Below are 57,671 nucleotides of genomic sequence, written 5' to 3' on the forward strand. Positions count from 1 at the left end.
CTGCGGATCATATCCCCAATTATATTTATTTTCATCCAATTTCGTTTCATCCACCGAAGCATAGTCATAAGACGGTAAAATGTGAACATGTGTCACACCCAGTTCTTTCAAATGATCAATACCGGTTGCCAGCTTCTCAGGGCTAAGTGTACCTTCTTCCGTCAGTGCCAGGAATTTACCTTTATGCTGAATGCCCGATGAAGGATCGATAGAGAAGTCACGGTGATGCATTTCATAAATAACAGCATCGGCCGGAGAAGCCAAAGCCGGTCGCTTATCTTGTGCCCAACCTTCAGGATCGGTTGCCCTCATGTCAATGATAGCAGCACGTTTTCCATTCACCCCTACCGCTTTCGCATTGATGCCCGGAGTATCTCCCAGCCATTTATCCTTGATTTTCACATTAAATGTATAGAATTTCCCTATCAGGTCTTTTTCCACCTTTGCCGTCCAAGTTCCTTCCTTATCAGATACCATGGAAACAGTCTCATAAGCATGGCCGCCATCACCTGCATCAAACAGCATGAGGCGTACTTCATCGGCAGTCGGCGCCCACAATGTAAAATTCGTAACTTCGGGAGTATACTCCATTTCCGTCAGACTACCCGAACGAACGGGATACAACTCATAAGACGCGTACTCATTCTTTGCCGGAGCACAGCTGACAACTGTCGCTGTGGCTACCCCAATCAAGGCAAGTTCATTCAGTTTCATGGTGGTTATTTTAAGTTTTAAGTATTAAATATCAGATTTTATTTCTTCACTTTATCCGGGTTCTTGGCTATAAAGTCTTTCCATCCGTGATATCCTTTCTCTACTGTGGGACGCCCCATTTGCAAAAAATGGCAATAAGCAGCAGCCAGCCCGTCCGTAGCATCCATAAATGTAGGCATATCTTCCTTTGCAAAGTGAAGCATACGTTGCAACATATCTGCTACCTGCTCCTTGGAAGCCTGGCCATTTCCAGTAATAGCCATTTTTATCTTAAGAGGGGCATATTCCGTAATAGGGATATCACGGCTGAGGGCAGCAGCCATAGCAACTCCCTGAGCACGCCCCAGCTTCAACATAGATTGTACATTCTTACCGAAAAAGGGAGCTTCAATAGCAAGTTCATCAGGCAAATAACTCTCAATGATGCTCAACACCCGTTCGTGTATATGGCGTAGTTTAAGGTAATGGTCACCAAACTTGCGCAGGTCAATAATACCCATAGCAATCATTTCAGGCTTTGTCCCCACCACACGCAGCACTCCATATCCCATAATGGTAGTACCGGGGTCGATACCTAAAATAATCTTTTCTTTAACCGGTTGTATCACTCAATTACCTCCATCAATGTAGGAAAGCCAACCACCTTATCCTGGAATATTTTAACCAGCTCATCGTTCAACTTCACCCCTTGCTCCATGTGCCAGCGATGCAGAATGGCGGAGTTTTCCACTTCAAACTGAAGGGAATAGCATGTGCTGCCCTCTTCACGATGGCTCAGTACACGGACAATACGCGGCGTATGCAATGCACCGGTTTTCTCTACTTCGGGTAAATAGAATTCCTTTATCCAAATCAGGAAGTTATCTTCCTGTCCTTCTTCCACTTGATAGGTTGTATTATAGATCAGCATATTTTTTCTTTCAATTTGTTTCGCAAACATAGCAATTATTTCAGAATAATGCATTATATTTGCGCCACCAAAACAAGAGAAAGCTCGCAAACGTTAGCGAAAGATCGAAAAGGGGGGGGTTAGCTCATCTGGCTAGAGCGCGACACTGGCAGTGTCGAGGTGATCGGTTCGAGTCCGATACTCTCCACAAAAATAAAAGCTGCATTCAAGACCGAATGCAGCTTTTTATTTTTACATCACTGTTTCACTGTAGTTTAAACGTCACAGGTACTGTAAACTTGCAGCGTACAGGCACACCACGCTGTTTACCAGGTATCCATTTCGGCATAGTAGAAATTACACGGACTGCTTCTTTGTCCAGATAAGGATCGACACCTCTTATCACTTTCACATCTACAATGCTTCCGTCTTTATTAACAACGAACTGCACCGTTACACGACCCTGAGTTCCATTCTCTTGTGGAATAGTAGGATATTTGATATTCTTGCCCAAGTACTGTAAAAGCCCGGCTGTGCCCCCATCAGGAAATTGCGGATTTTCTTCCACAATCACAAAAATGTCATCTTCTACCACCACTTCTTCATCCACTGTAACCGGTATGTGCTTAATCACTACATCTTCACCTGTTTCCTCCGAAGAGGCAAAATTAGTTTCCTCTGCAGTATCGTCATCATCTATTATCGTCAAAACATCATTAATAGGAGTTACCTGAGGTGGTGGCGGAGGAGTTACTTCAGGCTGCCTTGTAAGAGGGATCTCCATGTCCTGCTCAAATACATTCTCGGTGATACGACCACTCGTATCAACCCTGACATCACGAGTCCATTCGAATGCAACGAACATGAAGGCGAGTACAGTTACATAACCGACAAGCAGCCACGTTGGCCTCTTGTTTTCCAGGTTTGCTTTGGGTGTTTTTTTGGTTTCCATAGTTTACAAATTAGTTACCGCATAATGTTTACTTGTTAAAATTGAACATTATACAGATGTTGTTAGTAATACGAAAACACTTGTGGCCACTATTTTCTGTATTAAAGGTAGTTGAATAACTGTTAAGTTGTTATCGGAGAGATTCATAAATATGCTTTTTTAATATCTGTTTGACAAAATTGCTTAGCAAAAAGATTATTTACGGCAGAATGCTTAAGATTAGTAAAAAAACAGTTACCTTTGTCGGACTAATTAATTCTAAAGATGAAACAAACAAAATCAGGGAAAAGTGAAATCATACTGAATACACTAAGCCCTTATGATTCAAAGGTGCAACGCTATCTTTCTCTCTCTAAGGAAATCGAGCAACTGATGAATAATGCAAAAGATGAAAATGAGGGATGTGTTTCTATTGAGCTGGTGGCAGAATTCTGTGTATTGCAGGAAGAGCTTTATCAAGAAGCACTAAAGAAGCATAAAGAAGAGGCTAACTAACCTCCGCTACCGTCAGTATAACAAGACATATAAAAAAGCCGGAAAATACCTGAGGCATACCAACTCCGTGTCAAGTCCGTACCAACTCCGTACCTTCTCCTTGTTCTTAGACACGGACTATGTACGGAGCAGACAGGGAATAGGTAAGAATCAGACCTGCAAAACCTCCGGGAATAAATTCATTTCCACATCACATATAGCCTTTTTCCTTGTATCCGATTAATTTTATAAAAAGATTGCAACCGGAATCATGATAAAGTTGTATCTTTGCACCGTTTTATGTATTTCGGAAATAAATAATAACGACGATATGATAGATAAAATCAACCAGCTTCTGCAAGAAGTGGAAGCACTGAAAGCTGCCAACGCCGAGGAACTGGAAGCGCTCCGCATCAAATTCCTTAGTAAAAAAGGTGCAATCAATGACTTGATGGCGGATTTCCGTAACGTGGCTGCCGAACAGAAAAAAGAAGTCGGCATGAGACTGAATGAACTGAAGAACAAGGCACAGGAAAAGATTGCTGCCCTGAAAGAACAGTTCGAAAGTCAGGATACAGGCTGTGATGATATTGACCTCACACGTTCCGCTTATCCGATAGAATTGGGTACGCGCCACCCGCTCACCATCGTAAAGAACGAAATCATCGATATATTTGCCCGTTTGGGATTCAGCATTGCCGAAGGCCCGGAAATTGAGGATGATTGGCATGTCTTCTCTGCATTGAATTTTGCCGAAGATCACCCTGCACGCGATATGCAGGATACTTTCTTCATTGAAGTTCATCCCGATATTGTATTGCGCACACACACCTCATCCGTACAAACCCGCGTAATGGAAGTTTCACAACCTCCTATCCGCATTATTTGTCCGGGACGTGTATATCGTAATGAAGCCATCAGCTACCGTGCACACTGTTTCTTCCATCAGGTTGAGGCTTTGTATGTAGACAAAGATGTATCTTTCACCGACTTGAAACAGGTTTTGTTACTCTTTGCCAAAGAGATGTTCGGTGAAGATACTAAAATTCGTTTGCGTCCGTCTTACTTCCCGTTCACGGAACCCAGTGCGGAAATGGATATCAGCTGTAACATTTGCGGTGGAAAGGGTTGTCCGTTCTGCAAACATACCGGCTGGGTTGAAATCCTCGGTTGCGGTATGGTAGATCCGAATGTATTGGAAAGCAACGGCATCGATAGTAAAGTATATAGCGGATATGCCCTCGGTATGGGTATCGAGCGTATTACGAACCTGAAATACCAGGTGAAGGACCTTCGTATGTTCTCTGAAAACGACACAAGATTCCTGAAAGAATTCGAAGCCGCTTACTAATAACCGACATATACCGGGCGAATGATTATCCGCTCCTACAATGATATGCCATTCCGGATATCACAAAACCAGTAGGCGATACATAATCATTCGCCCGGATATATTTTCTTAGTTCTTACTCAAGCTGCCCATTATGAAAGATAGACTTGTCACTCCCAGCTATTGTTTTATTCTTGCAGCCAACTTCCTGCTGTACTTCGGCTTCTGGTTGCTGATACCGGTACTTCCATTCTACCTGTCCGAAGTATTCAGTGCCGGAAATTCAACAATCGGCATTATTCTTTCTTGTTATACTGTAGCAGCTTTATGTATCCGTCCCTTTTCCGGTTACTTTTTGGATAGCTTTGCACGTAAGCCTTTGTATCTGATGGCTTATTGTATCTTTATGACCATGTTTGCCGGATACATCATTGCCGGTTCGCTTACGTTATTCATACTGTTCCGTATCATACAGGGCGTATCGTTCGGAATGGTAACCGTAGGCGGTAACACAGTGGTCATCGACATCATGCCTTCTTCACGACGCGGAGAAGGATTAGGATACTATGGACTTTCGAATAACATTGCAATGGCGGTAGGCCCGATGTCCGGATTGTTCCTGCATGATGCAGGAATGAGTTTCACAACCATATTCTGTTGCTCACTGGGCTCATGTATGGCAGGCTTCGTTTGTGCCTCTCTTGTCAAAACACCTTATAAACCGCCTGTGAAGAGAGAACCGATTTCTCTTGATCGCTTTATATTATTGAAAGGTATTCCGGCAGGCATCAGCTTGTTACTGCTTTCGATTCCTTATGGAATGACAACGAACTATGTGGCTATGTATGCCAAGCAGATCGGTATCAATGCCACCACAGGGTTCTTTTTTACCTTCATGGCTATAGGTATGGCTATTTCGCGTATCTTCTCCGGAAAGATAGTGGACAGGGGTAAGATAACACAGGTTATCTCTGCCGGACTGTATCTCGTAGTATTCAGTTTCTTCCTGCTTTCAGCGTGTGTATATCTTATCAGCTGGAACAACCTGTTATGTACTGTTGTTTTCTTTGCCGTAGCCCTGCTGTTGGGAGTAGGTTTCGGTATCATGTTTCCGGCTTACAACACCCTGTTTGTCAACCTCGCCCCCAACAGTCAACGTGGTACTGCCACTTCTACCTATCTGACTTCCTGGGATGTAGGCATTGGTATCGGTATGCTGGCAGGAGGATATATTGCGGAAGTCAGCACCTTTGATAAAGCTTATTTGTTCGGGGCTTGCCTCACCATTGTTTCTATGCTCTACTTCAATGGAAAAGTGGCTCCTCATTACCATAAAAATAAATTGCGATGAGAAAAAAAGAACGTTACGAAAAAATTCTTGCCTGGTTTCGGGAGAATCGTCCCGTAGCCGAAACGGAACTGCATTACGAAACTCCATTCCAACTGCTGATAGCAGTTATCCTCTCTGCCCAATGTACAGACAAGCGGGTGAATATGATTGTTCCACCGTTGTATCGCGACTTCCCTACCCCGGAAGTCCTTGCTGCCAGTACACCGGAAGTAATATACGAATATATCCGTAGCGTATCTTATCCTAATAATAAAGCAAAACACCTGGTGGGTATGGCACAAATGTTGGTGAAAGACTTCAACAGTGAAGTGCCCGATACACTGGAAGAACTTATAAAATTACCCGGTGTAGGACGCAAGACAGCAAACGTCATCCAATCCGTTGTATTTAACAAAGCCGCAATGGCAGTAGATACTCATGTGTTCCGTGTAAGCCACCGCCTCGGACTGGTTTCGGACGCATGTACCACGCCGTTCAGTGTAGAGAAAGAACTGGTGAAAAATATCCCGGAAGCGGATATTCCCATTGCGCATCACTGGCTTATCTTACATGGAAGATACGTCTGCCAAGCACGTACACCGCAATGTGATAAGTGCGGTTTGCAATTGATGTGCAAATACTATTGCGAGAAGTATAAAGTTAGCAAAGAGAAGCCGAAAGATAAAGAATAAACGACGGATTCATAGCAAAAGAAAGAAATAAATGCTAACTTTGCGCTCACGAAAACGAATTAATAACACTTTTAAATAAAATAGAGTATTATGACAATTGATCAATTCAACTTTGCCGGTAAAAAGGCATTCGTTCGTGTGGACTTCAATGTACCTCTGGACGAAAACTTCAACATTACAGATGATAACCGTATGCGTGCTGCTCTTCCTACGTTGAAGAAAATTCTGGCTGACGGTGGTAGTATAATTATTGGTTCTCACCTCGGTCGTCCGAAAGGTCCGGCTGACAAATTTTCACTGAAACACATCCTGAATCATCTTTCCGAATTATTGGGTGTTGACGTACAATTCGCTAACGACTGTATGGGCGAAGAAGCTGCTGTTAAGGCTGCTGCTCTGCAACCGGGTGAAGTGCTGTTGCTCGAGAACCTTCGTTTCTATGCTGAAGAAGAAGGCAAACCCCGTGGTTTGGCTGAAGACGCTACAGACGAAGAAAAAGCTGCTGCTAAGAAAGCCGTTAAAGAAAGCCAGAAAGAATTCACCAAAAAATTGGCTTCTTACGCTGACTGCTATGTAAATGACGCTTTCGGTACAGCTCACCGCGCACACGCTTCTACAGCTTTGATCGCTAAATATTTCGACAAAGACAGCAAAATGTTCGGTTACCTGATGGAGAAAGAAGTGAAAGCTGTTGATAAAGTATTGAATGACATCAAACGTCCGTTCACTGCTATCATGGGTGGTTCTAAAGTTTCTTCTAAAATTGAAATTATCGAAAATCTGCTGAGTAAGGTTGATAACCTGATCATCGCAGGTGGTATGACTTATACTTTCACCAAGGCTATGGGTGGTAAGATCGGTATCTCTATCTGCGAAGATGACAAACTGGATCTGGCCCTCGAACTGATAGAAAAGGCAAAAGCAAAAGGTGTAAACTTGGTATTGGCTGTTGATGCAAAAATTGCTGACGCTTTCTCTAACGATGCTAACACTAAGTTCTGTCCGGTTGACCAAATTCCTGATGGTTGGGAAGGTCTGGATATCGGTCCTGAAACAGAGAAAATCTTCACAGACGTTATCAAAAACTCTAAGACTATCTTGTGGAATGGTCCGACAGGCGTATTCGAATTCGAAAACTTCACTCATGGCTCACGTGCAGTAGGCGAGGCTATCGTAGAGGCTACTAAGAATGGTGCATTCTCACTTGTAGGTGGTGGTGACTCTGTAGCTTGCGTTAACAAGTTTGGCTTGGCAAGCGGTGTTTCTTATGTTTCAACAGGTGGTGGTGCATTGCTTGAAGCAATCGAAGGAAAAGTTCTTCCGGGTATCGCTGCTATCAACGAATAAGAATAAACATTATCATACCAAAAGGCAGCTCTTTGAAAAGAAGGGTTGCCTTTTTTAATCTTATATTTTTATAGTAAACGATCATTTATCTTTCCTAACACATTTATCATAGAAATGAAACGAACTTTGTTATCCTTTGCTTTCCTACTTTCCGCACTGATAGCAACAGCACAAGATGCATGTTTGAACGACGTAGTAAATACGCTCAAAGATCGTATCAGCCTCTCCGGTTATGCACAGGTGGGTTATACTTACGATGATGCTGATGGCAGCAGTAATACGTTCGACATCAAGCGGGTTATCTTCATGGCACAAGGTAAAATTACCGACCGTTGGTTGTGCTACTTCATGTACAGCTTTGCCAATACTGGAAAAATCCTTGAAGCATATACCGAATATAAATTCCTCCCGCAACTGACTGCCCGCATCGGACAATTCAAAACCATGTATACCATTGAAAACCCAATGTCTCCTTGCTATGTGGAACTAATTAACTGCTACTCGCAATCTGTCAATTATCTGGCTGGTATCAATGGCAGTGATCCTTTGTATGGTTCCAGTAGCGGACGTGATATGGGACTCCTGATCTATGGTGATCTGTTTGGAAAACTGGTGAACTATAATCTTGCGGTAATGAATGGGCAAGGTATCAACCTGAAAGATAAAAACAACCAGAAGGATATTGTAGGCAGCCTGATGGTTCATCCACTCGACTGGCTGTCTGTAGGTGGTTCTTTTGTAAAAGGGAAAGGATGTGCTGTGGCCGTATCCAGTCTCACTCCCGATATACAGGTAGGCGAAAACTATACCCGTAACCGTTGGTCGGCAGGTGCAGTCATTAAAACTAAACCGGTGGATGTACGCACGGAATACTTGGCCGGAAAAGACGGACGTATCAAAAGTGACGGTTATTATGTAACAGCATCTGCACATGTATTCCCGAAAGTAGATGTAATAGCATCTTATGATTATCTTAATAAGAGCAAAATACTTGATGATAAGCAAAGTAATTATGTAGTAGGTTTACAATATTGGTTCTATCCTAAATGCAGGGTACAGGCACAGTATACATACTGCAACCGCCATATCGGAGATAACAGTAATCTGCTGCAAGCTCAATTGCAGGTGCGTTTCTAAAGAAAAACCTTATATACCATGGACTACACCGAAATTCTGAAAGAAATATACGAGGAGATACAGCCATACGCCCAAATGGGTAAACCGGCAAGCTATATTCCTGAGTTGCTGAAAGTCAACCCTGATCGCTATGGTATTTGCCTGCGTACTATTGAAGGAAAAGAATATGCCCAGGGAGACAGTGACGAGCGTTTTGCCATACAAAGTATTTCGAAAGTATTCTCTCTTGCGATAAGTTTCAGCCGGATGGGCAATGAACTCTGGAAACGTATAGGTGTAGAACCATCCGGTAATGCATTTAACTCCATTTTCCAGCTGGAAATGGAGAAAGGGATTCCCCGCAATCCTCTCATCAATGCGGGAGCATTAGTAATGGCAGACATCCTGCTTTCAGTACTCGATGATCCGGAAAAGGATTATCTCGCTTTCGTACGAAAACTCTGCGGCAACAACCAGATTCAATATAATGAAGGTATGGCAACTTCCGAACGTGAATATGGCTATCTGAATGCAGCCATTACCAATATGCTGAAATATCATGGAAATATAGAAAACGATATTGAGCGGGTACTTCACTTTTATTTCCTTCAATGTTCCATAGGTATGAGTTGCCGGGAACTGGCACGTTCTTTCCTTCCTTTCGCTGATCATACAAGACCGTTCAGTTTTGATGGAATCGAACTGACGACTTCACAAGTAAAACGTATCAATGCCATTATGCAGACTTGCGGTTTCTATGATGAAGCTGGGGAATTCTCTTATCTGGTGGGGTTACCCGGGAAAAGCGGTGTTGGTGGCGGTATTGCAGCTGTCTGCCCACGTAAGTATGCGGTAGCAGTATGGAGTCCGCGACTTAACCCTAAAGGTAACTCTGTAATGGGGATGAAAGCCCTTGAATTACTGACTACCAAAACAGCTATCAGTATTTTCTAAGTCCCCGAACTTTTTGGCATCATTTTTGTACCTTATATTAATAAAGTATTAAAGAAAGGACTGAATATGAATGAACAATCCATCCAAAAACAATATAACCAAATAGTCAATTTATTGGAAGATAAACGGCTGAAAGAAGCTCTTGTTCAACTGGATGCTTTCTTATATAATGGTAACGACTGGAGTCTGCGTAACCGACTGGAACAAATCCAGACTTCTTATCAATATATGTTGCAATATATGAAACTGGGTATGAAAGACCCTGAACGGCAGAAACTGTATCGCCAGCTATTGGCTGATACATGGGAGATTGCCGACCAGACACGTATTGCATTATTAGATGAAATATCCACCCACTATTACCACTCCCTGCGCAGGAATCCCAAGCAGCTTCCGAAAGCTTATGGCATTTCTACCCTGCAAAAGATACTGGAAGGCTTTGCAGATGAAATGGCTGTATCACAGTTAGCAAACTACCAAGGCTTGGACGCTATCCTGAGACGACATGAAGAGACACACCAGGTAATGTTTCTTACTACCTGGAGCAACAGCAGTTGGACTTTGGAAGAATTTGCCCAGGCAGAAGATATGCTTCGTTCGGAGACATTGCCAACCAATGACTTATGCCTGTTTGTCAGTGCTGTCACACTCAGTTTAATGGAGTGTTTCGATGAGCGCAAAGTAAACTGGTTGCTCGACGGGCTTCGCCATACCAATCCGCAAATCAATCAGAGAGCATTGGTAGGACTTGTTATTACCTTGCATCTCTATCCTTCACGCATTGCACTTTATCCAGAATTGGAAGCACGTATTTCTCTTTTCAGAGAAGACCCGAACTTCAGCAAACAGGTGAACCGTATTTATATCCAGCTACTTCGTAGCCAGGAAACGGAGAAGATTGACAGAAAGATGCGGGAAGAAATCATTCCCGAAATGATGAAGAACGTGAATATCATGCGCAACATGAAGTTCGGTTTTGAAGAAACAGATGAAAACGACCGCAATCCCGACTGGGAACAAGCTTTCGAGCAATCGGGTTTGGGAGATAAAATACGCGAGATGAACGATCTGCAACTGGAAGGAGCAGATGTCTATATGAGCACATTCGCACAACTCAAAGGGTATCCTTTTTTCCGCGAACCACATAATTGGTTCTATCCTTTCGACCGGATGCATTCCAGCATTATCCATCAGGTAGGTTTGAACCAGAGTGATGAAAGTTCTGTCCTCTCCATCATCCTGCAATCAGGATTCTTCTGCAACAGTGATAAGTATTCATTTTGCTTCACTATTGCACAACTTCCGCAAGGACAACGTGACATGATGCTAAGTCAGATGACCCCTCAGGATCAAAGCGACTTTATGGAAGAAAAGAACAGTGCCAGCCTGAAACAATTTGCTGAACGGCCTGATGTTATCAGTAACCAGTACATTCACGATTTATACCGTTTCTTCAAACTTAGCCAACGCAGATTCGAGTTTCATAATATCTTCCAGGAAGAGATTGCATTGCACCGCAATCCGGTACTGAAAGAACTGTTAAGTGCTCCCGAATTATTAGTAGCGGTTGCCGACTTCCACTTCAGCAAGGAGCATCCAGCAGAAGCTTTGGAGCTCTACCGGATATTAATAGATCGAAAACAGGCCAATGCGGACATTTTCCAAAAGACAGGTTTCTGCCTGCAAAAGGAGAAACGCTATCAGGAAGCTGTGGACGCTTATCAGAAAGCTGATATGCTGAAGCCCGATCACCTGTGGACACTTCGCCACCTGGCTACTTGTTACCGCCAGATGAAGAATTTCGATGCAGCTTTGGAATACTATCATCGCGTAGAAACTATTCAACCGGAAAATCGCAATGTATTGTTCTATACCGGTAGTTGCCTGGCAGAACAAAAAAGGTATGACGATGCCCTGCAATATTTCTTCAAGTTAGACTTCCTGGAAAACGACTGTATGAAGGCATGGCGCGGCATTGGCTGGTGTTCATTTGTCAGTGGTAAGCATGAACAGGCTATGAAGTATTACGATAAACTCCTTGCCGCCAAGCCACTTGCTACGGACTATCTCAATGCCGGACACGTGGCCTGGGTACTGGGAAACATAGAAAAAGCAGTCGGACTATATGGCAAGGCCATGGCAGAAAGCGGAAGTAAAGATGCTTTCCTTGAAATATTCGACAGAGACCGGAACAGCCTTCTCAAACAAGGTATTGCAGGAGAAGAGATTCCATTAATGCTGGATATGATTGAGTAAAGACATAAATAAGTAGCTGATGAAGAAATACTGTATCCTGGCTCTATTCTGTTGCCTTAGCTATCTGGCAGCAGCACAAAGTCCTGTAGAGAAAGGACTGGAAAGCATAAACCGGACATCTGCCGAAGCATATATCGGTTTTCTGGCTCATGATGAATTACAAGGGCGGGAAGCCGGATATCATGGTTCAAAGATAGCTGCCCAATATATTGCTTCATTGCTTCAGGCAATGGGAATACAACCGGTGGGAGACAGTTATTTTCAACCTTTTGAAGCATACAGAAGAGAACGCCAGAAAAGGGGAAAGCTAGAGGTACACCCCGATTCAATAACCTTATTCAAAAGAGAAGTACATCAGAAGCTCTCTATGACGAATATACTGGGAATGATCCCCGGTAAAAACACCAGTGAGTATGCTATTGTCGGTGCGCACTTTGATCATTTGGGAATAGATCCTGCTCTTGAAGGTGATCAGATTTATAATGGTGCTGATGATAATGCTTCCGGTGTGTCAGCCGTTCTGCAAATAGCCAGAGCATTCATTACCAGCGGCAAACAACCGGAACGAAATATTATTTTTGCCTTCTGGGATGGTGAGGAGAAAGGATTATTGGGTTCCAGATACTTTGTACAAACCTGTCCGTTCATTTCGCAAATCAAAGGATATCTGAACTTCGACATGATAGGTCGCAATAATAAGCCACAACAACCCATGCATGTAGTTTATTTCTATACGGAGGCCAATCCGACTTTTGGAAAATGGCTAAAAGAAGATATAAAGAAATACAACCTCCAACTGGAACCCGACTATCGTCCATGGGATAATCCCATAGGCGGTAGTGATAACGGTTCTTTTGCCAAAGCGGGAGTTCCTATTATCTGGTATCATACAGATGGGCACCCGGATTACCATCAACCCTCCGATCATACAGACAAACTGAATTGGGAGAAGATAGTGGAGATAACCAAAGCATCCTTTCTGAATGCTTGGAATCTGGCGAACGAAAAAGAGTATTGAGCTATACTTTCAATAATTCCCTGTACAATTTTTGTACAGGAAGCCCCATGATGTTGTAGTAACTTCCCGAGATATTTTCCACTCCTATAAAACCGATCCACTCCTGCACTCCATAGGCACCGGCTTTATCCATCGGTTGGAAATTATCCACATAATAGGCTATTTCCTCTTCACTTAAAGTGGCAAAACGCACCTCAGTTTGTGCAGTAAAACTACGCTGCCAGTCGGTAGTGGTTATGCATACACCGGTGAAAACCTCATGGGTACGCCCGGACATAGTGCGCAACATCTGCAAAGCATCTTCCCTATCCCGGGGTTTACCCAGCACCTTACCATCCAGCCATACAATTGTATCGGCAGTAATCATCAATTCACCGGGCTGCATCATGGCAACATAAGCGTCCGCCTTTTCTTTAGCGATATACAAAGGTATATCCGCACCCTGCAAAGTCTCAGGATAAGACTCATCCACATCAGGCAAAGTCCGTACTTCATAGTCCACACCTAAACCTGCAAGCAATTCCTTCCTTCGCGGAGAATTACTGGCAAGTATCACCTTATACTTTTTCAAATTGTCCAACACCGCCTCTTTAATTTTTAATTATTAATCATTAATTTGCTCGTCATCCTACCATCCGAATGCTTTATCATCCATCCAAAGTCCCTGAACTTTCAGGACTTGTTCCACGACATCCCGGCCACAACCATAGCCGCCATTAGCATAAGATATATAGCGGGAAACAGCCTTCACTTCCGCTGATGCATCTTTAGGGCAACATGGCAATCCACATTCACGCATCACCTCGATATCGGGAATATCATCTCCTACATAAAGAATCTCTTCATTTTTAAGACTATGACGGTCACGGAAATCATGATAATCATGGATTTTCACGGAAGAAGACATATAAATATCCACAGAAGGAATTCCCAAAGCCACGAAACGTTTGCGAACAGCCTCAGATCGCCCACCGGTTATGATGCCCAATAGCAGCCCCTGTTTACCGGCAAGGTGCAAGGCATATCCATCCTTAATGTTCACGGTACGCATAGGCTCGCCATCCTGACTCATCGGGATAACGTTAGCACTTAAAACGCCGTCAACATCAAAGACAAGGGCCTTTATCTTCTTTAAATCGTAATTGATAGTACTCACTATATTCGGTTTTTAGTTGGGTTATTTATCAAAAACAATAATGCTTGTTATGTGGTAAAACAATACTTGTTATGCCTCAAAACACTGCTTGTTATACACCGGAACATTACTTGTTATGCAAACGATGTATGCTCTCGCTAACCAATCGATATAATTCCTGCATCTCCGGCTCACCCGCAAGCATCTCCAGATGTTTATTAATCACATTCTCATCATAACGTACAGCCGGTCCTGTCTGCGCTTGCTTCGGTTCCAATTCGTGCACTTTACGGGCTGTCTCATCAATCAAAGGTAACATAGCATCAAACGGAAGATCATACTTTTTCAGCAAATCAGCTGCCAGGGCATACATGTGATTCGTGAAATTACAAGTAAACACGGCAGCCAGATGCAGACTCCTCCGTTGCTCGGAAGTTGCCTCGTATACTTTCTCCGAAAGAACAGAAGCAATTGCTTTTAGCAACTCTGTATCTTCAGACGAATTACTCTCTATAAAGAAAGGAACTACGCGAAAATCAACTTCACGCTGCTTGCTGAAAGTCTGCATAGGATAAAACACTCCATAACGTGATGCTTTACCTTCCCAGATATTCATAGGAATACTTCCGGCTGTATGCACCAGTAAAGCATCTTCCTTTCCGGCAACAATTTCAGGTAATAATGTCACGAAAGCATCATCCTTTAAAGAGACAATATATAGCCGGGCATCCTTAGACACTTCAGAAAGTTCAGTTGTATATCCAGCCTCCACCGCCTGCGCCAATGCACATGCAGCTTCTTTTGTACGGCTATATACCTGTACTATACGAAAGCCATTCTGATATAAAGCCTTAGCCAGATTAGTCGCAAGGTTTCCGGCACCGATAAAGACTATCGGCGTATCTTGTACACTTCTTTTCATCTTGTAGCCAGCCAATATAGAATAATTCCGAGAACTAACAGCGCCACAGGTAACAGATAAGCAGACATCGTACCGAGTAATGCTGTAATCAATCCGAAGTTCAGTATTAACCATAAACCGATCAACACCAGCCCTACAGACTTATCACGCTTGAAGATGAGAAATATCACCGCCGTATAAAGGAGGAAATTGTCCTTATTCATCACCCACGGCAGACCGATACTTGAGAAGTGTATCAATTTGTCCACCAGATAAAGTATACCGAAAACAATCAACGTAACAGCCGTAGCCCTGTAAGTATCGCGGTTATTGTTTGCTTTTGCTGCGCTCACTGTTACTTTCCTCCGTATTTATTGATATGAACTTTTTCCCATTGCAGATGTTCTTCACTGAAAGGCTTACGTTCCATGCCTTTGTGTCCGATAGCAACGACACTGAGTACTTGCAGTTGCAAGGGAATATCAAGCACTTCGCGCACATATTCATCGGACGGCATACCGGAAGCGGTGAAACGTTCACGCACCTGTACCCAGCAACTGCCTAAGCCCATATCTTCTGCCTGTAATTGTATAATAATCGAAGCAATGGAAGCATCTTCAATCCACACATCACTCGCTAACGGATCGGCCGTCACCACAATTGCCAACGGTGCATCAGCAATAAATTGCGACGCCTGCGCCTTGCAATGTGATAGTTTTTCTAGTAATTCCTTATCGTCCACCATGATAAATTGCCATGCATTTGTACGCTTGGAAGTAGGCGACATCAGTGCAGCTTTCATCAAAACAACCACCTGTTCCTGTGTCAACTCTTCATCCGTAAACTTCCGCATGCTGCGGCGAACTTTTAGCAATTCACTGAAATTTTCCATATATCATAATATTATTAAGTTACGAGTTACCAGCTACGAGCTACAAGTAGCTGCGCTATTATACCGAATGGCACTCGTAGCTCGTAGCTGGTAGCTTGTAACTTAATTTAGCGCATTGCGCTAAATTACCATTTAAGAACGCAAAGATACAAGATTATTTTCTAAATTTGCAGTCAATGCCTTTGAAACTGACGACATATTACCACGGGAGTGACATCCCGGAACTGCCGGGCAATAATACATTTCACTCCATCGAGTTGTTTCATATCTACGAAGCAACCCCGGGTTATACGCCCCTTCTCATTGTTGCATCAGAGGCAGGAAGGCCCGTTGCCAAGCTATTGGCGGCAATACGAAAGAGTGTTCGTTTGTTTCCACCCTCTATCATCAAGAGATGTGAAATCTATGGCACAGGAGAATATTTCGATGAAACAGTCGATAAAGAATTTGTCTTTGGCGAAATCCTCCAACGGTTAACTGCCGAGGCATTGCGGGAAGCATTTCTTATAGAGTTCCGCAATCTGGAAAATTCACTGTTTGGGTATAAATCTTTTCGTAAGAATCGTTACTTCGCCATCAATTGGCTACGGGTACGCAATTCGCTACATAGCATCGAACATGTAGAAAGCCGTTTCAGCCCCTCACGTATCCGTCAGATAAAAAAAGGATTAAAAAATGGTACAGAAGTGCGTGAAGCTCATACTCCTGAGGAAGTACGTGCTTTCTCACAGATGCTACACCATGTTTATTCCTCAAAAATACGCCGCCACTTCCCCAGCAGAGTCTTCTTCCTACGCATGGAAGAAGAAATGATGAAAGGGGAACAAAGCAAAATATTCATTGTCACTTACAAAGATAAAATCATAGGTGGCAGTGCCTGCATCTATTCCGAAGATAATGCCTATCTTTGGTTCTCCGGTGGCATGCGCAAGACGTATGCGCTCCAATATCCAGGCATACTTGCCGTATGGTATGCTCTGTTCGATGCCAAACAGCGGGGATACCGCCACCTTGAATTTATGGATGTCGGTCTCCCCTTCCGTAAGCATGGTTACCGCGAATTTGTCTTACGCTTCGGCGGTAAGCAAAGCAGTACTCGCCGCTGGTTTCGTTTCCGTTGGGAATGGCTGAACAAATTGCTGAATAAGATTTACGAATAAATTCATTCCACACTCTGATACGTCAACGGCGGATCAAAGTAACGGGACATGCTCTTCATATTTTCTCTGTAAGAAGGCTTTGCAAAATGAGTATTCGTGAAATAATCATCTTGCTGTTTCTTCTGTTCCTGCTTGAGTGTATCCAGTTCTGCTACGTAATTGGCTGCCTTTTTACCAGAGGCATCAGAGACATCCACTGTCATACGTGCTCCCTCTGTCCTGATCCTTACCGAGTGGTCTGTCGGGACCGGAACATCCAATGTCTGATAAGAATCGATATCCAGTTTAAGAGTTACGGGCGTACCGGTCCATTCATAATGGTAAGTTCCGTTAGCATCGTTTTTAGAAATAATCATACGTAATGTACCATCTCCTATATTTACCCGACTATCCACTGCCTTCAATTCAGAAGGAAGCTGCGGAGCAATGGTTATGGAATGATTGAGCATATCAGGACGGATTCCCAGGAAGTATTGATTCCATACACGGATATGCTCGCTATTACTCCACGCTTGCAGGAAAGTTCCACTTCGACGTACCCACGTCTGCCCGGCACGTGGCCATGCATCCGCATTCTCTGATAAACTGCCGACAGCACCTTCGGCAAGTGCCTGACGGTTCATATTCTTGAACAAAGTATACGCAATGTCAGCTTGTCCGTTTTCTATCATCCGCTGCATGGCCATACCATTATTCCAAAGCCATATCGTACCATTATGATAAGCATCATCTTTATGATAACGATACCATTGCTCATGGTAAGGATGAAACTGTTCGTCATACTGGTCGAGTGAAGATACTCCCCACGGATATACCAGGCGTTCCCAGACATCTCTTGTCTCATGCATCTTCAAGTCAGGATTAGAAACCAGATCCAACGCATAGATAGCATTGGGACGGAATTGCGCATCCCCACTTCCATCTGTATTCAGATGATCATAGATTGACCGGGCGGCTGTGTCTACAAAATCCTGTTCAAAATTTGAGCGGAGACGCTCCGCGGCAAGATTCCAACGCTGGGCATCTTCCTCACGGTTCATGTAGCGGGCAAGATCCGAAGCATTCGTCAATTGCGTATACCACAATGCCTGTACATCCACAGCACGATTGCCACGTGGTGAACAGGGATACTTGCTTTGACGTTTGGCATCCATCCAGGTATCTGCGTCCGCATGGGTGAGATACCCTTTTTCGTCCGTATACAGGCGAAGAGAAGCATCCGTAGCAATCTTCACTGAAGGATAAATTTCTTTCACGAAGGCGGTGTCACCCGTATATTTCAGATAATCGTGCACCTGCATAACGAAACGAGGGGTTCCGTCAGTGGTATTATAAAGAATACCTTCCAGATTCAGACGGTTAGGTACACGTCCGTAAGTAGGAGATGTGGAAATGGTATCCTGATAACGTGCAAATGACGCAAGAATATCACGTGCCGTATCAAACTGCCCTGTACAAAGCACTGCACCCGGCATAGAAATAAACATATCCCGCCCCCAGAAGTCCGTGAACCAAGGTAAACCGGCATACATACCATAACCACCGTGCTGATGAGTGATCAACTGATCATTGGTAAGCATAATCCAGGCAAGGGCATGATCCAAAGAATCCAGATTGGTCTTTAAAGGATTATGGTCCAGTAAGGATTGAATACGCTGACTACGTGCAGACAACCACTTCTCTCCTTCTTTACGGAAACCGGCTATTGCTTGCCGGCTATCTTCTTCCGTACCAAAAGCAATCAGGAAACCATCAGCAGCAACCGGAACAGTTATCAGATTATCTGCAAATTCAATTCCTGCCTCCGCTACGGATGCTATACGTATTACATTTTCCGGTGACTCTTTCGTTGTATAGAGTACAGAATTTCCATCCTTCCGTGCATCCACCACATTTCCCCCCATCAGCATGAATGAGATCTGCTTCCCTTGTACACTATCCATACGAACACACAGCAGCTTCGGTTCATCCACCAGACAGAATGTCTCCACAGCTTCTTCATAACTGCGAACCAATTTGTCAGGATACACCGACGTACGGGCATTTTCCCGAAGCAATCTTTCTCCATCCACATACAAGCGGTAATCGGCAAAGATACGTTTGGCATAAATATTCCAGCCAGCAAACCAATCTCCCCAATCATCCGTAGAGGTCATTCCATAATAGAAACCTCCGTTTTTGTCTGTATAAGAATACTCACGCGACTGGCCGCCAGGTATGGCAATGCCTAATTCGTGCGTACTTAACGGAGACAACTCTTTTACATTTTCACTACAAGCCATCACTAAAAAAGAAGTAGCTGCGAGTAATATACCCGCAGCTTTCTTCGAAAAGCATAAATTCACTTTGTTGTTGATCATATTTACAGCAACTAACCTATTTTATCGTACCTAATCTATTTCATTATTTTGCAAACCTGCACTCTGCCATCTTCCATATAAACCCGTGCCATATAATAACCAACAGGCAAAGCAGACAAACCGACAGAAGTACATTTTTCCTGTGTCATCACCAGCATTCCATTCACAGAATATACTTCTATGCGTTTAGCTTCTCCGGCAGGCAGCACTAAAGTATCTATACCTCTATTGTAATATATTAAAGGTTTTTCGGCATCAGGAGCAGTGGTCTCAATACCTGTCAGAGTTGGTTTAAAGTTAGTAAAGAGACGGAATTCATGGGCAGGAACAGCAATAGTTTGCGTAGTGCTTGATACACTCAATGGCTCATTATCTTTCAGGAGTTCATACCATGTACCTGTTTCCGGGAAAGTTACAGAAAGGTTCTTATCTGCCAAAGTAAAGTTTCCAACCACTACAAAAGACTTGCCATCGGTAGAAGTAGCTGACAAGGTACGTCCATTGTCCCAGTTAGCAATACCTACTTTCCAGCTAAATGTAGTATTCGAAGCAAATAGTTCAGGATATGAATGACGAAAATCTAAAAGAGTAGCATACGTTTCATACAATCTTTTTCGGTCAGCATCTTCAAAATAATCCCAACGTATCGGTTTAGGATCCGTACGATAACCGCCCTGATCGTCATATTTAGAGCCGTCACTATTGTTGTTTATGGAGAAATCATATCCTAACTCACCAAATTGCCAGATCATCTTTGGGCCAGGTACGGTAAGGAAGAAGGCGGCATTAGTGGCTAAACGTTTGGTGCGGGTAGAGAGATTAATATTACTTCCTGTTGCAGGACTCATTCCAGTATTTGTACTCGTAGTTGATGCTATTACTCCGGTATTTCCCCATTTCCAGGCTTTAAATCCTGTACGTTCTTCATCATGACTCTCCATATACCCCACTAAATTACCAGCAGGCATACTTGTTCCCGCATATAAACCACTGAAATCATTTTCCGTAGTCCATCCCATTGCTGTCTGGCAATATGAATGATTCATATTGCGCCATAATAAAATACCAGCTTCCGCCAATTGTTTCTCTTCACTATTAGCTGCTAAATGTTCAAAAATAACGTAAGCGCCTGGTTGCCGCTTTTGTACGGCAGCCGACATACGCTTCAAGTTGGCGATACGTGCATTATCCGGTCCGTTTGCCCAATCATTTGTTCCATAAGGAGTATTAGAGAACCCTTTTGTAAAATCATAACGGAAACCATCAATTTTATATTCCGACATCCAAAAGCCGGCTACGCTATCTACCAAAGCACGGGTATATTCACTCTCGTGATTAAAATCACGTCCCCACGAAAGACTTGGGTTCTTTATATTTGAATCTTGATTATACCACGGATTATCAGCAGAAGGCCTTCCATCCGCATCCTTATACAAAAGATAGAAAGGAGACTGGTCAAAGCTATGATTCAGCACAAGGTCAATAATAACAGCCATCCCTTGACTGTGACATTCATCTACAAAAGCTCTTAAATCATTTTTTGTACCGTAATACTTATCTACGGCAAAATAGAATGAGGGATTATAACCCCAACTCGTGTTTCCTTCAAACTCATTGATGGGCATCAGTTCGATTGCATTTACTCCCAGATTCTTCAAGTATTCCAGTTTTTCTTTCGCAGCATTAAAAGTATGTTCCTCAGTAAAATCACGAATCAGCATTTCGTAAATAACCAACTTTTCAGAATCCGGACGCTCAAAGTTCTTCACTTTCCAGTTATAAGCAGTCTGTCCTGTTTGCAGGACGGAAACGATACCTTCTGCTTTTCCGGTCGGATAAGGTTTCAGATTCGGATATGTCGTACTTTCAATATACTGATCGTTCCGAGGATCCAAAACTTTATCTGTATATGGGTCTGCCACATAAATAGAACCATCTACCAAATATTGGAAAGCATATTCTTCTCCTTTAGTCAAGCCTGGAAGAGTTATCCAGAAATATTCACCGTCTTGTTTCAGTTGATAGTCTGCTTTAGGCGTCCAATCATTAAAGTCACCTACCACATACACATACTTTTTACCCGGAACCTGCAACACCAAAGTTACTTCCGTATCACTGACATAGTTAATACCAGGTCGTACTCCCTTGGGCATCGTTTCCGAAGTACTTGTTCCATTCAGTACTGTTACTTCTTGTGTAGCAGATTCTGTTTTACCATTAGCAGTAGCCTCTACTTTCAAAGTATAGCTTCCGGCAGTTGAGAATGTATAAGGTTGGGAAATAGTAGTAGTATTAGTTGCAGTAGCTATTTCGTCCGCATTTACATAAAGTTTCAAATCGGAAGCCGCAGAGGCAGAAGCTTCAATTGTAAAGGGCGTACCGATAAGTATATTTTCTTTTTCAGCAGGTTTGTCGAAGCGAACGGTTAAGCCAGCGGCATGTATATCAACGTAAATATTTTTTCCGCCCGTTTCTTTTCCTTCTTTCGATTTATCTGCACTACGAAATACGAAAGCTAATTGTTTTACATTTTCCCCCTGCTCAACACTATAATATTCACGAATATTAGGAGTTATTTTAAGTTGCCACTTATCATTTCCTAAAGAAGTCATTTTATATTTCACAGAGTTATCTCCCCATGTTGGGGCATGCTTCCAATCATCACCATCTTTGCTTTTATCCGTTATCACTCCTGTATGTGCATACACATCACCGGTAAAACCTTTCAGCCCAGCCGTACCTTTCGTTGCATCAAAAATAATGGTGACTTCATTATTCTCCGTCGGGAAAGCCGGAGTAGTGGTTACTATTTGCGCTTGCATGGCAACCACTGCCAGCAAACAAATAAATAAGGAGTAAAGTCTTCTCATTCGGTATCAATTTATTGGTTAATGGTTCAAAAGTACACCAGTTATCCCGGATTATCAAGCACTTGAGACAGAAGCAGGAAAAGAAGTAATGCAAACGGTTGCATGAATCAAAGCATATATTCCCGATCAACTGGTTTCTATCGGCAAAGATATAACGGACCGGAAATCAACTTATGGGATTTGGTGTGTTTCACCGGACTTATTGGAAAAATATTTTTTCCCAGTTGGAGAAATATTTTTTCCCAAGTGGGAAAAAAACAGAGCTCTGCGAAACTTGCAAAACTTGCAAATTTGCAAGTTGTTACGGCAACAGCTCCCAAAGTTCTCTGTTTTTAGTTCTATTCATTCATATAACAATTGAATGTTTAACTAACTATTGCTTTATAAATATATAGGAATAACTCACTGCATCCCATTAGAACTGCAGACGAGCCAAGAAAAACACATTTGTTTTTTATAATGTATGAAGATAAGCGAAGCCCTCTTCCCCATATTAGAAAAATGAGGAAGAGGGCTTGGTTTAAATTCTAAAATTGGATCACTTAAAAACTCCTGTACCGTCAGTGAAATTCAAATAGGCTTTCTGACCTTCTGAAACACTTACCCGTTCTTGATCGCCACCATTGCCACGATAAACAATCTTTCCATCAAGAACTATAAATTCCACCTTCCACCAATCGTAGCCACCAAAATTGACGCACATACGCACTTCTTTACTTGCCACGAATGCAGGAGACACAAATTCCCCATCTTTTGTTTCCGGAATAACAAATTTTCCCGTTTCATCAACATTCCATCCTGCAGGAGCCGTATCCCCTATCAAGTAAACGTTTGGAGCCAACACATTAACAATGCGTTCCGCACCATTAACAACATGAAGCAGATACCAACCGGCATTCTTGGCTTCCAAATTATTATCAGTATCAGCGACCAAACCTGCACCGGCTTCATCATTCACCGTTGCCTGACCACCGAAATCATTTCCCCAATCGGCCTGCGGAGCGAACTTAATCTTTTCGCCAACACTCAAATATACAATCGTCCAATAATCAGTGCCTGTACCATTTACTGGAGTAAGTTGTTTCCATACACCACCCCAAGAGTACTCACTACCCGTCATATAAAGTTCCGTAGGAGCTTCCGTGATTTCATAAGTATAATCCATCATATTAATGATCATATTATACTTACCGGCTTTCGCAATCTTACCTGCACCGGCACCCTCATTCACGAGTTGACCGCTCATAGCATCATCTCCATCAACTTTAGGGCCTACAACTCCAGGATTTGCCCAGAAGTCACCTGCGTCAATATTCTTTTGAGGAATAATTTTCCAATATTGATCATCAGCTGTTGTAGTTATGGAGATGGTAAACACTGGATCATCATAAACATTCACATCACTATGGGCGAATTTTATCATACTCGCCTCATCCCATCCAACCATATCACCAACAAGATAATACGATTCTGAGATATCAGGCTTAATAAGTGTTACTTGCACTTCTACCTGATTGGAACTTACACAAAAAGCTTGTTCAGCTTGTTTTATGTATGCCATTACAGTTACAGCCAAATTACGTGCAATCGGATTCTTGCCATAATAGCTTTCCACTGCACTCACGACTTCTTTAGTAGATACATTTCCTGAAGCATCAGCTGCCAAGATAGTTTTTCCCTGTGCGACTCCATTCTCATCTATTTTGCTCAGTACAGCTTCATAAGCAGTAACTTCCATACCTTCCGGAGCATCTACCGACGCTGTAAAAAGCTGAATAGTTTCAGTGGTAACATTCTCCATTTCAATGGCCGCAGCAGGCGTAATATTCACGCTTATATTTTTAGCTTCCTCCGCATCAAAACCTTGAGGAGCTGCCCAGTCATCATAATCACCCTTACAACCGCTAAAAAACGCGGTTGTAAGAACTATACTATATATGAATGATTTTCTCATACTAATCAAATTATTTATTTATTCATTATTATTTATTGTAAAAATGATAGTAACCGGTAATATCATTAAAGATGACTCGATAATCGCCAGCCTCTACAGGAATATTAGCACCGCCGCCAACACCCCAACCAAACGGGAACTTATCACCGCCCCAATTAGGATTCCAGCTGCTATCAACGAGGAACTTCATTCCTGTATTTTCAGTTATACTCATATCATACATCCATACATGTGGACGGGCGCCTGCATAAGTATCTACCGGAGACATGTGCACAGCTCCATCCCCCCAATTCGTAAAGTCACCTGCAATCATCATCTGCTGGTACTCTGCCGGGTCCTTATCAAGAGCAGTAAATGTCAAAGTGTTTGTATAACAATCAAGATCTATTCGATAGTAGCCTGCCGAAGGAACTTTAAAATCCGCACCTTCACCAGTATCATCTTTCAGACGAGGTTGGTTAATATCTCCATCAACACCCCCCCATTGATCGGCCCACTCACCGGGAACACGAATAATCTTGAAGCCAAGCTCAGGTGTGAAATAACCTGTATAAGTAAGAGGACCTTTACCCGTTACCTCATCAAACTTACCACCTTCTACTGGAGACATCGGATAAACAGAAACACCGATTTCCGATCCCCATGCACCATCTCCTACACAAGCACCGATAAGATACCACAATTCAGTATCCGCAGCAACCAATGCCTGGAAGAAAGGTTTAACTTTCATTGTTATACTATTTGAATAAGTATTTTGGCCTGAATTCAGAACACCATTAAGACGTACATATACATCCAAATTATCTGGTATTTGCTCTTCTGCCGTATATCCACCTATCTTCATAATGGCTCTATTGAAATCTTTAGCCACAACGTCAAATTTAGCCTTCGTACTATAACTTTCCAATTGTACAAATTTGGGATTGCCTACTATTTCACCGTTCTCATCAAGCACATTTTCCCATTCATCAGTTAATGAAAGTTGAGGATAATAGCTTACAGCAGCTGTATAACCAAAATCCGGTTGTTTACATGACAGTTCAATCCCCTCACAATTAGCTAAATCATACACATTACCAGCTAATGCAGGTGTATTCAGCACAAAACTATCAGGTACCGTCAAGGTAGGATTGGAGTCTCTGTCATCTTCACACGATGTAAAACCCATAAGAGCAACACCTGCCAACAAAGATGCAATAATATATTTTTTCATATTCCTTTTCATTTAGAGATTAATAACCAGTATTCTGTTTCAGATTTTTATTATTCGAGATCTCATTTACCGGTAAAGGGAAAATACTCATATAAGAGGGGAATTGATTACCCTCATAAACTCCTCCCATCCATTCCCACTTATAGCTGGACTGTCCGGCAAATTTACCAAAGCGAATAAGATCGGTACGCCGACGTCCTTCAAGCCAGAACTCACGGCTCCATTCATCACAGATATCGTCCAATGTATAAGTACTTTTTACAGGAGCATGTGCACGGGTGCGCAATTCATCTATTTTTGCTTTGGCATTACTATTACCAGTAGCACCATTCTTACGAACTGAAGCTTCCGCATAAGTCAAATACGCCTCAGCTATACGCATAACAGGTAAATCCGTATTGACAAACTCAATAACAGCATTGTTACTTCCATCAGAATTAACATTGCGGAACTTCACACAGCTATACCCCAAATTTTCATCAGTGCCTTCATCGGAAACAGAAATATCCATTCCTTTATTGAAGAACAATGCACGATCATCATTAGCAGCAGTAATCATATCCTGCAATGTTGCAGCTTCAGCAGGCTTAGTAGCAAAAAACTTATCAATAAGTTGCTTACGCAGACGAATACATTTACCCCAATTGTTATCAGCACCTGAAGGAGCATAATTATCTGTCAGCACTTTATTAGAGTAAGAAGCTTGAATAAGGAAATTGGTTCCTTCATAACTTTTGGTAGTTTCACCATCAGTAAGGCCTACCAATAAGTTCTCATATTGTGCTCCATTACGATTATTATCGGCCAAGAACAACATTTGATAACCTGTATATTTCTCACCAGTTACCGGATTAGTAGCTCCCGTTGTATTAAGATGATAATATCCATTATTAATAACCTTTTCAGCATAAGTCATGGCATCATCCCAGCGAGGTGTACTTGTATAGACTTCTGCATTTAAATAAATACGTGCCAATAGGTTCCAAGCAGCTACACGGTCAGCGCGACCGTAAGTATTTTTACCAGGTTCCGCCATCAAATCAGCACATTCTTTTAATTCTTTCTCAACATATTCAAAGAACTGGCTTCTTGTATAACCTACAGCCATTTCAGCAGACACAGCTTCAGTAAAGGCCGCATTTCCATACAAGTCCATAACAAGTGCATAGTTATAAGCACGTATAAAACGTACTTCTGCATTACGCATCTCTTGGTCTGCCGCATTACCCTCTTGACTCAAATAAAAGTTACAAAGTGTAATTGTAAAATATAGACGATAATAAAGAGCTGCCGAAAATACACAACTTTCCCCCCATGAGTTGTGAAGCAATTCCGGTATACCAGCATCTGTTGCCCATACCCAATGTGCTTCATCAGCAGTAAATTCGTTGAGATACCACTGAGAACGGAACATACCTGAACGTCCTTCATCAACATCATCAATGTCACCATTGCCATTAGGTCCTGATTGCCCTGTCAGACTAAAACTAGCATAGATTTTGTTGAAGACGGCGTCATTATCGAATTCCATCGTTTGCTGCGGATTGATCGGAGTGACATCCAAGTCGCCTATACAAGAACTTAAGTTCAATGTTAGCGCAAGTGCCGCAGCAGGTATTATTGATTTCAGTATTTTTGTTTTCATGTTATTTTTCTATAATATGGTTTAGAAATTAAGACTTACACCAAATACACCAGTGAATGGACGGGGGTAAATATTACCATCATAGCCACCATTGATTTCCGGATCAATACCTTTGTATTTAGAGATTGTAAAGACATTCTGAGCTGTAAGATAAGCACGACCACTAATTTTCATTCCGAACAACTTTTCGAAGCTATATCCCAAAGTGATATTATCGCACTTCAAGAATGAAGCATTCTGAATGAAGTAGTCAGACAAAGCATCCTCAGTAGAAATATAACTCCAATCTTTGGCCATAGTCATATTAGTTACATTGTGCCATGTATTGCCATTAAATAAACGTTCTACAGAAATATTCGAGCGCCCGGCTTCTACAGCGTTATAAGCATAATTGCCAAGACTTGCACGAAGAGAAAAGCCGAAGTCCCAATTCTTGTAAATCAATTTAGACGTCATACCCATTATCACATCAGCATCAGCCTTTTTATAGAAATAACGGTCTGCCGAGTTGATAGTACCATCTCCATTACGATCTACAAACTGCCCCTCAATAGGTTGGCCATTCTGGTCATAAACCTGTTGATAAGTATAGAAAGCTGATACCGGATGTCCCACAGCCCAAGCTTTAATACCATCTGAACCAGAATCACCTACTGCAAGACCTCCATGCAGGATTTTATAATCAGCATCATCGCTTGCTAACAGTTTATCAATTTTATTATCATTATAAGTTATATTATAACCCAATTCCCAACGCCAATCTTTCGTTTGGATAGGCCGATAAGTGAACGACAGTTCGACACCCTGATTATGTAACTCACCAATATTACTTGTAACCTTATTCTTAAAGTTAGAACCTGCAGCAACAGCCACTGTATTGATAAGGTCAGTAGTCTTTCTGTAATAATAATCTAAATTTACAGTAAAACGATCATTTAAAAGACTCAAATCAATACCAGCATTGTAGGTAGTAGTCTTTTCCCAAGTCAGGGCGGCATTATAAGCATCAGGACGGTAAGTCATACCATTGCCTACAATTGGATAATATGCACCCAAACCATTAGTCGTATAAGAAGCAAAATAAGTGTAATCGCCAATACCTTCCTGCTGACCAGTTTTACCCCAACCTAAACGAAGTTTCAAATCAGAAACGACTTTAGAATCTTTGAGGAAAGCTTCTTCATTGATTTTCCATGCAGCTGCAACAGAAGGGAACAATCCCCAACGATTGTCTTTATGGAAACGTGAAGAACCGTCATTACGTAGCGTAACAGTCAGTAAATAACGATCCAGCAACGAATAGTTCAAACGACCAAAGAAAGATACCAAATAATTCTCAGTCTTGTAGAGAGTATTTTCTGACGGATCTTTTATTTCACCTGGATGCTCCTTGTTGGTATCAGGATAAGTACCGTAATAGTAATAATCGGTTTCTTTATGGAAATGCTGCCATTCATAACCACCCATTACATCTAAATGATGATTCTTGCCGAAATCCTTAGTGTATTGGGCATACATATTCAGTGAGAGATTATAAGTATCCTGAGTATTCCAACCCTGACTGCCATAATAATAATTGTCATAATTATAACGGCTATAATATTTGTCACTCTTACCACTCTTCAAGTCCATACCAGCATTCACATGCAAATGGAGATCTTCAAGACCATGAATTTTATAATCCAACTCAATATTTCCAGTCAGCTCCTTACCTTTACCCTTATCTGAAGTTGTATTCAAATAAGCCATAGGATTACGCGTAGACAGAGAGTTGATAGAATATTTCCATTCATCATCACCACGATCTACAGGCGAACTGTATTGAAAATAGCCACCAAAGTTTTTGTTGTAGAATTCACTGTCAATCATAACAGGTTTTGTTGGATCCATTTCACTGGCCGCACCAATAGCACTCGTGTTAGCATACGTTGTATTAGAATACATTCCTTTGGCATTAAAATTCACAGTCAAATGATCGTTCAAGAAAGTAGGATTCAAACTCACACTAGCTGTATAACGCTCAAAGTCTGAGGTTTTAAGAATACCTTGCTGTTTTGTATAACCCAAAGAAACACGATAAGGAAGATTCTTATAAGCACCGGTCAACGTGATGTTATGGTCGGTAGCAATAGCTGTGCGGTAAATTTCATCTTGCCAATCTGTGTCAGCAAAAAGGTGTTGAGCTCCATCAGCTGGTGTTCCGTCAGCATTATATGCACTCCAGTAACCCATATTTTTATAATAGTCACTGGCTTCCCAATCAGCACCTTCCAATCCACTCTTGTTCTTTATAAAATTCATGAATTCATTAGCGCTCAGCACATCCAACTTATTAGTCACAGTACTTACCGATACATTTCCATTATAAGAAATAGTCGGCTTCATATTTTTGCGTCCTTTCTTAGTGGTAATAATAATAACACCATTAGAAGCACGGCTACCATAGATTGCTGTAGCAGATGCGTCTTTCAACACCGTAAAGCTTTCAATATCATTAGGATTTACAAGGTTTAAAGGGTTGGACATACCCTGCATACCGTAATTATCCATAGCCAGACCATCGATTACAATCAACGGATCATTGCTGGCATTCAATGATGAACCACCACGAATACGAATTGAAGCTCCGCCACCTGGTTCACCACCACTGTTCTGAACATTAACACCAGCAATCTTACCAGTAATCATGTCTTGCGCACTAACCTGCAAACCTTTGTTCATTTCATCAGGTTTGATAGCTGTCACCGATCCGGTCAAATCGTTTTTCTTAGCGCGACCATAACCAATTACGACAACTTCACTCAACAACTCGGCATCATCCTTCAAGGTAATAATTACCGAAGGAGCCGCAGCTACTTCCTGAGTCTGATATCCAATGAAAGAAACCACCAGCGTTGCCCCTTTAGGAACACTCAGCGTAAAATTACCGTCAAGGTCGGTGATTGTACCATTTGAGGTATTACCTTTTTCCACGACATTAGCGCCAATCACCTCACCCATAGCATCCTTTACATGCCCTTTCACGGTGATGTTCTGTGCATAAACGCCAACAGACAAGAATAACCCCATCAATAGGGGAAGAATCATTCGATAGATTCTAAGATTAACTTGCTTCATGCATTTAAAAAATTAAAGTTAACAATATTAATTACCTATATTATATATTCGAAATTATCTTTCGACTGCTTTTTCTTTTATAAGGTATCTATAACACGACGCAACAAAAATATGCTTTCTTAAAATATTAAAATATAAGAAATATGAGAAATATGCAATTGCAACAGTGCAAACGATTGCAGGAAGTTGCGCCATTACATTAGAAAAGGATTAGTCTTTGAGATGGACAAATACATAATCATTTTCAAGAAACAAAGAATTACAAAATGTCAAAACAACAATAGAAACACTTCTTTTATATCCATAATGCTAGCCTATTCCCTATTCTCATAACATACCTCATTTTGTAAATCCGCAAACCAGCACATTTTTCGAATAAATAAGGAATAAGAATGCACTAAAACCGCATATTATTGCAGCTTTAATAGCTATTTATACAGAAAAGGGTTACTACTTACAGGTGATAAGGTTACTACTTACAAGCAAAAGAGTTACTACTTACAAGCAAGAGGGTTACTACTTACAAGCAATGCACTTATTTGCATTACGTCTCTCACCTATAAGAGCTATTTTCCATGAATATTTCATTCTAAAACAAATGTAAACATTTCGCTATTCAACTATTAATCTGATATTTGTTTCTTTTCATTGTCATATTTCCAACTCTATAGGTCTACGGCCAGAAATAACGCACTCTCAGCTAACCTAAAATACAATTTGTCACAATGACAATTAGCTATATCCTTGTCCTCACTCATTCAGCCTTCTATATAAAGCGCCATTATGGGTCGTATATATCCCATCCCTGTCACACATTTGTTATAATTACAAACGGGAGGACAGGAATGGAAAATCTTCTTAAATCAATACCTTATTATTTTGAAGAATAGAGTGTAAGTTTACCGGACTTTACCCCTTTGGCTTTAGCTTCAAATACTATCTCACCGGCTTGCTCGACAGTCTGAACAATTGCCGTCAACTGACCGCTGAAAGCAGGCATCTTCGGCAAGTGGAACAAATCGAGTGAAGTAGCATCTCCATTAGCAGCAGCACGATAATGGCCCGCACCTTTCACCGTAAAGTTAACAAGACGACTGTCCGAAGGACAGAGGTTTCCATCTTTATCAACCACGCGAACTGTGATATAGGCTAAGTCCTTGCCATCGGCAGTAAGTTGCGAACGATCAGCTACCACTTCCAGGTGATGAGGTTTACCGGCAGTACGGATCACTTTCTCCTCTGCTATTTTACCTGAAGCATCATAAGCTACGACTTTCACTTCACCCGGCTCATAAGGAACATCCATCCACATCAAGCGGTAACGGCGCTGGAGAGCAAGCGCATCTTTGCCTTGAATAGCTTTACTTTCTTCGGCTGTCAGTTTATGCTGTTTACCGTAACTTTTCCCATTGACGAAAAGTTCGGCAGTCGGATAGTTTGTGTAAACGAAAACAGGAGTATTCTCTCCTTCCCTACCCGGCCATGTCCAGTGAGGAAGTACATGGAGTGTATTCACATTCTTATTCCAAAGACTACGGTACAGATAGTAACGGTCTTTAGGAAGACTGGCAAGGTCGATGATACCAAACAGCGAACTATGACTCGGCCATGCATCCGTATCATAAGGAGAAGGCTCACCCAGATAGTCGAATCCTGTCCAAACAAATTGACCGATAGTCCAGTCATAATCATCTGCTAAAGCAAAATCCTCATCGGGAACATTAGACCAGGCACAATGCTCCAAGTCATATCCGGAAGACTGGTGATCATCATATTTCGCATCCCCGCGTTTCTCTACAGGGAATTTATATACGCCACGGGAACTAACGGTAGAAGAGGTTTCGGAACCAAGCACTATATTCTGCGGTAGCAGTTCATAAGCTTCCAGATAACGGTGTGCACGATAATTAAAACCGGGTACATCAATCATTGCTGCAAAACCATTCTTCAAAACACAAGAAACCTGATCCATCCCGCAAGTAACAGGACGTGTCGGATCTTCACGATGACAGATATCCTGCAAGAAAGAAGCAACTTTATAGCCTACAGGACTACATTGGGTCGGAACTTCATTACCGATGCTCCACATCACTACACAAGGATTGTTGCGAAACTGATACAGCATATTTATCATATCACGTTCTGCCCACTCGTTGAAATAGCGGTGATAGCCATTCTCACATTTGGCAATGTCCCATTCGTCGAAAGGTTCCACCATCATCATGAAACCCATTTCATCACAGAGTTGCACTAACTCCGGCGCAGGCATATTGTGAGCGGTACGAATGGCATCGCAACCCATATCTTTCAACAGTGTGAGTTGGCGACGTAATGCAGCAACATTGATGGCAGCCCCCAACGGACCGAGATCGTGATGATTACATACCCCCTGGAACTTACGGTGCTTACCATTCAGGAAGAATCCTTTGTCGGCAATGATTTCTATGCTACGGATACCGAAACGAGTAGTATATTCGTCCGTTTGCTTGCCATCGGCATAAACTTTGGAAACAGCCTTATATAGATAAGGTGTCTCCGGCGACCACAAGCAAGGAGCATTCACCAGGAAGTTTTGTTCAAAAGGTTGACCATGATTAATCTTACGGGTATTATCCTTCGTAGCAACAACTTTCCCATCGGGAGAGATAATCTCTGTTACGATACGGATATCTTTCCCTTCATCATTGGCAATAGTCGTCAGCAGACGTACCGAGGCATACTCATCAGCAACATGAGGAGTAGTCAGCTGAGTACCCCATACTGGAACATGCACTTTATCAGTGCTCACTACACGCACATTACGATAAAGCCCTGCACCGGGATACCAACGGGAAGATTGTGGCCTATTCTCCAAACGCACGGCAAGCGTATTGTTCTTACCGTCTTTATTCAGAAGCCCGGTAACATCGCAATGGAAAGAATTATAACCGAATGGCCAGAAACAAGCTTCTTGCCCATTGACGTATACACGGGCTTCACTCATTGCACCATCAAAGACAAGTGTCGTCTGCTGATTAGCGGAAGCATCGAACGTAGTACGATACCAACCTATTCCTACGTAAGGGAGTCCACCTGTACGTCCGGTCTTGACAGAAGCCTTCTTTTCGAAGTTCTGCGTTACTGCTACTTCCTGCAAGTCGTTGCTGCGATCGAAAGGACCGAAGATGGCCCAGTCATGAGGTACGGTTACGGTTTCCCATTTACGGTCATCAAATTCAGGCTTCATGGCTTCCGCGACTTCACCTTTCGTAAACTTCCAGTTCTTCTCCAACAGTGTTTCTATACGCTGAGCTTTTGCTATCAAAGAGAAAAGAATACAGCAGGAGAAAGAGATGAATAGTATCTTCTTCATTTTCAATCAAAGTATTTAATTAATGTTATTTAAAAGCATCCATTATAACAGTAGGATAACCACCTTCTGTAAATGCTCCCAACCTATATTGACTCGGTCTGCACTCCGGTTCCCAATAGAACACTCCTTTACAACGACCGTTGGTATTTTCCTTGCACTCTTTCAAGATACGGGCAAGTTGCCTCTTTCCCTCGTTCAAAACAGAGGTACTTGCCAACTTACCATTGTCATCGGCGCACTCCATACCGGTTTCTACCACCATTACATCACAATTGTACTTGGTACTCAAAGCTTTGATGTTGCTGATGCAGTCCGTAATGACAGCATCGGCAGATGAATAGCCTTCTTTGGCATCACGCGACCAATAAGGGTAAAGTGACATACCTATCATATCCCACTTGCCGCCGTTCTTCTTCAATTCATCGAAGAACCAAGTGAACAAACCGCTGTCCCATCCATTGTCCAAGTGAACAATCACAATAGCATCGGGAAAAACCGACTTCACAGCATCGTATCCGGTAGTGACGAAAGCACCAAGATTGGCCCAATTCATGGGATATACCACTTTGTCGGTAGCACTTGCCGGTGCATCTTTCAAATCCTTCTCCGTCACATTATAAGATGCGCCGCTCAAAGCCACGTCTTCATCCCACAACATGCCCGGACGAATTTCATTCCCCACTTGCACCCATTTAGGAATAACCCCTATCTCCTTCAAGGCCTGAAGCACACTCACCGTATGGTCTTTAATGGCACTTTTCAAGTTTACCAGATTCTTTCCTACCCATGACGCGGGTTTGTTTTGCTGGGCGGGATCGGCCCACCAATCACTGTAATGAAAGTCTATCATTACATCCATCCCCAACTCTTTGGCTCTTTTAGCCTTCTCCACCACATCGGCAGTGTTACACCAATTGCCATGTTTACTCGGATCTACCCATACGCGAATACGAATGGCATCAAGCCCCAGTTCCTTCATCAGAGCCGTACACTCACGCTGCTCACCTTTGGCATTATAGAAGTTGTAGCCTTTGGATTCGTATTCGGTGACCCACCCTATGTCAGCACCTTTGGCAAATTCCACCTCTGTAGTTCCATCGTCACCGTCGGGATCGACCTCCGGCGCAGGAATTGTTTCGTTATTACTGCTACACGCTATTATAGCAAAAGCAATACCCAAAAAGAAAGACAAAAATTTCATGTGTTTCATGGCAAATATAGTTATCAATGATACAAATATAAGTAATAAAAGCGTAATCATTCAAGCCAGATACTCCCTATCTCTATTTCCATAGCCTTTTCAGCAACTCCATCAAAAGAGAGTTCGAGAGTTTCAATCCCCTCTACCTTGAAAGGTATTTCAGTCTGCGGACGGAAATAATTATCAAGGAAGACCGGATAGACGTGGGGAAGTAAAGCTGTATTTGTTTGCTCCAAATCCTGCAAGGGTACACGAATGATACCATCAGTTGCAGCGGCACACGAAGCAAGATAGGTATATCCGTCAGAAGTAATGAAGCCTGCTTTTAGTCCTTCGGGAATCTTCTTTGCATGGATACACAAAGTGCGGCAGGAAGCGAGTCGCTCAGGGCGTCCATCGATATCCTCCTTAATGTAACGACGAAGAACGAAGACAGGCGCCTTATCTTTAGACTCAAAGGTAATGCGCAAGGTCGGCTTCTCTGTCGGTGCATTTTGCATTAACTGGCGGTTCGTGAGGCTCCATCCGGGCATAGTATATGTTTCCAATTTACTATCAGCATCCCCTATTTCCAGCAGAGACAATGGTTTTTCAGGAGCAACTACGTTGGTTTCCCACAGGGTAGCCGAAGTATAGTCCCAATCCAGCGGACTCCTGGCTACTCCCGAAGGAAACGTTTGTCGCTTATCGCCTTGACAAACGACGATGTTATACCTAAAACAACCCTCTTTTATTTCTGTAGCAGGTACGGTAGCACGATAAATGTAACCACCTGTATGATTCATTTTCAGATAAGGATTCTTTTCATTCCAGAAAGATATCTTATCTGTGTAGATAATAACGGAATCGGGCATTTCATTACCCGCTACAATGGCCTCTATCTGTAAATCTTTACCGGCATCTACTGTCTTGGCAGGAGAATGAGTAACAGTAAAACCTTTATTATCTGAAATGGATGGACGTACATATTCACCAAGAGTAATATTCTGCCAATGGGCATCAGCAGTCCATTTACCGGAAGCCGATATACCTTTACGCTGTAACAGATAAACACCCGGACGAAGAGTCGAAATCTTGCCATTCGCAGCCTGTGAACTGAACGTATTTCCATTGTCCAAGCCGTTCACCCGGAATTGCTTACCTAAATCAGGTAAATTCAGAGTCATATCCCATGCACCGGAAACAATGCGCATTACTTCTTTATCCAAAGAAGGCCTTGTAAACGGGTCACTAACCTGTACGGCATCGGGCATTACTTCCAAGCGCCAAACACCCTCTTCCAGACGATCCAGCCAATAAACTCCCGTACCTTCATAATTCACCACCGGAGATTTGCCACAACCGGCTATTGCGCGAAGCTGAGAAATATCTTTCGGACGAGTTTGGGTCGTATTGGAATAGTAGAATTTCTCTCCGTCATTCAGTTCGCTTAAATCCTGCACGTAGCTGACACGGAAATCATTGAATAATGTATCTGCCGGATAACTGCCAAAACTCTCTCCCCTGCCCACTTTCTGTGCCACTTCTGCGGCAATCATCAATCCGATAGCTTTATTCGGAGTGTATGCTACATTCAGGTAATGAGTCTGGTACTCGGTATTGTAGGCCGCCATGTCGATAGGATCATAGGCAAACTGAGTAATCCACTGGAAACCGGCTGTGCGGAAAGTGCGTACAGTTGCCGGATACATATAGGAATAAAGAATATCAGCGGGATCAAATTCATAAACCATACGAGCCTTCTTATTGAAACCTTTCAGATTGGAGAAAGGAATATCGTAGCGGTCTACGGAAGGCAGGAAGTTTCCCTTGCGGGTATGTCCGGATACAAGACCAATAGGATACCATTGATAGGTAGTACCTTGTATGGCTGTAGAATAGTAAGCCTCTACCACATGCTGGTTATGACTGACATTGTAAAACACCGGTTTGCGGTTGCCTGCACGCTTCAGGGCGGACAGCATCTTATTTATATAATTACGCGTCTCAGCAACAGTGCCGGGATGGCAAGGCTCGTTGTTTATTTCAAAGCCTACGATATAAGGATCGTCTTTGTAAGCATAACCTGTATAAGGATTCACGTGGCGTACAAGAGCAGCAATATACTTTTCCTGTGCAACAATAGCATCTGCATCACTATGAACGGCACATTTATCATAATTTAAAGAGAAACCACTGGTAGGCTGATTACGTTCCGGATAACCGTTACCAAAATTTGTCTGTGCCGTGATAACGGTACGGATACCGCGTTCCTGTAATTTATGGATAAGGTAGTCCAATAGTTCCAGGTGTTCATTTTCCAGCAAGTTACCTTCTGCATCAGAAATCTCTACGTCCCAGATGTGAATACGATAAGCATTCAATCCCAAGCGTGCCATGTGATAGACATCACGGTCGATGGCAGCTTTACGATCCACTCCCAGATAACCCATCGCCCGGTAAGCATGTGCAAAGGGTAAGGTATAGTTCACACCAAAGAAAGAAGCTTCTTTCTTCGTATCCGACCAACGCATGACGCCGCCGGCATCTACATAAATAGTAGGAACGCTTTTGGGTACTTTGTTCTGTGCCGGAGCAACTACTGCCAGCAAACAAGTAATCAAGATAAGAATGTGTCTCTGCATGTCATCAAATTCAAGTTGTTTTTCTGTTGACAAAAGTAACGGAGTGGAGTTATTCATCAAAGCAGATATCGGACATAAAAGGAAACAAAAAGGACATTAACTGATTATCAGCAATATATGTATAGTAGTTATAAATAATAATTAGGAATTCTCAATCCAAAGACTACTACTTTTTCTCCATTTTCTTGTAATTATTAAGCATAAAAAGTATCTTTGTCACATTCTCTTGTAAAAGATAAGATGAAAAGATACACTAACATACTAATTTTACTACTTCTCACAGGGCTTTTTATTCCTGCCGGAGCACAAAACAACCCTTATAAGATAGATGACTCTTTATACCCCTTTTTTCAGCGCGCCACCAAATCACGAACTTATCCCCAAGGATTGCTTATCGCTGACACTCTTTATGCAGAAGCAACCAAAAAGAAAGACAAAAAAGCACAATGTTTGGCACTTACCATTCCGGTAAGTTTCTACTATAGTTCCGGTAATTATGAGAAACTGGAACAGTCAGCAAGCAGATTAAAAGAAGAAGCACGCAAAAACAATTATTTGCAATATTATTATTCCGCATGCACGAGCGAAATAAATTGGCTCCTTAACAACGGACATTCACTGCGTGCCCTGCACAAAGCAGAAGAAATGAAAGAACAGGCTTTCAAAGACCAGCACAACTACGGAATCTTTTCGTGTATTCGTACCTTGGGACACATCTACTATATGCGTCAGAATAGTGAGGTAGCAGTCGAGTACTACAAAAATGCTTTGGAATACATGCTGAAGCATTTGCCCGAACAAGATCCGTCATACCTTTATATGAACCTTGCTGAGTATTACCGAAAGAAAGACGAAGGTGAAATTGCATTGGAATACAATGAGAAAGCCGTGAAAACAGCTAAAACCAATGAGAGTCGTGTAGCTTCCCTAATGGATAAATGCCAGACTCTGTATAGCATGGACCTGATCGATGACTTTAACACTTGCTATGAAGAATGCCTGCAACTAGTCGAACAATATGGTGTTATCCGCAAATCAGCTTTGTTGCGTTTACGTATCTGTAAGCTTATTCTGGATAAAAAATATGATCAGGCGTATATAGCAGCTGATTCGATAGGAAGCCCGTTGCAGGTTTACCAGATACTCCATGTATTATATCTGAAATCAGGAGACTATGAAAAGGCTTATACATATAATAAGTTGATTCACAAGCACCAAGATTCCATCAACCGTCTGGTACAATCTACAGACATCGCTGAACTGAATGCACAGATAGGCAACGAACGCATGAAATTGGATGCCAAGGCCTTGGAATATAAGAATGCAGCACTCAACTTAAAGAATACCCAATTGGAACTGGAGCGGACTAAGTCACAATCTGAACTGGAAAAGATAAATGCTGAGAACAGCAAATTGGTATTGAAGAACCGGAACCTGGAACTGGCACGTCTCAATGTAGAAGCGGAAAAACAGAAAGCCATCTTAAAAGAGCAGCAAAGTGCTTCTCAACATTACATCGTAACTCTCAGTCTCGTACTTTCGTTCTTGTTTCTTTTCACCTGCTTCCTGATATTCTACCTGTACAGACGCCGTAGAACAATGGCTATCCTACAGGAGAAAAATGAAGAGCTCACCATTGCACGCGACCATGCCGAGGAATCGGACCGGATGAAAAGCTTCTTTATACAGAATATGAGCCACGAGATACGTACACCGCTCAATGCCATAGTCGGATTCTCACAAGTTTTATCCACTCCGGATATGGAGGTGGACGAGGAAGAGAAAGCAGAGTTCAGCATGCTTATCCAGCAGAATTCCGAGTTACTGACTACGCTAATTAATGATGTCCTCGACCTTGCCAGTTTGGAAAGTGGTAAATACACCATGCATCTGGCGCCTCATCGTTGTAATGAGTTATGCCAGGTAGCAATGGCTTCTGTTGTGCATCGTAATCCGAAAGAAGTGAAGTCCTATTTCACTTCCGGCGCACCGAATGACTTCTTGTTTGTGACGGATAAAGAACGGCTGCAACAGGTACTTATCAATTTCCTGACCAATGCGGAAAAACATACGGAACGGGGTGAGATTCACCTTCATTGCTCTCTCACGGAAAATCCGGGAAAGATAACCTTCTCCGTTACAGATACCGGTCCGGGAATTCCGGCAGACCAGGCAGATTGTATTTTCGACCGGTTCAGCAAACTGGATGAGTTCAAGCAGGGAACGGGACTCGGTCTGAATATCTGTTCCATCATTGCCGGACGCCTGAAAGGTGAAGTGAAACTGGACAAGAGTTACACCGGAGGAGCACGCTTCCTGTTTATACTTCCACTGGACAATGTTCCCGATAGCTAAACAAAATTCACCGTTCGTTGTTCTCTTCGAAACGATAACAGTCTAATAAAGGAACAATGAAAAAGCTGACATATTCTTTCCTGCTTCTGATGCTTCTGACATCAGTTCCGGCTCTTGCCGATTATGCGCCTGTCAATGTACAGACAGCACTGAAAAAGATGTATCCTGCCGCCAAGGATGTTGCTTGGTCACGGGATGAAACTTACTATGTAGCGGACTTTATACAGAATGGTTTCGACACAAAGGTCTGGTTCAACTCCGAGGCACAATGGGAAATGAGACAGATTGACTGGGGAACAATGGACGAAGTGCCCAATGCCGTGTACAACGCTTTTGTTGCAAGCGAATATTCCGACGGAATGGTGCAGGGAGTCACCTTAGTTCAGTTTCCTAAACGGGAAGCAGTGGTTTCCATAGTTGTGGGAATGGCAAATACACAAACTAGATACCAACTACTGTTCACCCTCGATGGCGGGCTGGAAGATGAACGGAATGCAACCTATTTCAACAATCTGCTTGGCGCGGAAGTCTTCTTATAAAAGAGAACTCCTCGCTCAGACATACTGCTTTGGCGTGACCCCAAACTCTGCCTGGAAGCATTTGGAGAAATAAGAATGATTGGAGAAACCAACCATATACATCACTTCAGCCACAGTAAACTTCTGCTGCTTCAGTAGCATAGCTGCCTTTTTCATGCGGATGGACTTAATGTATTCCACAGGTGTCATGCCCGTCAGTTGCTTCATCTTGCGGTACATCTGCTTGTTATTGGTGCCGGTCCATTCACAAAGGGCATTCACATTCAGTTCCGAATCTGAAATGTGTTCCTCAATCAGATGAATAATATTTGCCAGGAACTTTTCATCGTAAGAAACAGCCTCGATTTCCTTCGGGGTGGCAAGGGCTTCGATGCGGGCTTTTGTCTCGTGCATCTCCCAGGCAGCCAATAACTGCTCCACACGCGAAAGCAAAATATCCGGTTCAAAGGGTTTAGGGATAAAAGCCTCAATATTCAACCGGATACTTTCAAGTTCCGTTTCCTTGTCATTCTTAGCCGTCAACAGAATAATGGGAATAGTGGAAGTAGGAATGTGCTTCTTGAGGCGGCGCACCATTTCAAGCCCGTCCATCACGGGCATCATAACATCAGCAATTATCAGATCAGGTGATAATTCCATCGCCATCTCCATACCGGTCTTGCCATTCTCCGCTATACGGCAACGATATTTTGCGTGCAGTATCTGATAAATGAACCCGGCTATTTCCGGAGTGTCATCCACTATCAATATCAACGGAGCTTCCGGGCTGGCTGCCTCTGCGGCAGAAGAAGAAGAAGATGCGGAGGCTGCTGTTTCTGCTTCAGCAAGCGCCGTCTCCTGTTCAGAAGCCACAGACTCGGAAAGCACATCAACCGACATCTGTTCCGGACTACCCACCGGTAAGTTCAGTGTAACAGTAGTCCCTTTATTTTCTTCCGAAGTAAGCAGTACGCTGCCGCCATGCAGTTCCGTGTAAGTCTTTACGAGATAAAGTCCGATACCTGTCCCTTCCTTTTTTCCTGCCGTCTTGGGCGACTGGAAGAAGCGCTGGAAGATATAGGGCTGGTCCTGACGGGGCACACCGATACCAGTATCGGAAACTGAAATACGCACATCTTTTTCCTCACCGGGAATTTCCAGACGAAGCGTGACGCTCCCACCCTCCGGAGTATACTTCACAGCATTGGACAAAAGATTATCCAGAATGGATTCCAGTTTTATGGCATCCATCTGTATGTATATCTTTTCCCGGTCGGTATGAAAATCAAATGTGAGTTGTTTCTCCCTCGCCTTTTCTTCTGCATATAGAGCAAACAATCCACGCACGAAGGAGACTAACTCTATTTGCGACAAAATCAACAGCGCATTGTTGCCGCTATCCACCCGGTTGAAATCCAGCCCCTGATGGATCAGCGAATTCAGCTTCATGGCATTGTGCTGCACCTGTTCCAGTTGCTTCTTCTCCTGCGGATTCTTGATGGCGGGGAGCATCCGGCTGATAGGCGCAATAATCATGCTCAACGGAGTTTTCAGGTCGTGGGAGAGATTTGTGAAGAACTCCATCTTAGCCTGAGACTGTTCCAGGATTTTCTCTTTCTCCAGACGCTCCAGTTTCAGACGGTTCTTCACACGGAAGAAGTTGATTGTCCAGAGTATCAGGACAAGGCACAGCAAGACATAAACGGCCTTTGCCCACAGGGTGTAGTACCAGGGCGGAATGATGTGGATGTCCAATGCATACGTCTTTTCGGACGGCTTTCCATGAGCATCCAGTTTGCTCACCGTCAGGCGGTAGTCACCGTAGTTCAGATTGTTGTAAGTAATCCGGTTCGTATTCGGTTTCAACAAGTTCCATTCACGGTCCACACCTTCCAGGCGATACAACAGTTTGCTTTTCTCTTCAAAGGAATAAGGCAGGTCGGAAAGTTCAAAAGCAAGATTGTTCTGGTCGTAGTCCAGATTTATACGCTGTGAGTAACGGATGCTTTGTGCGGATTGCACTGCATCAAGCGCCTGCCCCGCCCCAGACTGGTAAAGTTGGTTGTTGACATAAAGGGCGGTCAATATCAAAGGCTGTTCAAGGTGTTCCGCCAGCAAGGCCTCGGGTGAGGAGATGGCAAAACCGTCTGCGGTGCCCAGATAGAGTTCTCCGCTTGTCTTATCAAAGAACATGCTGGTGAAACGCTTGTCGGTGATATTCAGTCGGCGGACTTCCAGAGTCTGTTGGTCGGCTACCCAGAAACCATCTGTGGTAGAGATCCAGATGCGGCCGTCGGCTTCGGCCATGGAAAGCACTTCGTAATGATTATAGGCATCAAAGGGCAACATGCGGATACTGTCGTTTTCGGGAGTCACGCGCATCACTCCGCCGGGGAAACCTATCCAGATGTAGCCGTCTTCGGCACAAAGGATAAAGTTGGGAGTACGCTCGCCTTTCAGTTCATCGGCGGCAATATGGGTGACTTCGCCGGTACGGGGATTTATCTTTTCGATGCTGTTGTGACTGTTATAGAGCAATGCCCATACATTCCCTTCCCGGTCGGGAATCATCTGGTTGATGAACATGCCGGACAGGCCGTTGTGGATGGAATAAGTCTTCTCCGCCATGTAGAGTCCGCCGGAAGAACGCATGAGGTTTTCCTTATCTACAACGAAAATACCGCCGAGACAGGTAGCTATCCAGAGTTGTCCGTCACGGTCTTCAAAAAGGCTATACGTCCAATTGGCGTTGTAGCGGCGGGTGCTGTCCACTATGTTATAATGTATAAACTGGCGTTTCGCCGGGTCGTAACGACTGATGCTGCCATCCGTAGCCACCCAAAGTTGTTGTTCACGGTCTTCGTAAAGATGGCGTACCCGGTTGTGGGACAAAGGATATTTCCGGTCTCCCATCTTGTACCAGGCAACGTCCTGTTCCCCATCCATAAGAGCGGTGAAGCGAATGAGGCCGTTGGTGCCGCCAAACCAATAAGTTCCGTGCGTATCGCGCAGCATGGAATAGAACTGGTTGCCCTCCCCTGTTCCGGTAATCTGCGAGATAGGGATATGACGCAACACACTGTTATGGCGGAACATGGAGATACCGTAATCCGTACCCAGCCAGACGTTATGCTCGCGGTCGGCAAAGATGGTCCAGATGATATTGTTAGAAAGGGACTGGAGGTTTCGGGAGTCATGAACAACGTGCAACAGGGGCTCGTCCTCCTGATAGACGTACAGACCATTATCGGTGCCTACCAGCAATTGACCGTTCCCGTCCAGTGCCAGAGACTTGACGGAGTTATCATGGAAAGCATCTATCCGCTGCGTATGCCCGTCGGCAGGGGTGTATTTGAAAAGACATCCTTCTGTGCCTATCCAGATGCAACCACGCGCGGTATCTTCCAGGAGTGAATTGACAAACTGATTGCTTCGGCCACGGGTGACGGGCAGGTCTATGGTTTCAAAGCGTCCGGTGGCGGGGATGTAGCGGCAACAGCCGTTGTACGTACCAATGTAGAGGTTATCGTCCGAGGCGCGGATAATGGAATAAATGGTCTGGTGCGGAAGTCCTTCGGTGATGGCGGAGAGTTGCCGGGTTTCCGGTGAGTAGGTATAGAGGCCGTTTAGTGTCCCCAGCCACAGCACGCCGTCACGCAATGCCAGTGTGCGGATGTCGGTCGGGAAGTCCGCTTCCGGTTCTTGGTAAGTGTCTGTTCGGTAGTTATAAATCAGTAAGCCATTGTCCGCACCTATATAAAGATAGGTGCTGTCCACCACCGTACCGCAATAAATGCGCGTATTGCTGCGCTCGCCGAAAGTGAAATGCGGTTGTGAGGAATAGCCGTCGTAACTGAACAGTCCTTTGTTGGAACCTATCCATATCAGTCCTTGCGTGTCTTGCAGGAAGTAACTGATGACGGATGCTTCCGTCCCCAGACTGATATTATCAAACAGCCTGTAATCGGACTTCTGCCCCACCAGAGTGCAAGGAAGCCATATCTGTAACAGAATGAAAAGAAAAAGAACTGGTCTGTGCATACGCCGGGTTACGTTAAAGGTCCGGACTACTGTATTTCTTCGCACACCCGCATTTCCATGCCTTTATACACCACCACAATCTTATGCAGCCGGGTGCTGCCGATGGCACGCTTCACCGTATCGGTATCAGCGTAGCGGTTGGCTTGTGCGATAGCCTCCTGACGCAGTTCCTCCACACGAGTTTCGGGATCTTTGTACTTGGCATACTTCAACTCTACAATGTAGCTGTGCGTCATGTCGGAGTAGATGTCCAGCATCGGACAGAGGAAAATATCGACATAGCCCGCCTGCGTGTCCTGTTCGGAGATGGGACGGTAGAAGCGGTTCTGTGCGGTCATGGCAAGGGTGAAGCCATGCACGAAGAACTCGCCCTTCTGCTTGTCGCGCTGCGAGGCGTAGGTCTTCAGGCAGTCGGCAATGTAGTCGAAGTAGGCTTTCCAATCGCCTCGGTAAGCAAGGCGACTGGAGAGTTCGCTCTTTTCGTAACTACTGAAACTGAGGTCTGCATCGTTGTACGTACTCAGCAGATAGGTATAAAGTTGTTCCTGAACCACCAGGTTAGGGATGGTCAGTTTAGTTTTTCCTTCATGCATGCCGTTGATGGTGAGCATGCCGAAATAGTAGAGCAGGCTCACGAAATTATCGGGATTAGTGATACCGGAGGCAGGGAAGCCATTCTTCAGTTCGCCGGTGATGAAGCCCTGGCTCACGAGGGTTTGAATGACGGAGGCATCATGAGCAAACTCCTTGTCCTTGCGGATGAGCATGCGTAGTTTCTCATAGTCGATGCGGATGTTCTCTTCCACCATGCTTAGCGGTGCTTTGCCACGCGAGATGTAGTTCTTGACGAAGTAAAGCACCATGTTGGAGTTATACATCGTGGTTTCGCCGTAACATTCCTGCGCGAAGCAATAGTTATCATACCACGGCTTCATTATCTCTATCAGTTCGTCAATGGTATGATTGAAGGGGCTGGTGGTAGAATAGTAAGTCAGCATTTCGCGCACTTCTTCTTCTGTAAATCCCATCATTTGGTTGAAGTCCGGTGAGAGGGAATAGTTGGTTCCGATGTTGAAGCCGCTGGTGAGGTCGTCCATCGTCACGGGGCTTACACCGGTAATGAAACAGCGCTCGATGCTGGAATAGGTTCCCGCTTTCACTTTGTTGAAGAAGGCGCGCAGATAACCCTCGCCATGCGTCTCGTTGGTGTAACGGTGCAGACTTTCGGGGTCGGAGAGAATGGCGTTGGTGAAGTGGTCGTACTCGTCGATAAAGAGGTACACCTTCTGTCCGGCACGTTCGCATTCCGAAATCAGATAGTCTAATTGGTTGACGGCTCCGTCCTTCTCGTCCAGCCGATCCCTGATGCCTTCCGGCAGAAGGTCGGCATAGACTTCGCAGAAAAAGTCGAAGCGGATTTGGCAGTGCTCATCCAGCCCTTTGCGATAGTCGTTCAGTGCACCGGTGATGCCGGAGAAATTGAGATAGAGCACAAGATAAGTGTTACGACTCGGTGTGGGATGCTGCCCGATGTAGAGGTCGCCAAAGAGGTCGTCGAACTTGTCGCGGGTACGCACATCGTAGTAATGTTGCAGCACGTTCAGCGTCAGGCTCTTCCCGAAACGGCGCGGACGGATGAAGAAGAAAAAGCGGTCCGCCTGCTCTATCATGGGAATGAAGCGGGTTTTGTCCACGTAATAATAGTCTTCACGGCGGATGACCGCGAAGTTCATCATGCCGTAGGGAAGTCTCTTTCTGCCGGGTACTAAGTATTCTAATGGGTCCATATAATGTCCTCCTGCTGTTTTTGGGATATTTAATCCGTCGCTTTATGACGGGATAACGACACAAAGATAATGCAAATTGAGTGCAGAACTTTCATGCAAGCATGAAAAAGTTATGCCGAAACGCAGCTTATCTTATCTAAAGATAACAAAAGTTCTTATAGAAGGGGTATATCGCAGTTATTATTTATAATGACTGAAAGCTTAGTCAACCGTTTTATATTTACTTCCGAGAATCTATGCAGTCCCGACAGTTTCATCTGGAAACAAAGCGTCTCGCAAGAAAGCAACGTGCAACGCCCATTCAGATGCAAAGTCAATGGATGTCTGCAAACGTTTGCGCTATTCTATAATCCGATAATTCTCAACGAAGAAGCTTATTCTCATCTATTCCGCTATTTTTGCAATCGGAATAGTTGGCTTACATTTTTTTAGTTTGGCAGCTATCCTCATTTGAATAACCTTTGATTAAGATAAGCTGCACCTCAGCAATAAAAATAAGCAAGCTTATTTTGTACTGCTTTCGGTTTGCATTATCTTTGGGAATATTTAGAAAATACCATGAATAAACCGCAGATAACCATCAAGGATATTGCCCGGGCGTTGAACGTCTCACCATCCACTGTGTCGAGGGCGCTGAAAGACAATCCGGATATCAGCCAGGAGACCCGTGACCTTATACATGCGTATGCCCGGGAGCATAATTACAAGCCTAACGTACTTGCAGTGAACCTTCGTGCCAGCCGTTCGAATACAATCGGTGTAATTGTCCCGCAACTGGTACATCATTTTTTCTCGTGCGTGCTGAGTGGCATTGAAAAGGCTGCTGCCGAAGCAGGATACAATATTTTGGTAGCCCAGAGCAATGAATCTTATGAACAGGAAGTGAAAATCGTACACTCATTCCTTGCCGCCCGCGTCTGTGGTGTGATTGCCTCTCTGGCAAAGGATACCTCTCAATACGATCATTATCAGGACCTGCTGAATAATAATATCCCCATTGTGTTCTACGATCGCATCTGCACCGGATTGAAAACAGAACGGGTGGTAGTGGACGACTATGCCGGTTCTTTTGCCGCCGTGGAGTATATGATACAGACAGGTTGCAAGCGTATCCTGTTTTATGGAGCAGCCCCGCATCTGGAAATCACCAAGAATCGTCGGAATGGCTATCTGGATGCCATGAAGAAATACAAAATTCCCGTGGACGACAGCATGATTATGCTGTGTGATACAAGGGAACGCGCCATATCCATCACCCCTGACATACTGGAAGGTCCCGGTCATCCCGATGGTTTCTTCGCCATCAATGACGAAACAGCTTCGGGCATTCTGTATGCCTGTAAACTGGTTGGAAAGAAAGTGCCCGATGAAGTATCGATCTGTGGATTTACCGACGGAGCCATTGCCCAAAGCACAGATCCCAAACTGACCACCGTGGAACAACATGGAGAAGAAGTCGGAAGAAGTGCTTTCAGCATTCTGATAGGCAAGCTGGAAGGGGGCGATGACAAGAGTAGTAACAAGATTGTGAGAACGAATCTTGTAGTGAGGGGAACAACGAAATAAATGAGTGACAAGCTACGAGCTACGAGTGACGAGTAGGCTACGCGGAATTGCCAGTATGCCGAAAGGAACTCGTAGCTTGTAGCTCGTAGCTCGTAACTAATAATTTATTAAGAATGAAAGTAAAACCCGATTTGAGCTTTTGGAAGTTGTGGAACATCAGCTTCGGATTTTTTGGCGTACAGATTGCCTACGCCTTGCAGAGTGCAAACATCAGTCGTATTTTTGCAACACTGGGTGCAGACCCGCATAGTTTAAGTTATTTCTGGATATTACCACCATTGGCAGGCATCATCGTGCAACCCATCGTGGGCGCTGCAAGCGACAAGACGTGGACGCGCTTCGGACGCCGTATTCCTTATCTGTTTGTCGGTTCACTGGTAGCCGTATTGGTAATGTGCCTGCTGCCGAATGCCGGTAGTTTCGGTATGGCAGTCAGCACGGCAATGATATTCGGATTAGTATCATTGATGTTCCTGGATACCTCCATCAATATGGCGATGCAGCCATTCAAGATGATGGTAGGCGACATGGTGAACGAAAAGCAAAAAGGCCTCGCCTACTCCATCCAGAGTTTCCTGTGTAATGCGGGCAGCCTCGTAGGTTTCCTGTTCCCGTTCATCTTTACATGGATCGGTATCAGCAACATAGCCCCGCAAGGCGTAGTACCCGACTCGGTGATTTATTCTTTCTATATCGGAGCCGCCATCCTGATACTTTGTGTAATCTATACCACAGTGAAAGTAAAGGAGATGCCACCCGCCGAATACGCTGAATACCACGGCATCACCGAAGAGGAAGAAAAAGAAAAAATCAATATGGTGAAACTGCTGGTAAAAGCGCCGAAAGCTTTCTGGACGGTAGGTTTGGTTCAGTTCTTCTGCTGGTTTGCTTTCATGTTTATGTGGACGTATACCAATGGTAGTGTAGCCGCCAATGTATTCGATGCTCCTACAGTGGAAACCGCAGTGAACGGAGTCAGCAAAGTTATGCTGGACACCAAGAGTATTCAATATCAGGATGCTGCCGACTGGGTAGGCGTGTTGTTTGCCGTACAGGCTATCGGTTCTGTACTATGGGCTGTCTGCATCCCGTTGTTCAAGGATCGCAAACTGATCTATTCTCTCAGTCTGGTGCTGGGTGGATTGGGTTTCATCTCTACTTATTTTGTTCATAATCAATATGTATTGTTCATCTCCTTCCTACTGATAGGTTGCGCATGGGCTGCTATGCTGGCGTTGCCTTTCACCATCCTGACCAACGCACTGAGCGGCGGACACATGGGAACTTATCTGGGCTTGTTCAACGGAACAATCTGTATTCCGCAGATTGTGGCGGCTTCACTCGGCGGGAGCATTCTTGCCCTGTTCACTCCCAAAGGTATGTTGCCTCCCGAAATCAATATGCTGGTCATGGCAGGTGTCATGCTGATTATCGGCGCAGTTTGTGTATATTTAATCAAAGAGACCAAAGGAGAACAAACAAAAGCATAATCCTTATAAAAAGAGTGATAAAGTGATAAAGTGATGAAGTGGCAAAGTGATAGTGGAACAACACTCTGTGATATATAACGCAGCTACTTTATCACTCTATCACCTTACCACTTTATCACCTTATCACTCCTCTTTCATCTACTTTTGTCATACTTTCTTGCCGTTTATCCGTTTATTTGTTTATCTTTACCGCCATAATCACCATTGAGATACACGCCATGAAAAGATACCTTAGAACCGATGAATGGAATATTATTGAAGATAACTTTCACGCCGACAACCTGAGAATGTCCGAAAGTATATTCAGCTTGGGGAACGGACGCTTTGGACAACGGGGAAATTTTGAAGAGCCTTATTCAAGCGATTCCTATCGCGGTTCATTTGTAGCCGGTATCACTTTTCTGGATAAAACGCGTGTAGGTTGGTGGAAGAACGGCTTTCCTGCTTTTTACACGCGTATTCCCAATGCAGCGGACTGGAGTCGTGTCAGCCTGCGTCTCATCGATGAAGAACTGGACCTGGCACAATGGGACGTAAACAGCTTCAGCCGCAGACTTGATATGAAAGCAGGTATCTCCTACCGGGATTTCGAAATCACATCTCCCAGAGGACATCAAATACGGGTACATGTGGAGCATATCAACAATATGGCCCACCCCGATTTATGCCTAATAAAATACAGCGTCACCTCCATCAATTATACAGGAAGAATATCACTGATTCCCTCTCTGGATGCAATCATAGTCAATAAGGATGATGATCCGAACGAGAAGATATGGAATATCCTCCGTTCCGGCGTCACAAAGGATTGTGCTTATCTATGGACGCAAACCCGGCGGGAAGATGCGCAAGTGTGCTACGCCATGACCTATCAGTTCTTCAAGAACGGCAAAGAAGCCTCCTCGAACCCGATACGCATTGAAAAAGAGAAACAAACCGGATTCAGCATCGGGGCAGATGTGAAACCGGGAGACAATGTAATGCTCATCAAATATACCGTTATAAGTTCGTCGCTCTATGATGAACGCCAGGAATTGATAGAACATTCCATCACCAAAGCCCGTCAGACTAAAATAGACGGCTGGGATAAGTTGGAAAACAATCATCAACAAGCCTGGGCTAATATATGGAAGGAAATGGATGTGGTTATCGAAGGGGACCCGGAAGCACAACAGGGTATCCGGTACAACATCTTCCAACTATGCCAGACGTACCGCGGTGATGATCCGCGTCTGAATATCGGCCCGAAAGGATTCACTGGTGAAAAATACGGTGGAAACACATACTGGAACACGGAACTTTGTTGTGTACCGTTCTTCCTGCTTTCTACTCCGAGGGAGATTGTAAAAAATCTGTTGATATACCGTTATAACCAACTACCGAAAGCTATAGAGAATGCCCGTAAACTGGGATTCAAAGAGGGGGCTGCTCTCTTTCCGCAAGTCACTTACAGTGGTGAGGAATGCCACAGCGAATGGGAAATTACTTTTGAAGAAATACACCGCAACAATATCATCGTCTATGCCATTGCACAACATGCCGCAATCACAGGCAGCAAAGATTATATAGCCAAATACGGACTGGAAGTAATGATTGCCGTCTCCCGCTTCTGGAGCCAACGTGTATCTTTCTCAAAACCAAAACAGAAATATGTCATACTGGGGGTAACCGGACCGGATGAGTACGAAAACAATGTGGATAATAACTGGTACACCAATTACTCGTGTGTGCAGTGCCTGCAGATGACACTTAACTATCTTGAAATCATTGCCGGAGAATACCCCGACGAATATGCGCGTGTACGCCGTGTCACCAACCTCCGCCAACAAGAAGAGGCTGAACGCTGGCGCGACATCATCAACCGTATGTATCTACCGGAAGACAAAGAACTGGGGATCTTTGTACAAAATGACGGTTTCCTGGATAAGGAACTGAACAGTACCGATGCCATTCCACCCGAAGAACGCCCCATCAATCAGCATTGGTCCTGGGATCGTATTCTTCGTTCGTGCTACATCAAACAAAGTGATGTGTTACTGGGATTATATCTGTATTACTTCAATTTCGACAAGGAAACTGTCCGCCGTAACTTTGATTTCTATGAAACAATGACGGTACATGAATCTTCACTTTCCCCGCACATCCACTCCATTCTTGCCGCCCGCATTGGCGAAGTGGAAAAGGCTTACCAACTCTTTCTGCATGCCACCCGTCTTGACCTGGATGACTACAACAACGAAACTCACCAAGGACTGCATATCACCAGTATGCCGGGCAGCTGGCTTGCCATTGTACGAGGCTTCGCCGGAATGCAGATCCTGGAGGGCATACTCTCTTTCTTCCCAGTCATTCCCGAAAAATGGAGCAGTTATTCCTTCCAGATAAATTATCAGGGACGTACACTTCATATGCGCGTAGGCAAAGAAATAAATATTTCACTTATTACCGGAGAAGAACTGAACATACAAGTATATAAAAACGTTTATAAGCTCAAACTGGGCACCGATTTGTTGCTCAGAATAGAGGAGTAGAAGCCTTTATCATTAACAACGCGTAACAAAATAAACCGGGAGAACAATTATCTGTTTTTCCGGTTTTATGTTTCTATATCTAAACGAACAACTATATATTAGTATGAAAAGAATCTATTTGTTCACCATCGGCGTGATGCTGCTTGTCACATCATGCGGACACAAGAAAGAGGGCGATGCCACCCTGATTCGACCTGTTAAGACAGCTAGTGCCAGCTCCCAATCGGTCATCCGGAAAGACTTCTCCGGTATTGTAGAAGCCGTAGAATACGTGAAACTAGCCTTCCGTGTCAGCGGACAGGTTATAAATCTGCCTGTGGTAGAAGGTCAGCGGGTAAAGAAAGGACAATTGATCGCCGCCATTGATCCACGCGACATTTCCCTGCAATACGCCGCCGACAAAGCCGCTTATGAGACTGCCGCAGCACAGGTGGAACGTAACAAGCGCCTGTTGGGACGCCAGGCTATCTCCGTGCAGGAATATGAAATCAGCGTTGCCAATTACCAAAAGGCAAAGTCCGCTTATGAATTGTCCAGCAATAATATGCGGGATACCAAACTGACTGCTCCCTTTGATGGTTCTATCGAAAAGCGTCTGGTGGAAAACTATCAGCGCGTGAACTCCGGGGAAGGCATTGTACAATTGGTGAATACACAGAAGCTCCGCATCAAATTCACCGTGCCGGATGATTATCTGTATCTGCTTCGTGCAAAAGATGTAACATTCAAAGTGGTTTTCGACACCTATCCGGACATGGTGTTCAACGCACAATTGGAAGAATATCTGGACATTTCTACAGCCGGAACAGGTATCCCGGTAACTATTACGATTGAAGATCCTGCTTTTAATCGTTCCTTATACGATGTGAAACCGGGATTTACGTGTAAAATCAAGCTGGCATCGGACGTAGCTCCCTTCCTGGAAGAAAAGCTTGTGAATATTCCGCTCAGTGCCATATTCGGTGAAAGCGAAAACCAGAAAACTTATGTGTGGGTAGTAAAAGATAATAAGGTAAGCAAGCGGGAAGTAACCGTATACTCTCCCACTGGAGAAGCCAATGCTCTTATCTCTGCTGGTATACAACCGGGAGAAACTATTGTAATTGCCGGAGTGCACCAACTGGTGGACGGACAAACGGTGAAAGTTATCAATTAGACTACCAACTACTGCGACCTTGAGGTCGCCCAAATATAAATCATATGAATTTAGCTAAATATGCATTAGACAACACCAAGATTGTTTATTTCTTCCTGGCTGTGTTGCTAATCGGCGGTATACTATCATTCGGCCGGTTGGGAAAGAAAGAGGATGCACCCTTCGTCATCAAGTCAGCGGTCATTATGACTCGCTATCCAGGGGCAGAACCGGCAGAAGTAGAACGACTGATCACCGAACCGATCTCCCGCGAGATACAGTCGATGAGTGGTGCATATAAAATTAAATCGGAGTCCATGTACGGACTATCCAAGATAACATTCGAGCTTCAACCTTCCCTTTCCGCAGAGTCTATTCCGCAGAAATGGGATGAACTTCGCCGCAAGGTGCTCAACATACAACCGCAACTACCCGCCGGTGCTTCCGTTCCCACGGTATCGGACGATTTCGGTGATGTATTCGGCATCTATTACGGTCTGGTAGGCGATGACGGTTTCTCTTACGAAGAAATGCGCAACTGGGCAGAGCGTATCAAAACTCAGGTTATCACTGCTGACGGGGTAATGAAAGTAGCCCTGTTCGGCACGCAAACCGAAGTGGTGAATATCTTTATATCCGTCAATAAACTGGCCGGTATGGGGATAGACCCGAAGCAAGTGGCAAGCCTGTTGCAATCGCAAAACCAGATTATCAACACGGGTGAAATCAACGCCGGTGAACAACAATTGCGTATTGTAGCCAACGGAACTTACACCACCGTCAATGACATCCGGAACCAAGTGATTACAACTTCGGGAGGGCAAGTAAAATTGGGTGATATAGCCATTATCGAAAAAGGATATATGGACCCACCCGGCAACATCATGCATGTCAATGGGAAGCGTGCCATAGGTATCGGCGTTTCCACCGACCCGACAAAGGATGTAGTAAAGACCGGAGAACTGGTAGATCAGAAACTGGCTGAACTTCTTCCCCTTATTCCGGTAGGGTTGGAGTTGGAAAGTCTGTATCCGGAAAATGTCATAGCTCAGGAAGCAAATAATGGTTTCATCATTAACCTGATAGAATCCCTCCTCATTGTAATCGTTATCATCATGCTGGTGATGGGGCTACGTGCTGGTATACTTATAGGAAGTTCACTGCTATTTACCATTGGCGGCACGTTGCTCATCATGTCCTTCATGGGGGTAGGACTGAACCGTACTTCCCTGGCAGGTTTCATCATTGCCATGGGTATGCTGGTGGATAATGCCATTGTAGTGACGGACAATGCACAAATAGCCATTGCCCGAGGAATAGACCGTAGAAAAGCACTGATAGATGGAGCTACCGGACCACAATGGGGCTTACTTGGTGCCACGTTCATCGCCATTTGTTCATTCCTCCCGTTGTACCTCGCCCCTTCTGCCGTAGCGGAAATCGTAAAACCTCTGTTTGTCGTACTTGCCATTTCTTTGGGATTAAGCTGGGTACTGGCACTCACGCAAACCACCACTTTCGGCAATTTTATCTTGAAAACCAAATCCGGCGATACTAATAAAGATCCGTATGATAAACCTTTCTATCACAAGTTCGCATCTATCCTCGGAGTACTTATCAAAAAGAAAACGCTCACACTAGGTAGTATGGTAGTCCTGTTTATCATCTCACTGGTCATCATGGGAATGATGCCGCAAAACTTCTTCCCCTCATTGGATAAGCCCTATTTCCGTGCTGATATATTCTATCCGGACGGTTACAGCATCCGTGACGTGGAAAAGGAAATGAAACAGGTGGAAGCGCACCTCTTGCAACAACCGGAAGTGAAACGGATATCCACTACTTTCGGCAGTACGCCATTACGTTACTATCTGGCATCTACTTCCGTGGGTCCCAAGCCCAACTTTGCCAATATACTCATTGAACTAACCGACAGTAAATATACAAAGGAATACGAAGAGAAATTCGACCAGTATATGAAGGCAAACTATCCGAATGCCATAACCCGTACCACTTTGTTTAAGCTATCGCCTGCGGTAGACGCCGCCATTGAAATCGGCTTTATCGGTAATAATGTCGATTCACTGGTGATGCTGACCAACAAAGTTCTGGAAATCATGCATCGGGATGATGATCTCATCAACGTACGCAATTCATGGGGGAATAAGATTCCTGTATGGAAACCCGTTTACAGTCCGGAACGTGCCCAACCGTTAGGTGTCTCCCGGCAAAGTATGGCACAGAGTATTCAGATCGGTACAAGCGGTATGACATTAGGTGAATATCGTGAAGGCGACCAAGTGTTGCCTATCCTGCTAAAAGATAACACGGTCGATTCTTTCCGTATCAACGATCTGCGTACACTACCCGTATTCGGAACAACACAGGAGACCACTACACTGGAACAAGTAGTCAGTGAATTTGATTTCCAATATAAGTTCTCGAATGTGAAAGATTATAACCGCCAGATGGTAATGATGGCGCAAGCCGATCCACGCCGGGGAGTAAATGCCATAGCAGCATTCAATAAGATATGGAAAGAAGTGCAAGAAGAAATTCAGGTACCGGAAGGATACACCATGAAGTATTTTGGTGAACAGGAAAGCCAGGCAGAAAGTAATGCAGCATTGGCAGCTAACATGCCATTAACTTTTTTCCTGATGTTCATTACCCTGTTATTCCTGTTCAGAACCTACCGCAAGCCAATTGTCATCCTATTGATGTTGCCGCTTATCTTTATCGGCATCGTACTGGGATTAATCTTGCTTGGTAAATCATTCGACTTCTTCTCTGTCCTTGGCCTACTGGGATTGATCGGTATGAATATCAAGAATGCAATTGTATTGGTAGACCAGATCGATATAGAAACAGCTTCTGGAAAAACGCCGCTGAATGCGGTAATCAGTGCAACAACCAGCCGTATCATACCTGTAGCCATGGCATCCGGAACCACGATTCTGGGTATGTTACCGTTGCTATTCGACGCTATGTTCGGTGGTATGGCGGCAACAATCATGGGCGGTTTGCTGGTGGCCTCAGCATTAACGCTGTTCGTTCTTCCGGTGGCATATTGTGCGATACATAAGATTAAAAAGTGAAAAGAAGAAATACAAGTAATCATGAAGAAAATATTCATAATCACACTACTCTGTTGCTTCGGCATTAATGCCGGAGCCCAACAGTATCTCAGCCGTGAAGCATATCGTGACAAAGTAGAAGCCTACAGCCAGGTGTTGAAACAACAGCGCCTGAAAACCATGGCAAGCACCGAAGCGCGAAAAATAGCAAATACCGGCTTCCTGCCACAAATAGACATCACTGCCGAAGGTACCGCCAACCTCAACCATCTGGATAAGTGGAACAGTCCGAAGGGTGAATACCGCCCCTACACCTATCAGGCACTCGCAACTTTGGCACAGCCCCTCTATACCGGTGGTTCTCTGATAGCCCAGAAACGTATGGCACAGGCAGACGAAGAGTTAAGCCAACTCACCACCGAACTTACTCTCGACCAAATTCATTATCAAAGTGATGCCGTTTACTGGAATGCTTCAGCCGCTTATGCCAGTCTTGAGGCTGCTGCTACATTTCAGGATATCATAAAGAAGCAGCACGATATTATTCAGGATCGTTTCGACGATGGCGCTATCAGCCGTACAGACCTGCTGATGATTTCCACCCGCCAGAAAGAAGCTGAATTGCAATATATCAAAGCCCGCCAGAATTATACCCTTGCCCTGCAACAACTGAACATTTTAATGGGAGCAGCACCCAATACTCCCGTTGATAGTCTAAGTGAAATCAGTATAGCCAGTGAACCCGTCGACATTCTTGGACTTGACGATGTACTTCCACGCCGTGCCGATTATGCCAGTACAACAGTAAACATTGCCCGAAGTGAAGCACAACGCCATGCCGCTCTCAGCAAGTATAATCCCCAGGTAAGTATGTTCCTTGCCACAGGTTGGGATACAGGTATCACATATATGGGACAGGAAATCCCCCATACTCCTGTAGCCGGAGTAAACGTCAGTATCCCCATCTTCCGTTGGGGAGCCCGTTTCAAGACAAACCGACAACAGAAAGCATTCATTGGCATCCAGAAGCTACAACAAAGTTATATTACTGATACTATTCTTGAAGAGCTCTCCGCCGCCACTACGAAACTGACGGAAACGGAGCAGCAAGTAAAGACTGCAAAGGAAAATATGGCTCTTGCCGAAGAGAACCTGGACCTTGTGACTTTCTCTTATAATGAAGGAAAATCCAGTATGGCAGATGTCTTGTCCGCACAATTGTCGTGGACACAGGCTCATACGAACCTGATTAATGCATATCTGGCAGAAAAAATGGCAGTGGCAGAATACAGAAAAGTGATTAGTGAATAAAAAATCAGGCGCGGATTACACGGATTACGCAGATCAGCTTTATTGCAACAAATTGCAACAAAAGAATCCGTGTAATTCGCGTAATCCGCGCCGTCTTCGTATCTATTCCCCTTATCCCAGGAACGAAATCAGCACACCCGCCGCTACAGCCGAACCGATTACACCGGAGATATTACTGGACATACAGTAATTCAGCACATGGTTCTTCGGGTCATACTTCGTAGCAATCTCATTGCACACACGGCTTGCCATAGGCACAGCACTCAATCCCGTTGCACCGATCAACGGATTTATCTTCTTCTTGCTGAACAGGTTGAACAGCTTCACAAAGAAGATACCACCCGTAATAGAAAGCGCAAATGCA

At 43.9% G+C, this 57,671-nt stretch carries 39 protein-coding genes and 1 tRNA gene (2 of these 40 cut by a window edge); 19 read left to right on the top strand and 21 right to left on the bottom strand.

The window, feature by feature from the left end; genetic code table 11:
• The 3 genes in view from pulA to BWI44_RS06085 are tightly spaced (at most 38 nt apart) and all read right to left on the bottom strand, a layout consistent with a single transcriptional unit that may run on beyond the window.
• Positions 1-714 carry the beginning of a type I pullulanase gene (gene pulA / locus BWI44_RS06075; protein WP_138291289.1) on the bottom strand. The gene continues 1,284 nt to the left of window position 1, outside the view, so the window shows 714 of its 1,998 coding nt (coding positions 1-714); its start codon is at positions 712-714; the stop codon falls past the left edge of the window.
• Between the two features lie 38 nt (positions 715-752).
• Positions 753-1,322 carry a crossover junction endodeoxyribonuclease RuvC gene (gene ruvC, locus BWI44_RS06080; protein WP_195208237.1) on the bottom strand — a complete coding sequence of 190 codons (570 nt, stop codon included), beginning with the start codon at positions 1,320-1,322 and terminating at the stop codon, positions 753-755.
• On the bottom strand, positions 1,319-1,624 hold the full coding sequence (locus tag BWI44_RS06085) for a DUF4286 family protein (protein WP_044155282.1): 306 nt from the start codon (positions 1,622-1,624) through the stop codon (positions 1,319-1,321). The genes ruvC and BWI44_RS06085 overlap by 4 nt, the downstream gene beginning before the upstream one ends.
• A 113-nt stretch (positions 1,625-1,737) precedes the next feature.
• Here BWI44_RS06085 and BWI44_RS06090 point away from each other — a divergent pair.
• A tRNA-Ala gene (locus tag BWI44_RS06090) sits at positions 1,738-1,811 on the top strand.
• 57 nt (positions 1,812-1,868) lie between these two features.
• Here the strand turns inward: BWI44_RS06090 and BWI44_RS06095 are convergent.
• On the bottom strand, positions 1,869-2,555 hold the full coding sequence (locus BWI44_RS06095) for an energy transducer TonB (RefSeq protein ID WP_138291290.1): 687 nt from the start codon (positions 2,553-2,555) through the stop codon (positions 1,869-1,871).
• A 264-nt stretch (positions 2,556-2,819) separates the two neighbouring features.
• Between BWI44_RS06095 and BWI44_RS06100 the strand changes: the two genes are divergently transcribed.
• The 9 genes from BWI44_RS06100 to BWI44_RS06140 all read left to right on the top strand — a co-directional run bounded on the left by BWI44_RS06100 (position 2,820) and on the right by BWI44_RS06140 (position 13,072).
• Positions 2,820-3,050 carry a hypothetical protein gene (locus BWI44_RS06100; protein WP_007664376.1) on the top strand — a complete coding sequence of 77 codons (231 nt, stop codon included), beginning with the start codon at positions 2,820-2,822 and terminating at the stop codon, positions 3,048-3,050.
• Positions 3,051-3,360: 310 nt separating this feature from the next.
• On the top strand, positions 3,361-4,380 hold the full coding sequence (locus BWI44_RS06105; protein ID WP_286812074.1) for a phenylalanine--tRNA ligase subunit alpha: 1,020 nt from the start codon (positions 3,361-3,363) through the stop codon (positions 4,378-4,380).
• Positions 4,381-4,513: 133 nt separating this feature from the next.
• Positions 4,514-5,710 (top strand): MFS transporter, encoded by a 1,197-nt coding sequence (locus BWI44_RS06110; protein WP_195208238.1) that lies wholly within the window; start codon positions 4,514-4,516, stop codon positions 5,708-5,710.
• Positions 5,707-6,381 (top strand): endonuclease III, encoded by a 675-nt coding sequence (gene nth / locus BWI44_RS06115; protein WP_022392808.1) that lies wholly within the window; start codon positions 5,707-5,709, stop codon positions 6,379-6,381. The genes BWI44_RS06110 and nth overlap by 4 nt, the downstream gene beginning before the upstream one ends.
• 87 nt (positions 6,382-6,468) lie before the next feature.
• Positions 6,469-7,728, top strand: coding sequence for a phosphoglycerate kinase (locus BWI44_RS06120; protein ID WP_085930026.1), 1,260 nt, complete (start codon positions 6,469-6,471; stop codon positions 7,726-7,728).
• Between the two features lie 114 nt (positions 7,729-7,842).
• The gene (locus BWI44_RS06125; RefSeq protein ID WP_195208239.1) at positions 7,843-8,865 is read left to right on the top strand and encodes a porin; all 1,023 of its coding nucleotides are present in this window, start codon (positions 7,843-7,845) and stop codon (positions 8,863-8,865) included.
• Positions 8,866-8,883: 18 nt separating this feature from the next.
• Entirely contained in the window at positions 8,884-9,798 is a 915-nt protein-coding gene (locus tag BWI44_RS06130) for a glutaminase (RefSeq protein WP_007664383.1), read from the top strand.
• A 66-nt stretch (positions 9,799-9,864) separates the two neighbouring features.
• Positions 9,865-12,054, top strand: a complete 2,190-nt coding sequence (locus BWI44_RS06135) for a tetratricopeptide repeat protein (RefSeq protein WP_195208240.1) — start codon at positions 9,865-9,867, stop codon at positions 12,052-12,054.
• A 19-nt stretch (positions 12,055-12,073) separates the two neighbouring features.
• Positions 12,074-13,072: a M20/M25/M40 family metallo-hydrolase gene (locus BWI44_RS06140; protein ID WP_138291296.1), complete on the top strand. Its 999-nt coding sequence runs from the start codon at positions 12,074-12,076 to the stop codon at positions 13,070-13,072.
• 1 nt (position 13,073) lies between these two features.
• Here the strand turns inward: BWI44_RS06140 and BWI44_RS06145 are convergent, their stop codons facing one another.
• The 5 genes from BWI44_RS06145 to BWI44_RS06165 all read right to left on the bottom strand — a co-directional run bounded on the left by BWI44_RS06145 (position 13,074) and on the right by BWI44_RS06165 (position 16,000).
• Complete coding sequence (locus BWI44_RS06145; protein ID WP_007664386.1) at positions 13,074-13,655, bottom strand: Maf-like protein; 582 nt, start codon at positions 13,653-13,655, stop codon at positions 13,074-13,076.
• Positions 13,656-13,700: 45 nt separating this feature from the next.
• Positions 13,701-14,228 carry a KdsC family phosphatase gene (locus BWI44_RS06150; RefSeq protein ID WP_195208241.1) on the bottom strand — a complete coding sequence of 176 codons (528 nt, stop codon included), beginning with the start codon at positions 14,226-14,228 and terminating at the stop codon, positions 13,701-13,703.
• A 106-nt stretch (positions 14,229-14,334) separates the two neighbouring features.
• Positions 14,335-15,129: a Rossmann-like and DUF2520 domain-containing protein gene (locus BWI44_RS06155; protein WP_195208242.1), complete on the bottom strand. Its 795-nt coding sequence runs from the start codon at positions 15,127-15,129 to the stop codon at positions 14,335-14,337.
• Positions 15,126-15,461: a hypothetical protein gene (locus BWI44_RS06160; protein WP_007664389.1), complete on the bottom strand. Its 336-nt coding sequence runs from the start codon at positions 15,459-15,461 to the stop codon at positions 15,126-15,128. Before BWI44_RS06160 ends, BWI44_RS06155 begins: the two co-directional genes overlap by 4 nt.
• Positions 15,462-15,463: 2 nt before the next feature.
• Positions 15,464-16,000, bottom strand: a complete 537-nt coding sequence (locus tag BWI44_RS06165) for a nitroreductase family protein (protein ID WP_195208243.1) — start codon at positions 15,998-16,000, stop codon at positions 15,464-15,466.
• A 176-nt stretch (positions 16,001-16,176) separates the two neighbouring features.
• On the opposite strand from BWI44_RS06165, the gene BWI44_RS06170 reads away from it, so the two are divergent.
• Positions 16,177-17,160, top strand: coding sequence for a GNAT family N-acetyltransferase (locus BWI44_RS06170; protein WP_115501575.1), 984 nt, complete (start codon positions 16,177-16,179; stop codon positions 17,158-17,160).
• Between the two features lie 2 nt (positions 17,161-17,162).
• Here the strand turns inward: BWI44_RS06170 and BWI44_RS06175 are convergent, their stop codons facing one another.
• From BWI44_RS06175 to BWI44_RS06215, 9 genes are all read right to left on the bottom strand, one after another.
• Positions 17,163-19,520 (bottom strand): amylo-alpha-1,6-glucosidase, encoded by a 2,358-nt coding sequence (locus BWI44_RS06175; protein WP_195208244.1) that lies wholly within the window; start codon positions 19,518-19,520, stop codon positions 17,163-17,165.
• A gap of 35 nt (positions 19,521-19,555) precedes the next feature.
• On the bottom strand, positions 19,556-22,390 hold the full coding sequence (locus tag BWI44_RS06180) for an alpha-amylase family glycosyl hydrolase (protein ID WP_195208245.1): 2,835 nt from the start codon (positions 22,388-22,390) through the stop codon (positions 19,556-19,558).
• Between the two features lie 538 nt (positions 22,391-22,928).
• Positions 22,929-24,344: an Outer membrane protein SusF domain-containing protein gene (locus BWI44_RS06185; protein ID WP_195208246.1), complete on the bottom strand. Its 1,416-nt coding sequence runs from the start codon at positions 24,342-24,344 to the stop codon at positions 22,929-22,931.
• A gap of 28 nt (positions 24,345-24,372) precedes the next feature.
• On the bottom strand, positions 24,373-25,557 hold the full coding sequence (locus tag BWI44_RS06190; RefSeq protein WP_195208247.1) for a SusE domain-containing protein: 1,185 nt from the start codon (positions 25,555-25,557) through the stop codon (positions 24,373-24,375).
• A gap of 19 nt (positions 25,558-25,576) precedes the next feature.
• Entirely contained in the window at positions 25,577-27,202 is a 1,626-nt protein-coding gene (locus tag BWI44_RS06195) for a RagB/SusD family nutrient uptake outer membrane protein (protein WP_138291303.1), read from the bottom strand.
• Positions 27,203-27,223: 21 nt separating this feature from the next.
• Entirely contained in the window at positions 27,224-30,319 is a 3,096-nt protein-coding gene (locus tag BWI44_RS06200) for a SusC/RagA family TonB-linked outer membrane protein (RefSeq protein ID WP_118216443.1), read from the bottom strand.
• A gap of 874 nt (positions 30,320-31,193) precedes the next feature.
• Positions 31,194-33,671 carry a glycoside hydrolase family 2 TIM barrel-domain containing protein gene (locus BWI44_RS06205; protein WP_195208248.1) on the bottom strand — a complete coding sequence of 826 codons (2,478 nt, stop codon included), beginning with the start codon at positions 33,669-33,671 and terminating at the stop codon, positions 31,194-31,196.
• A gap of 25 nt (positions 33,672-33,696) precedes the next feature.
• Complete coding sequence (locus tag BWI44_RS06210; protein ID WP_195208249.1) at positions 33,697-34,881, bottom strand: glycoside hydrolase family 53 protein; 1,185 nt, start codon at positions 34,879-34,881, stop codon at positions 33,697-33,699.
• Between the two features lie 47 nt (positions 34,882-34,928).
• Positions 34,929-37,496 (bottom strand): glycoside hydrolase 5 family protein, encoded by a 2,568-nt coding sequence (locus tag BWI44_RS06215; protein WP_195208250.1) that lies wholly within the window; start codon positions 37,494-37,496, stop codon positions 34,929-34,931.
• Between the two features lie 240 nt (positions 37,497-37,736).
• Between BWI44_RS06215 and BWI44_RS06220 the strand changes: the two genes are divergently transcribed.
• Together BWI44_RS06220 and BWI44_RS06225 are read left to right on the top strand one after the other, a co-directional pair.
• Positions 37,737-39,851 carry a tetratricopeptide repeat-containing sensor histidine kinase gene (locus tag BWI44_RS06220; protein ID WP_195208251.1) on the top strand — a complete coding sequence of 705 codons (2,115 nt, stop codon included), beginning with the start codon at positions 37,737-37,739 and terminating at the stop codon, positions 39,849-39,851.
• Between the two features lie 56 nt (positions 39,852-39,907).
• On the top strand, positions 39,908-40,390 hold the full coding sequence (locus tag BWI44_RS06225) for a PepSY-like domain-containing protein (protein WP_138291308.1): 483 nt from the start codon (positions 39,908-39,910) through the stop codon (positions 40,388-40,390).
• 15 nt (positions 40,391-40,405) lie between these two features.
• Here the strand turns inward: BWI44_RS06225 and BWI44_RS06230 are convergent, their stop codons facing one another.
• Positions 40,406-44,410, bottom strand: a complete 4,005-nt coding sequence (locus BWI44_RS06230) for a hybrid sensor histidine kinase/response regulator transcription factor (RefSeq protein ID WP_195208252.1) — start codon at positions 44,408-44,410, stop codon at positions 40,406-40,408.
• 26 nt (positions 44,411-44,436) lie between these two features.
• Positions 44,437-46,197, bottom strand: coding sequence for an AAA family ATPase (locus BWI44_RS06235; RefSeq protein WP_130069898.1), 1,761 nt, complete (start codon positions 46,195-46,197; stop codon positions 44,437-44,439).
• A gap of 558 nt (positions 46,198-46,755) precedes the next feature.
• Here BWI44_RS06235 and BWI44_RS06240 point away from each other — a divergent pair.
• The 6 genes from BWI44_RS06240 (at position 46,756) to BWI44_RS06265 (ending at position 57,307) form a co-directional block, all read left to right on the top strand.
• The gene (locus tag BWI44_RS06240) at positions 46,756-47,763 is read left to right on the top strand and encodes a LacI family DNA-binding transcriptional regulator (RefSeq protein WP_021968257.1); all 1,008 of its coding nucleotides are present in this window, start codon (positions 46,756-46,758) and stop codon (positions 47,761-47,763) included.
• A 113-nt stretch (positions 47,764-47,876) separates the two neighbouring features.
• Complete coding sequence (locus BWI44_RS06245; RefSeq protein ID WP_130069899.1) at positions 47,877-49,253, top strand: MFS transporter; 1,377 nt, start codon at positions 47,877-47,879, stop codon at positions 49,251-49,253.
• A 218-nt stretch (positions 49,254-49,471) separates the two neighbouring features.
• Positions 49,472-51,784 (top strand): family 65 glycosyl hydrolase domain-containing protein, encoded by a 2,313-nt coding sequence (locus tag BWI44_RS06250; protein ID WP_130069900.1) that lies wholly within the window; start codon positions 49,472-49,474, stop codon positions 51,782-51,784.
• Between the two features lie 103 nt (positions 51,785-51,887).
• Positions 51,888-52,940, top strand: coding sequence for an efflux RND transporter periplasmic adaptor subunit (locus tag BWI44_RS06255; RefSeq protein WP_021968255.1), 1,053 nt, complete (start codon positions 51,888-51,890; stop codon positions 52,938-52,940).
• Positions 52,941-52,984: 44 nt separating this feature from the next.
• A complete protein-coding gene (locus BWI44_RS06260; RefSeq protein ID WP_195208253.1) occupies positions 52,985-56,017 on the top strand; it encodes an efflux RND transporter permease subunit in 3,033 nt (1,010 codons plus the stop codon).
• A 21-nt stretch (positions 56,018-56,038) separates the two neighbouring features.
• Complete coding sequence (locus BWI44_RS06265) at positions 56,039-57,307, top strand: TolC family protein (protein ID WP_082074204.1); 1,269 nt, start codon at positions 56,039-56,041, stop codon at positions 57,305-57,307.
• A 111-nt stretch (positions 57,308-57,418) separates the two neighbouring features.
• Here BWI44_RS06265 and BWI44_RS06270 read toward each other — a convergent pair whose 3' ends face one another.
• A protein-coding gene (locus BWI44_RS06270; protein WP_007664424.1) for a sodium ion-translocating decarboxylase subunit beta crosses the window boundary here: on the bottom strand, positions 57,419-57,671 show its final stretch. The gene runs 983 nt beyond the window's last position; the window shows 253 of its 1,236 coding nt (coding positions 984-1,236); the start codon falls outside the window, past its right edge; the stop codon is at positions 57,419-57,421.

Source organism: Bacteroides sp. Phil13, from assembly GCF_001940965.1.
Classification (GTDB): domain Bacteria; phylum Bacteroidota; class Bacteroidia; order Bacteroidales; family Bacteroidaceae; genus Bacteroides; species Bacteroides intestinalis.

What these genes read in the sequence shown, in the direction of transcription:
- BWI44_RS06200 (WP_118216443.1), bottom strand. Translation starts at nt 30,319, where the DNA reads ATGAAGCAAGTTAATCTTAGAATCTATCGAATGATTCTTCCCCTATTG.
- BWI44_RS06170 (WP_115501575.1), top strand. Translation starts at nt 16,177, where the DNA reads ATGCCTTTGAAACTGACGACATATTACCACGGGAGTGACATCCCGGAA.
- BWI44_RS06155 (WP_195208242.1), bottom strand. Translation starts at nt 15,129, where the DNA reads ATGAAAAGAAGTGTACAAGATACGCCGATAGTCTTTATCGGTGCCGGA.
- BWI44_RS06100 (WP_007664376.1), top strand. Translation starts at nt 2,820, where the DNA reads ATGAAACAAACAAAATCAGGGAAAAGTGAAATCATACTGAATACACTA.
- BWI44_RS06205 (WP_195208248.1), bottom strand. Translation starts at nt 33,671, where the DNA reads ATGAAGAAGATACTATTCATCTCTTTCTCCTGCTGTATTCTTTTCTCT.
- BWI44_RS06165 (WP_195208243.1), bottom strand. Translation starts at nt 16,000, where the DNA reads ATGGAAAATTTCAGTGAATTGCTAAAAGTTCGCCGCAGCATGCGGAAG.
- BWI44_RS06265 (WP_082074204.1), top strand. Translation starts at nt 56,039, where the DNA reads ATGAAGAAAATATTCATAATCACACTACTCTGTTGCTTCGGCATTAAT.
- BWI44_RS06220 (WP_195208251.1), top strand. Translation starts at nt 37,737, where the DNA reads ATGAAAAGATACACTAACATACTAATTTTACTACTTCTCACAGGGCTT.
- BWI44_RS06135 (WP_195208240.1), top strand. Translation starts at nt 9,865, where the DNA reads ATGAATGAACAATCCATCCAAAAACAATATAACCAAATAGTCAATTTA.
- BWI44_RS06175 (WP_195208244.1), bottom strand. Translation starts at nt 19,520, where the DNA reads ATGATCAACAACAAAGTGAATTTATGCTTTTCGAAGAAAGCTGCGGGT.
- BWI44_RS06225 (WP_138291308.1), top strand. Translation starts at nt 39,908, where the DNA reads ATGAAAAAGCTGACATATTCTTTCCTGCTTCTGATGCTTCTGACATCA.
- BWI44_RS06125 (WP_195208239.1), top strand. Translation starts at nt 7,843, where the DNA reads ATGAAACGAACTTTGTTATCCTTTGCTTTCCTACTTTCCGCACTGATA.
- BWI44_RS06245 (WP_130069899.1), top strand. Translation starts at nt 47,877, where the DNA reads ATGAAAGTAAAACCCGATTTGAGCTTTTGGAAGTTGTGGAACATCAGC.
- BWI44_RS06110 (WP_195208238.1), top strand. Translation starts at nt 4,514, where the DNA reads ATGAAAGATAGACTTGTCACTCCCAGCTATTGTTTTATTCTTGCAGCC.
- BWI44_RS06260 (WP_195208253.1), top strand. Translation starts at nt 52,985, where the DNA reads ATGAATTTAGCTAAATATGCATTAGACAACACCAAGATTGTTTATTTC.
- BWI44_RS06235 (WP_130069898.1), bottom strand. Translation starts at nt 46,197, where the DNA reads ATGGACCCATTAGAATACTTAGTACCCGGCAGAAAGAGACTTCCCTAC.
- BWI44_RS06240 (WP_021968257.1), top strand. Translation starts at nt 46,756, where the DNA reads ATGAATAAACCGCAGATAACCATCAAGGATATTGCCCGGGCGTTGAAC.
- BWI44_RS06185 (WP_195208246.1), bottom strand. Translation starts at nt 24,344, where the DNA reads ATGAGAAAATCATTCATATATAGTATAGTTCTTACAACCGCGTTTTTT.
- BWI44_RS06180 (WP_195208245.1), bottom strand. Translation starts at nt 22,390, where the DNA reads ATGAGAAGACTTTACTCCTTATTTATTTGTTTGCTGGCAGTGGTTGCC.
- BWI44_RS06085 (WP_044155282.1), bottom strand. Translation starts at nt 1,624, where the DNA reads ATGCTGATCTATAATACAACCTATCAAGTGGAAGAAGGACAGGAAGAT.
- BWI44_RS06105 (WP_286812074.1), top strand. Translation starts at nt 3,361, where the DNA reads ATGATAGATAAAATCAACCAGCTTCTGCAAGAAGTGGAAGCACTGAAA.
- BWI44_RS06140 (WP_138291296.1), top strand. Translation starts at nt 12,074, where the DNA reads ATGAAGAAATACTGTATCCTGGCTCTATTCTGTTGCCTTAGCTATCTG.
- BWI44_RS06190 (WP_195208247.1), bottom strand. Translation starts at nt 25,557, where the DNA reads ATGAAAAAATATATTATTGCATCTTTGTTGGCAGGTGTTGCTCTTATG.
- BWI44_RS06095 (WP_138291290.1), bottom strand. Translation starts at nt 2,555, where the DNA reads ATGGAAACCAAAAAAACACCCAAAGCAAACCTGGAAAACAAGAGGCCA.
- BWI44_RS06130 (WP_007664383.1), top strand. Translation starts at nt 8,884, where the DNA reads ATGGACTACACCGAAATTCTGAAAGAAATATACGAGGAGATACAGCCA.
- BWI44_RS06210 (WP_195208249.1), bottom strand. Translation starts at nt 34,881, where the DNA reads ATGAAACACATGAAATTTTTGTCTTTCTTTTTGGGTATTGCTTTTGCT.
- BWI44_RS06195 (WP_138291303.1), bottom strand. Translation starts at nt 27,202, where the DNA reads ATGAAAACAAAAATACTGAAATCAATAATACCTGCTGCGGCACTTGCG.
- BWI44_RS06230 (WP_195208252.1), bottom strand. Translation starts at nt 44,410, where the DNA reads ATGCACAGACCAGTTCTTTTTCTTTTCATTCTGTTACAGATATGGCTT.
- BWI44_RS06250 (WP_130069900.1), top strand. Translation starts at nt 49,472, where the DNA reads ATGAAAAGATACCTTAGAACCGATGAATGGAATATTATTGAAGATAAC.
- BWI44_RS06215 (WP_195208250.1), bottom strand. Translation starts at nt 37,496, where the DNA reads ATGCAGAGACACATTCTTATCTTGATTACTTGTTTGCTGGCAGTAGTT.
- nth (WP_022392808.1), top strand. Translation starts at nt 5,707, where the DNA reads ATGAGAAAAAAAGAACGTTACGAAAAAATTCTTGCCTGGTTTCGGGAG.
- BWI44_RS06255 (WP_021968255.1), top strand. Translation starts at nt 51,888, where the DNA reads ATGAAAAGAATCTATTTGTTCACCATCGGCGTGATGCTGCTTGTCACA.